This is a genomic window from Amycolatopsis sp. NPDC051371, assembly GCF_040682155.1.
Taxonomy (GTDB): Bacteria; Actinomycetota; Actinomycetes; order Mycobacteriales; family Pseudonocardiaceae; genus Amycolatopsis.
The window spans coordinates 54848-111613 of sequence record NZ_JBFBAG010000006.1; the positions used below are offsets into that span (position 1 = coordinate 54848).

The following is a 56766-nucleotide window of genomic DNA, read 5'->3' on the forward strand; positions in this document are numbered from 1 at the left end:
AACCGGGACCTTCGCCCGCATGCTCCCGCTGATGGCCTTCGGCCCGCGCTACTGGGAACAGGCCACCGCCGAGAGCAACGAACAGCTGGTCAAGACCCTCGAAACGATGATCGAGCCCGGAACGGACCGGCAGATCGAGGTCGACCGCGCCGTCGACCTGAGGGACGTGCTCGGGCAGATCACCGCGCCGGTGCTGGTGCTCGGCAGCGCGCACGACCGGCTGATCACGGCGGACCAGCAGCGGGAGCTGGTCGCCGCGATCCCGGACGCGCGCGCCGCCGCGATCGACGCGGGGCACGGGGCCCCGGCCGAACTGCCGGACGAGTTCGCCCGGATCGTGCTGGAGTTCGTCAGCGCAGGGACTTGAGCACGACCGCGGCGATGCCCGCCATCCCGGTCTTCAGCGGGTGGTAGGCCGCGGCCACGAAGACGTTCTGGTCCTTGCCGTTGATCCACGCCGAACCGCCGCGCGCGCAGGCGTCGTGGCCGCGGGACGGGCCGAAGGTGTCGACGAACTCCGCCTTCCCGTCCCCGTCCACGGCGTCGGCCAGCGTCCGGTTCAGCGCCTCCTCGACGCTGTTCAGCCACGCGTAGTCGCCGTCGGCGAACGGCAGCACGTCCGGGCAGTAGCCCTTCTCCGGCGCGATCCGCGGGTAGCCGACCACCAGCACCCGCGCCCGCGGCGCCCGCTCGTGGATCGCGGCGAGCACCGCCTCCACCCGCGGACCGATGTTGTCGATCGCCGACGTGACGGAGCCGCCGAAGTGCTCCTCGCAGGGGTTGCCCGTCGGGTCGCTCGCCCGCAGGCCCGGGCACGTCGAGATCAGGCTGCCGAACACGTCGTAGTCGTTGCCGCCGATACCGAGCGTGACCAGGTCCGTGTCGATCCGCAGCGCGCCCAGCTGCGGCGGGTTGGTGCCGTTGAACGGCACGCCTTGGGGCCGCGTCATGTTCGTGGTGTCCGCGCCGGCGCAGCTGACGTCGGTGAACCGCCCGGCGTGCAGCGCCGCGGCCAGCACCGACGGGTAGTTCGCGGTGGACCGCCCGCAGCCCAGCGGGTCGACCCGCTGGACCGGGATGAACGGCCCGGAGGTGTAGGAGTCGCCGAGGGCGACGTAGCTGCCGATGGTCGCCGCGGAGGCGGCGGTGGCCGGCGCCGGCAACAGGATGGCTGCCGAGACGACGGCGATGAGCAGCCGGGTGATGCGCATGAAGACCTCGTTCTCGCTGGCGGAAACGCTGCCTCCACTTCTAGCGAGCACCGGACGGCCGGGGGACGGACTTCACCCGCCAGTCGGGTCACCGTCGCCGTGCTCACGGTAAGTGATCAGCGTGCGCCAGAACAGCAACGGCCGGACGGTGCTCCCGGGCAGCAGCCGGGCCGACTCGCGGCGTAGCTCGGCCAGCGTCGGGTAGTCGTCGACGATCGGGGCCTGCGGGCCGTCCTCCCCGCCGCCGTTCAGCCGTTCGCCGGCGTAGACGACCAGCCGCGCGAGCGCGTTGACCGGGACCGCCGCGATCGCCCGCGCCCAGTCCGCGGGCGTGCTCGGTTTCGCCAGGCCGAGCACCACGAGCACGCCGCCCGGCACCAGGGCGCGGCGCAGCTTGGCGACCGTTTCGAACGGCATGTGGTGCAGGGAGGCGAGGCACGAGATGAAGTCGTAGTGCGCCTCGGGCAGGGCGTCGGTGGTGACGTCGGCCTGCCGGTAGACGATCTTGCCCGGCCCCGGCGAACCGAGGCCCGCCGCCGCTTCGACCATCGCGGCCGAGACGTCGACCGCCTCCACCGCCATGCCGGTCGCGGCCAGCCGCCGCGCGAACCGGCCGGTGCCGCAGCCGACGTCCAGCGCGATCCCCGGCCCGGGCGGCAGCAGGTCCAGCAGCAGCGGGTGGTAGTGGTCGTTGTGGTTGAACGGCATGCGTCGAGAGTGCCACCAGTCACGCACGTAGACTCGGAAGGCAAGCCGAAAACCCCAGGCCGGAGGAGATTCAGTGCCGCAGGATGAGACAGGTCGCAGGCCGGACCTGTCGGATCTGGACAGTTTCGCGGGTGTCGACGAGCTGGGTGCCGAAGGGTACGAAGACTCGGACGACCACGACCCGGAGCTGGACGCGCGCGACACCGCGTTCGAGGCGGGCGGGGGCAGCCGCGGTGGCATCGGCGGCGTCGGCCAGCTGGGCGACAACCTCGCCACCGGCCCGGTGCCCGACCTGAGCGTGCCCGAGGACACCGAGCTGCACGAGCTCGACGACCAGGGCGAACCCGAGGTCTACGGCAGCCCGGACGGGCCCGAGGCGCGGCGCGAGCTGATGGCCGTCGAGGCCGAGCTGAACCAGCGCTGGCCGGAGACGAAGATCCAGCCGTCGCTGACCCGCATCTCCGCGCTGACGCAGCTGCTGGGCGAGCCGAACCACGGCTACCCGGTGCTGCACGTCGCCGGCACGAACGGCAAGGGCTCCACCGCCCGGATGATCGACGCGCTGCTGACCCGGATGGGCCTGCGCGTCGGCCGCTACACCAGCCCGCACCTGCAGCTGGTCACCGAGCGCATCGCGCTCGACGGCCGGCCGATCTCCGCCGCCCGCTACGCCGAGCTGTGGAACGACATCGCGCCGTACGTGTCCATGGTGGACGGTGCCGCCGCGGACGGCGTCGCGATGAGCAAGTTCGAGATCCTCACCGGGATGGCGTTCGCCGCGTTCGCCGACGCGCCGGTCGAGGCCGCGGTGATCGAGGCCGGGCTGGGCGGCGCCTGGGACGCCACGAACGTCGCGGACGCCGACGTCGCGGTCATCACGCCGATCGGCATCGACCACGTCGAGTACCTCGGCCCGGACATCCTCGGCGCGGCGCGCGAAAAGGCGGGCATCATCAAGCCCGGCTCGGTCGCGGTCATCGCCGAGCAGGACCCCGAGGTGCAGAAGGTGCTGCTGGAACGCGCCGTCGAGGTCGACGCGGCGGTGGCCCGCGCGGGCAGCGAGTTCGGCGTGCTGGAGCGCGAGATCGCCGTCGGCGGGCAGCTGCTCAAGCTGCAGGGGCTCGGCGGGGTCTACGACGACATCTTCCTGCCGCTGCACGGCGCCCACCAGGCCGCGAACGCCGCGCTCGCGCTGGCCGCGGTCGAGGCGTTCTTCGGCGCCGGCAAGGACAAGCAGCTGGTCATCGAGGCCGTGCGCGAGGCGTTCGCCGAGGTCGAGACGCCGGGCCGGCTCGAGCGGGTCCGCGCGGCCCCCGCGGTGATGATCGACGCGGCCCACAACCCGCACGGCGCCCGCGCGCTCGCGGCGACCGTGGCCGAGGAGTTCGCCTTCCGCCGCCTGGTCGCGGTGGTCGGCGTGATGGCCGAGAAGGACGCCCACGGCATCCTCGACGCGCTGGAGCCGGTGGTGTCCGACATCGTCGTGACGCGCAACTCCTCGCCCCGCTCGATGCCGCTGGAGGAGCTCAACCAGCTGGCCATCTCGGTGTTCGGCGAGGACCGGGTGGTCGCCGAGACCGACCTGGAGACGGCGATCGAGACGGCGATCGCGCTGGTGGAGACCAGCGACGACCCCGAAGAGCCCCTCGCGGGCGGCGGCGTGCTCGTCACCGGCTCGGTGGTCACCGTGGGCGAGACGCGCACGCTGTTCGGGAAGGAGCCGGCGTGACCGAGCCGACGGAAAAGCCGAAGCCCAAGGACCCCATGAAGGGCTTCCGCGGCGTGATGTCGGGAACGCTGATCATGGAGGCGATCACGGTCGCCCTGGCCCTGCCGGTGGTGAACAAGCTCGGCGGCGGGATCAGCACCGGCACCGGCTGGACGGTGCTGGCGGTCGCGCTGGTGCTGGTCGTGCTGTGCGGGTTCGTCAAGAAGCCGTGGGCGGTGCCGGTCATCCTCGGCCTGCAGGTGGTGCTGATCGCGCTGGTGGTCTGGCTGCCCGCGATCGCGGTGCTGGGCGTGGTGTTCCTGGCGATCTGGCTGTGGCTGCTGTGGCTGCGCAAGGACGTCGCCCGCCGCATGGCGGCCGGCACCCTCGCGAGCCAGCAGCAGCCCCAGCCCTGACCTACCGCAGCACGACGACCCGCAGCGCGGGGGAGCGCAGGATGTCGGCTTCGCAGAAGCGTTCCTTCACCCATTCACCCCGGCTGTAGAGCTTCGTCTGGTCGCTGAAGTACGGCGACTTCGAGTTCGCCGACTGCGAGTACGTCAGCAACGTCGAGGAGTCCGGGCACGCGCGCCCGCGGAACCCGACCACCTGGATGTAGCTGGACCCGTGCACGATCTCGGTGTTCCCGCGCGCCGGATCCCACCGCGGTGTCATGACGTTGAGCACGCCCAGGAAGCCCTGGCTGCCGTGGATCGGGATCCGCTCGCCGTTGCGCGTGACCGCCTGGCCGTCGCGCAGCTTCGCGTCCGGGGCCAGCCCGGCCGTGCGCAGGTCCACCAGCGCGTCCCCGAACGCCTTCTGCACGTCCGGGTTCCCGACGTTGAGCGTGTTCGGCGTGGTCAGCGGCGCCTTCGGGTCGAAGGGCACCGAGAAGCGGTCCACCGCGCCGAGCCGGCCCGCGAACCGCTCGAACAGCAGCGAGCCGCGGGTGTCGAGCGTGTACGTGTGGTCCCACTTCGCCAGCGCGGTGCACGCGTTCCCGACCGGCACCGGGCCTGACGACGACGGCGCCCGGCCGCCCGGGAACGACGCGCACAGCTTCGCCAGGTCCGCCGCCGTCAGGTCGGCGAACAGGCTGTGGTCGGCGAAGAGCATCTTCTTCATCGAGTCCGTCGTGAACCCGCCCTTTTCGGCGGTGAGCAGCGCTTCCCTCGTGCGCGGCGAGCGTTCGGTGCCGATGTCGCCGACGATGTGCGGGTACCCGGTGATCGGCGCTTTCGCGTTGGCCAGCCAGGCGCTGTCGTTGGTGTTCAGTTCGTAGTCACGGCGTTGCTGCTGCGGCAGCCGCGACGGCGCGAAGATGCCCGGTTCGAGCGCGCCGGGGTCGGAACCCCATCGGCAGGCCGATTTCGAACCGTCCAAAATGGCCAGTCCGACCTGCTCGAACGTCCGCTGTCCCAAGGGAGTGCTGCACGTCTTCGCCAGCTCGTCGGTGACGTTCGGGACGACCTGGATGTCGGCGTAGAGCGCGTTGCCCGCCCGGTCGGTGGCGATCGTGTTGACCCACGGGACGCCCTGGGTTCGGCTCAGCGCGCGGACGACGTCGGCCGTGCTGCGGGCCTGGTCGAGCTCGAACCACGTGTTCAGGCCGCGCATGTTCGTCGCGTTGGCGTCACGCACCGCGTACGCCGACTTCGTCGTCCACGGCAGCGGGACGCCCTGGAAGTCGCCCATGACCGGGCCGTACCGCGTCGACCAGAACGTCTGGCGCGCCGGCTTCAGCGAACCGTCGGCCTGGCGGACCTGGACCGTGACGTCGCGGGAGGTCATCTTCTCCGGCTGGCCGTCGACGAGGTAGGTCGTCGGGTCGCCCGCCTTCAGGGGCACCTCGAAGAGGCCGAACGTGACGGGCGTGGACACCGTGTGCGTCCAGGCCGCGTCGGCGGTGTGCCCGATCTGGACGAACGGCATCCCGAGCAGGCTCGCGCCGGCGACGTCGACCTTGCCGGGGATGGTCAGCTGGCTCTGCCAGAACCGGCGCCCGGCCTGCCACGGGTAGTGCGGGTTGCCGAGCAGGACGCTGCCCTGGCCCGCCGCGGTCGAGTCCGCGCCGATCGCGATGCCGTTGCTGCCCAGCCCGCTCCCGCCGAGCGCCGCCCGGACCTGGTCGGAGAGCTGCCCGGCCGTGCCCGGCGCCGGTGTCGCGCCGGTCGGCGGGGCGGTGAACAGGCTTTCGGTCACGACGCCCTGGCCGCCGGTGATCGCGATGGCGTAGAAGTGCCGGTAGAAGTCCTGCTCGGTGATCGGCCGCACCCAGCCGGCGCCGCGGCAGGCCGGGTCGGAGATGCCGGCGCGGCCGGTGCGGGCGAGGTAGGCGTTGAAGCCCTTGACGTAACCCGAAACAGTCTCGCGGACTTCGCGGCGCGGCCCCAGCGGCGCGGGTTGCGCGACGAGCCGGTCGACGATCCCGGAGTCGTTGATCTGCTGGAAGAACAGGTCGCTGTGCAGGTTGTTCTTCGCCTCCGACAGCGACGGGTAGCCGTCGCCGTCCGGGCCGAGGTACTTCGACCGCTGCGCGCTCACCGTGAGGTAGATGTTCGCGAGCTCGCAGACGTTGTCGGTCGCCGCCGCGAAGCCGTACCCGTAGCCGAGCCCGGCGAAGTCCTTCGCGACGATGTGCGGGATGCCGTGCTCGGTGTAGCGGAGAACGGCCTTTCCGCCGTCTTCGCCGGCTGAAGCCACGGCGGTGCCGAGCGTGGTGAAGGTGAGTGCCGCTGTCAGAACCGCCAGGCTTTTCCTGAATGGTCTCATCTGACCCCCTTGTCGTGATCGCCACGCTACCGACGGAGACGACGTCCGGACATGGGGGAAAACCCGGGGATGTCGTTCACCCGCGCGCAATCCGGCGTTGGCCGCGGCGGGATAGAAACCGCGCATGACCGAACCGACCCACCACTCCCGCCGCACCCTGCTCAAGGCCGGCCTCACCGGCGCCGCCGCCACTCTCGTGCTGCCTTCGACGGCTTTCGCCGCGACCCCGCTGCTACGCGGCGACCGGCCCGTGCTCACCCACGGCGTCCAGTCCGGCGACGTCACGCCCGGCTCGGCGATCGTCTGGTCGCGCGCGGACCGGCCGTCGCGGCTGGTCGTCGAGATCGCCCGCGACCCCTCGTTCCGGCACACCCGCCGGGTGCCCGGCCCGCTCGCCGGCCCGTCCACCGGCGGGACCGGGCAGGTCCGCGTCGCGGGTCTCGCGCCCGGCACCGAGTACCACTACCGCGTGACGGCGGAGTCCCTCGACGGGCGCACGAAGAGCGAGCCGCTGACCGGCCGGTTCGCCACCGCGCCGGTGGGCCGCCGCGACACCCGGATCCTGTGGTCGGGCGACGTCGTCGGCCAGAACTGGGGGATCAACCCGGACCTGGGCGGCATGACGATCTTCTCGGCGATGGCCGCGCGGCGACCCGACCTCTTCCTGCACAGCGGCGACACGGTGTACGCCGACGGCCCGCTGACGGAGACGGTGGCCCTGCCCGGCGGCCGGACGTGGCGCAACGTCGTCACGGCGGAGAAGTCCAAGGTCGCCGAGACCCTCGACGAATACCGCGGCCAGCACGCGTACAACCGCCTCGACGCGAACTTCAAGCGCTTCGCCGCGCAGGTACCGGTCTACGCCCAGTGGGACGACCACGAGGTCTTGAACAACTGGTACCCGGGCGAGATCCTCGACCTCCCGGCCTACACCGAAAAGCGCGTCGACGTCCTCGCGCCGCGGGCGTACCAGGCGTTCCACGAGTGGCACCCGATCGACGCGCGCCAGGCCGTCGACGGCCGCGTGTACCGCAGTTTCGAGTACGGGTCGCGCGCTGAGATCTTCGTGCTGGACATGCGGACCTACCGCAACGCGAACACCGCGGACCAGACCAAGCCGGGGTACATCCTCGGCGACCGGCAGGCGCGCTGGCTGGCCGACGCGCTCGGCCGCAGCACGGCGACGTGGAAGATCGTCCAAGCGGACATGCCGCTGGGCCTGGTCGTCCCGGACGGCGCGGACATCGAAGCCGTGGCGAACAACCTGCCGGGCGCGCCGGGCGGGCGCGAGACGGAGCTGGCGTGGGTGCTGCGGGAGATCCAGCGCCGCCGCGTCCGCAACGTGGTCTGGCTGACGGCGGACGTCCACTACACGGCGGCGCACCACTATTCGCCGGACCGCGCGGCGTTCCAGGACTTCGACCCGTTCTGGGAGTTCGTGTCCGGGCCGCTGAACGCGGGCGCGTTCGGGCCCAACGCGCTAGACCCGACGTTCGGCCCGGAAGCGGTGTTCGTGCACGCCCCGCCGGTCGCGAACACGGCCCCGGCCGACGGCTTCCAGCACTTCGGGGAGCTGAACATCGACGGCGTGAGCGGTGACCTGACGGTGGATCTCCGGGATGCCACGGGAGCGTCGCTGTGGTCGAAGAAGCTGCACCCGCAGGGCCGCTGAGGAGGTCGGCTACGCTCACGCGCACCGACACGCACCGATGACATCCGGGGCTTCGCCCGAGCCGGGGGCTCCGCCACCCGGACCCCCTGAAACTGTAGCAAGGAGAAACACCGTCGTGACTGAACGCACGCTGGTCCTCGTCAAGCCCGATGGCGTCGCGCGCGGCCTCGTCGGCGAGGTCATTTCGCGGATCGAGCGCAAGGGCCTGAAGCTCGCCGCCGTCGAACTGCGCACCGTGCCGCAGGCGCTGGCCGAGGAGCACTACGCCGAACACAAGGAGCGTGCGTTCTTCGGCGACCTGCTGGAGTTCATCACGTCGGGCCCGCTGGTCGCGCTCGCGGTCGAAGGCCCGCGCGCCATCGCCGCGTTCCGCCAGCTGGCCGGCGGCACCGACCCGGTCGAGAAGGCCACCCCGGGCACCATCCGCGGCGACTTCGCGCTGGAGACCCAGTACAACCTGGTCCACGGTTCGGACTCGCCGGAGTCGGCCGGGCGCGAGCTGAAGCTCTGGTTCCCCGACCTGTGATCGGCACTGGGGCCGCGCACCTCGCGCGGCCCCGGCATCCCGGGGAGAACCCATGACGACGATGCCGTTCCCCGCCCGTGACTACCTCCCCGTCCTGCGGGAGCTGACCGGCGGGTTCACCGAGGTCCTGCGCACCACCGACCCGGCCGCGCCGGTGCCGGACTGCGCCGGCTGGACCGTCGGCGACCTCACCACGCACCTCGGGAACGTCCACCGCTGGGCCGCCGCCGTCGTCACGACCGGCGAGGTGCAGCCGCAGGCCTTCGAAACCGGCGCGGGCGCCGACCTGGCGTCCTGGTACGCCGAAAGCGCCGAACTGCTGCTCGACGCGCTCGAAGCTGCCACCCCCGAAGACCGGTGCTGGCACTTCGGCGGCACCGAGAAGACCAAGGCGTTCTGGTTCCGCCGCCAGGTGCACGAGACCGCCGTCCACCTCGCCGACGCGCACAGCGCCGCCGGCACCGGCTTCACGCTCGACCCGGCGGTCGCCGCGGACGGCGTCGACGAGGTCCTCGTCGCCTGGCTGCCACGCGTCACGCGCTGGCACGCCGCGCCGTCCCTGGCCGCGCCACTCGCGCTGCGCGCCACCGACACCGGCGACGCCTGGACGTTGCACCCGGGGCAACCGCCCGCGCTCGGCCCGGCCGCCGAACCCGCCGCGACCGCCGAGGCGACGGCGCAGGAACTGCTGCTGCACCTGTGGAAGCGGTCGGCCACCCCGCCGCGTCTCAGCGGTGAGACGGCGATCGCCGAACAGTTCCTCCAGGCTCCTTTCACGGCCTGACCCGTCAGCTGTTCTAGACCATTCAGGCGGCGTTCACCGGGAAGCCTTCCCCCGGCCGTGCCACTGCGCTGTGCTGGTCCGGCTCACTCTCACTCGATACTGGGGTACCTGGTGAAGAAGTCACGCATAGCGCTGCCGTTCGTCGCCCTGTTCGCGACGGTGTTCGTCGTCCCCGCCCATGCCGACCCGCTTCGGGCACCACTGGGCACGCCGCCGGTCGAGGCCGCGCCCGCCGCATCCTCGGACCACCAAGGCCCGGCCGCCTTCGCCGCCGCGGACCCCGACGACGGGCTCGTCACCGGCAGCGCGACCACCGAGGTCGCGCCCGGCCTGAACCTCACCCAGTTCGACCGGTTCGACCCGGCGGGCTGGATCCGCGGCGACACCCTCGCCGTCGACCTGGGCAGCAAGGTCGTGAAGCCCACGTACCTGAGCCCCGGCACGGTGTCCGCGCGCACACCGCTTTCGCAGCAGATCGCGCGCACCGGCGCGGTCGCCGGCGTCAACGGCGACTTCTTCGACATCAACGCCACCGGCGCGCCGATCGGCGTCGGCATCGACCACGGGCAGCTGCAGACCGCGCCCGCGGCCGGCCACAACTACACCGCCTCGATCACCGACGAAGGCAAGGCGCGGCTGGCTTCGGTCTTCCTCGAAGCGGCCGTGACGCTGCCCGGCGGAACCATGAAGGCGACGAACTTCAACAGCCCGGTCCTCGGCACGGACGCGATCGGCATCTACACGCCGTTGTGGGGCGCTTCCGGACGCGCGACTTCGGTGGCCGGGGCGTCCCGGGTGCGCGAGGTCGAGCTGCGCGACGGTCTGGTCACCGCCGTGCGCGAGCAGCCCGCGGACGGCCCGATCGCGGCCGGAACCACGCTCCTCTTGGCCCGTGAAGCCGGAGCGGACGCCCTCGCGGCGCTCAAGCCGGGCGACCCGGTCGACGTCACTTACGCGCCGCGCTCGGACGCCGGGAAGATCGCGGTCGCCGTGGGCGGCAACGAAGTCCTGCTCCGCGACGGCGTCGTGCAGCCGGTCGACGACGTCGCCATGCACCCGCGGACGGCGGTCGGCTTCTCCGCCGACGGCAAGCGGCTGTGGCTGGCCACTGTGGACGGACGGCAGGCCGACAGCCGCGGGATGACCGAGCTGGAGCTGGCGCGGCACATGAAGAGCCTCGGCGCCGACGACGCGATCAACCTCGACGGCGGCGGCTCGTCGACGCTCCTGGCGCGCAACGAGGGCGAAGCCACGCCGAGCGTCCGCAACGCGCCGTCCGACGGCGGGGAACGCCTGGTGCCCAACGGGATCGGTTTCGCGACCGTGCCGGGCAGCGGCAAGCTCACGGCGTTCTCTCCGGCGCCGGCCGTGGCGACCGGCGACGCGAACCGCGTGCTGACCGGCCTGACCCGGCACCTGGTCGCCGACGGCCACGACGAAACCGGCGCCGCGGTGGCCGCCGACCCGCGCTGGACGACGTCCGATCCCCGGCGGGCCACCGTGACCCGCGGGGTCGTCAGCGGCCACGGCGCGGGCGGCGTCGACGTCGTCGCGAAGTCCGGCCGCGCGTCGGGGAAGACCGCGCTTTCGGTGCTGGGCGAGCCGGTCCGGCTCGGCACGAGCACCGAGCAGGTCGCGCTGTCGGGTGCGGGCGCCAAGAGCACGTTCGAGGTCTACGGCTACGACGCCGACGGCTACGGCACCTGGCTGGAGCCCGACGACGTCAAGCTCGACTACGACCACTCCGTCGTGCGGATCCAGCCGTCCGGGGACGGGTACGAGGTGACGTCGCTGACCGCGTCCGGCGCTTCGACGATCACCGCGACGGCGGCGGGCCTCACCACGCACCTGGCCGCCTCGGTGGGAACCGTGCCGCAGGTCGCGGCTCCGCTGGACGGCCCGGCGGGCTGGACGGCGACGGTGTTCCCGGCGGTCGTCGGCGCCGCGCTGTCCGCGGCGCCCGGACGCGACGGCGGCGCGGGTCTCGCGCTGGACTACCGGCTCACGGGCACGACCGCTACGCGCGCCGCGTACGTGACGCCGTCTTCCCCGCTCGCGGTTCCTTCGGGCACGCAGAAGATCGGACTGTGGGTCAACGGCGACGGCAAGGGCGCCTGGCTGCGGGCGGAGCTGCGGGACGCGGCCAACGTCGCGTCCATTGTGGACTTGTCGCTGAGCGTCGACTGGACGGGCTGGCGGTACGTCACGGCCGCGGTCCCGGCCGGGCTGCCCGACGGGCAGCGGCTGGCGCGCTTCTACGCCGTCGAGAACGTGCCGGACCAGCAGTACGAAGGCCACCTGGTGTTCGACGACCTGACCTTCGAGGTGGCGCCGACGAGCGCCGTCCCGGCCGACCCGGCCCCGCACGACCCGGCGCTGGTCACCGACGGCACGCTCACCGGCGGCCTGCGCGTCGCCGTCGTCAGCGACGCGCAGTTCACCGCGGACGACCCGGCCGGCCCGCTGGTCGCCCAGGCCCGCCGCGCCCTGCGCGAAGCCGTCGCGGCGAAACCGGACCTGGTGCTGATCAACGGCGACTTCGTCGACCGCGGCACGGCGCCCGACTTCGTCCTGGCCCGTCAGGTGATCACCGAGGAGCTCGACGGCAAGGTGCCCTGGTACTACGTGCCGGGCAACCACGAAGCCGAAGGCGGCAACGGCCTCGCCAACTTCCAGGCCGCGTTCGGCGTGACGCACCGGGTCGTCGACGTGCACGGCATCCGGCTGGTGCTGATGGACTCCTCGCGCGGTTCCCTGCGGGCGGGCGGCTTCGACCAGGTCCGGATGCTGCGGGACGCCCTCGACACGGCCGCGAAGGACCGGTCCGTCCGCGGGGTCGTCGTCGCGATGCACCACCCGGTGAAGGACCCGAGCCCGACCGGGAACTCCCAGCTCGGCGACCGGAAGGAAGCCACGCTGCTGACCCAGTGGCTCACCGGGTTCGAGCAGGCGTCCGGCAAACCGGCCGCTTCGGTGGCGTCGCACGCCGGCGTGTTCTCCCTGTCCCGGGTGGACGGCGTGCCGTACCTGGTCAACGGCAACTCGGGCAAGGCGCCCGCGGCCGCGCCCGGCGACGGCGGGTTCGTCGGCTGGACGCTGCTGCGCGTCGACCCGGCGGACCGCGGCCAGCCGGTGCGCTTCGAGACGCGGCCGAACGTGGACTCGCTGACGCTGTCGGGCCCGTCGGAACTGACCCCCGGTGCCCGTGCCGACGTCCGCGCGACACTGCGGCAGGGCACCCGGGACGTGCCGGTGTCGTACCCGGTGAGCGCGGACTGGACGGTCGGCTGGGGTGTCGTCGCGTTCGACCCGGCTTCCGGTGTGCTGACGGCGGTGCGGCCCGGCGTCGCGCGGCTGTCGGTGACGGTCAACGGGGTGACGCGGACGCTGGTCGTGACCGTCCGGGGCTAAACCGTTCGGTTTTTGTCGGTGCCCGCTCGTATGGTCGGGGTGTGGACGAATCGGAGGACCGGGAACCGGCACTGGTGCAGGCAAAAGCACTGGTGAAGCGCTTCGGCGAGTTCGAGGCCGTGCGCGGGATCGACGTCGAGGTGCGGCGCGGGGAGGCGTTCGGCTTCCTGGGCCCGAACGGCGCCGGCAAGTCGTCGACGATGCGGATGATCGCGTGCGTGTCGCCGCGCACCGACGGCGACCTCCGCGTGCTGGGGTTGGATCCGGACGTGGCCGGCCCGCGGATCCGCGCGCGCCTCGGCGTGGTGCCGCAGCAGGACAACCTGGACGTCGAGCTGACGGTCCGGGAGAACCTGCTGATCTACGGCCGCTACTTCGGGCTGTCGCGGGCGGCGGCCCGGCGCAAGGCGGACGAGCTGCTGGAGTTCGCGCAGCTGGGCGACCGGGCCGCCGACAAGGTCGACCCGCTGTCGGGCGGCATGAAACGCCGGCTGACGATCGCCCGCTCGCTGGTCAACGACCCGGAGCTGCTGCTGCTCGACGAGCCGACGACCGGGCTCGACCCGCAGGCCCGCCACCTGCTGTGGGACCGCCTGTTCCGGCTCAAGGAGCAGGGCACGACGCTGATCGTCACGACCCACTACATGGACGAGGCGGAGCAGCTGTGCGACCGGCTGGTCGTGATGGACCACGGCCGGATCGCGGCGGAGGGTTCGCCGTCGGAGCTGATCAGCCGGTATTCGACGCGGGAGGTCGTGGAACTGCGGTTCGCGTCGGGGCAGCAGGTGGCCGCGGCGCAGCAGGTCGAGGGGCTCGCCGAGCGGGTGGAGGTGCTGCCGGACCGGGTCCTGCTCTACAGCGACAACGGCGAGGACACCCTGGAGCACGCCCACGCGCGCGGGGTGAGGCCGCTGTCGAGCCTGGTGCGCCGGAGTTCCCTGGAGGACGTGTTCTTGCGCTTGACCGGCCGGACGCTGGTGGACTGATGACCACCCCACGTCTCGCTCCGATCGGTGGCGCCCCGCCACGCGTGCCCGCGCCCGGCGTCTCGGCGTGCGGCCGGGCTGCGAGTGGGCCTTTCCAGCGCCCGGCACGGGTTTCCGGTACCGCTCCACGCGTGCCCGCGATCGGCCGCCGCCCGTTCTCCGCTCGCGCGGCCGTCACCACCGTCGCGCGCCCCGCCGGCGGGAGGCGGCCATGACCACCGTCGAGTCCACCGGCCGCGTCGTCGGCAAGTGGCACGGCGCCTGGCTGCGCGTCGAGGGGTACTGGACCTGGTACCGCCGCCACTGGGTGTCCACTTTGTACTCCACCGGTCTCCAGCCGGTCCTCTTCCTCGCCGCCATGGGCCTCGGCTTCGGGTCGCAGGTGCGGCCCGGCGCGGTCACCGGCGGCCTGTCCTACCTCCAGTACATCGCCCCGGCCCTGCTCGCCGCCGGTGCCGCGCAGCAGGCGGTCGGCGACTCGAGCTACCCCGTGCTGTCCGGGTTCAAGTGGCAGAAGGACTACCTGGCGGTCACGGCCACGCCGGTGTCGCCGGGCCAGGTGCTCGGCGGCCACCTGATCTGGACGACCCTGCGGCTGACCCTCGCCGGCGCGATCTACGCCTTCGTCGCCCTCTTCTTCGGCGCCTGGACCGGGCCCGGCGTGCTGCTCGTGATCGTCGCCGGCACCGTCACCGGGCTCGCCTGCAGCACACCGATGGCCGCGATGGCGGCGCGGACGTTCGACGAGGGCCAGCGGTTCGGCCTGGTCTTCCGCTTCATCCTGATGCCGATGACCTTGTTCTCCGGCACGTTCTTCCCGATCTCGCAGCTGCCGGGCGCGATCCGCTGGCTGGCCTGGCTCTCCCCGCTGTGGCACGGCACGCAGCTGGCCCGCGGCGTGAGCGTCGGGGGAGTCGGCGGCTGGGCGATGCTCGGCCACTTCGCGGTGCTCGCGGCGTTGTTCGCGGCCGGGTGGGCGTTCGCGCACCGGGCCTTCTACCGGAGGCTGGTGGTCTGATGGTGAGCGTCCAAGCCCCACCGGCGCGAGCCGGGCTGCTGCTGCGGATCCTGCCGCCCGGGCTGTACGCGGGCCGCGCGCGCATGCTCGTCGAGCGGTCGGTGCGCGTGTACCGCAACAGCTGGCTGATCTTCCTCTCCGGCGCGGCCGAGCCGTTCCTGTACCTGCTGGCCTTCCAGCTGGGGTTCGGCAAGCTGGTCACCGAGGTGGCCGGCCCGGACGGCCGCCCGATGGACTACGTCGCGTTCGTGGCGCCGGCGCTGCTGGCGACGTCGGCGATGAACGGCGCGGTGTTCGAGTCGACGTACAACCTGTTCTTCAAGCTGCGCTACGCGAAGCTGTACGACGCGATGCTGGCGACGCCGATCGGCCCCCTGGACGTGGCGCTCGGCGAGATCGGCTGGGCGATGACCCGCGGCGGCATCTATGCGGTGACGTTCCTCGCGATCGCGGCGGCGATGGGGCTGCTGGCGTCGTGGTGGGCGCTGCTGATGGTCCCGGCGGCGCTGCTGGTGGGGCTGGCCTTCTCGGCGATCGGCATGGCGCTGGTGACGTTCCTGAAGTCGACGGCCCAGTTCGACTACATCGCCCTGGGGCTGATGCCGATGTTCCTGTTCGCGACGACGTTCTTCCCGCTGTCGGTGTACCCGGAGCCGCTGCAGTGGGTGGTCCGCTGCCTCCCGCTGTACCACGCGATCGAGCTGATGCGCGGCCTCGCGACGGGCCTGCTGTCCGGCAGCATGCTGGTCAACCTGGCCTACCTGCTGGTCCTGGGCGCGGTAGGCCTCTGGGCCTCGACCCGCCGCATCGCGAAACTCCTCCTCACCTGACGCCCGACCCCCAAGCACGCGTGATGCCCCTCCAATCACGCGAGATGCCCGCCCAATCACGCGAGATGCCCGCCCAATCACACGAGTGACGCGCCCAATCACGCGAGTTCCGCCCTCAATCACGCGAGTTCCGGCACTGATCACGCGAGTTCCGCCCTCAATCACGGGCCGGGGAGGCTCAGCGGGCCGGATCAGGCCGTCCCCGCGGCGCGACGGCGGCCAGCGCGTCCACCATCCCGTGCCCGTAGAAGCCGTTGAACCCCTCGTACCCCGCGCAGTAGGCGTCCTGGGTCCCGTCCCCGGTGAGGTCGTAGTCGGCCGGACACGGCATCGGCATCGCCTGGGCGTCGAGCGTCCGCCGCAGCTGCCGCGGCCCGGCGTCCCGGTGCGCGGACGCCAGCAGCGCCAGCACCCCGGTGACGTGCGGCGCGGCCATCGACGTCCCGCACAGCGGCGCGTACCCGCCGGGCACCGTCGAAAGCACGCACTCGCCCGTCTCGCCGCCGGGCGCGGTGACATCGATCACGCCCAGCCCGTACGAGCTGTAGCCCGCCTTCACCCGGTCCGAGCCGACGGCCGACACGGCGACGACGTCCCGCAGCGCGGCCGGCAGCGCTTCACACCCCGAGCCCGCCCCGGGCGAGCCGGACCGCGCCGAAGGCGTCAGGTCGACGGCCTCGTTGGTGGCCGCGGCGACGTTCAGCGTGCCCTCCGACGTGCTGTATTCGACCGCGCGCGCCAGCGCCTCGTGCACCACTCCGCGGTCGTCGCCGCGGATGCACGACAGCGTCCACGGGTTCACGAAGAAACTGCTGTTCGTCAGCCGCATGTGCCGTGACGCCGCCCACATCAGCCCGCACACCGCGGCCTCCGGGTCGGCGTAGCCGCGGTCGTCGATCACCTTCACCGACGCCACTCGCACCCCGGGCGCCACACCCGTCACGCCGTGCCCGTCGTCGGCCGCCGCGATGATCCCCGCCACGTGCGTGCCGTGCACCGACGTCGTCGGCGCCCAGGCCGACGGCGACCGGTCGGGGGCGCCGGTCAGGCAGCCGGCGGAGTCGTCGCGGTCGAGGGCGTCGCTCAGGTCGGGGTGATCGGGGTCGATCCCGGAGTCGAGGACGCCGACGACGACGTCGCGGCTGCCATGGGGACCGTCCGACCGCCCCGCGTTGATCATCCGCATGTCCCACTGCCGGTCGCTCAGGTCCGCGGTGGGAACGCGAGCCGGGTCGGTGGCGGGCAGCGTCGCCCGCGCCGGCTGCGGCTTGGCCTCGGTGACGCGCTGCGCGGCCAGCCGCCCGGCCTGGGCGCTGAACGCCCGGTCGAGCCCGACCCGAGCGCCGAACGACGGGTCGCCCGAGGTGGCGACGGCGACGGCGATCTGCGGGTAGTAGACGGTGGTGGCCCCGCACGCCCCGGTGATCTGCGCGCGAGCAGAAGTCTCGGACGTGCCGCGGTCGAAGGTGACGACGTAGCGCAGGTTCCGGCCGTGGCCGCAGGCGGGCTCGTCGGCCGCCGCCGGACCGGCGGTGACGCATCCCGAAAGCACCAGGACGGTGCACACGGCCGCCCGCAGGGGCCGCGCCAGCAGGGACACCGGACCTCCCACCGGATGCAGGAACCGCGGGTGCCGGCGCGCGAGATCCCGGTCACCCCGAGCCGCACGGTAGCCACCCCGTGCCCGGTGGACAAGCGCTACGGCCAAGTTCCCCCCGGCCGGTGACGCCCGGCGGGCGGTACGGCGCGCCCGGCGGCGTGGGCGGAGGTACCGAGTACACCGGAGCAGTCACCGGGTGTGGGATACTCGGGGAGGCCGCTGGGCCGCGGGGCGCACGTGAGAGGTGCTGCCTGCGGCGTTGTGGCCCGGTGATGTGCGCGAACAGCATGACGCGCGTCTCCGCCCGCGAGCCGGGCGGCTGGACGACGTGGCGGGCGGCCCGGGGGCCGCGAGTGCCGACGTGCAACGCCGAGCAGACCTTTGACCGGGTTGCGCGCCGCCGGATGCGGTGGTGCGGCGCCCGGTCGTCGGGCAAGGATTCCCGTCGCTGGTGACCACCACGGCGGAACGAACAGAAAGGGGCCCCTGCGCGGCCGCGTCCCTGCCGGTGAGAACCGGCAGACGCGCCCGGGGGCGGAGGAGACACATGTCGAACGCGGAAACACCCGCCGAGCAGACCGGCGGGAATCCCGCCACACCCACGAGCGGCCCGCTGGCCGACCTGCCCGCCCGGATCCGGGTGCACGCGCTGGCCAAGCTGCTCGAGAAGAACAGCCGGGACATCCTCGCCAAGCTCACCGAGCTGGGCGAAAGCGTGCGCAGCGCGCAGTCGAGCGTGACCAGGGACGTGGCGCACAAGGTTGCCGAAGCCTTCTCGGGCGGCGACGTCGAGGTGGCGCCGGTCGCCGAGGCCGCGCCGAAGCAGCAGGAAGCCGCTCCGGCACCCGAGCGGCCCGTCGCGCCGCCGGTGTCCGAAGAGCCGGCCGCCGAGGCCGAGAAGCCGCGCCCGCGGCAGAAGACCCGCGCGCACCTGCCGGTGTTCGCCGCGCCGTCGCCGATCTTCCTGCCGCCGGAGCCCGCGGCCACCAAGCCGGCCCGCAAGCCGGCCGACCCGTTCGCGGAGCCTCCCGCCCCGGTGAAGGCGAAGCAGCCCGAGCCGGAGATCGCCGACGAGGAAGAGGCCGAGGACACCACGCCGGCCACCGACTCCGGTGACGACGACGGTGACGACGCCAACAGCCGTCGTCGCCGCCGCCGTGGCCGCCGCGGCCGTGGCCGGGGCAAGGGCGCCGACGGCAGTGACGAGAACGACAACGACGGCGACGACGGCCAGGTCGAGGAGCAGCCGCCGCCGCGCCGCCGCTCCCGCAACGGCGACGAGAAGCCCGCCAAGGACGAATCCGAGGCCGCCGAGGAGCCCGAAGGCGCCGACGAGGCCGACTCCGACAGTGACGACGGTGAGGGCGGCAGCAAGCGCCGTCGCCGCCGCCGTCGCCGCAAGGGCTCGGACGGCGAAGACGCCGAGACCGTCGACGACCCGCCCAACACCGTCACGCACGTCCGCCAGGCCAAGGCCGAGCAGGCCGAGCGCGAGCGCCCGGCGCGCGACGAGGTGCGCAGCGTCCGCGGCTCGACCCGCCTGGAGGCCAAGCGCCAGCGCCGCCGTGACGGCCGCGAGGCCGGCCGCCGCCGCGCCCCGATCCTGTCCGAGGCCGAGTTCCTCGCCCGCCGCGAGTCGGTCGAGCGCGCGATGGTCGTCCTCGAGAAGGGCGACTCCACGCAGATCGCCGTGCTCGAGGACGGCGTGCTGGTCGAGCACTTCGTGACGCAGTCGGGCTCCGGCTCGATCGTCGGCAACGTCTACCTCGGCCGCGTCCAGAACGTGCTGCCGAGCATGGAAGCCGCGTTCATCGACATCGGCCGTGGCCGCAACGCCGTGCTCTACGCCGGCGAGGTCGACTGGGACGCCGCCGGCCTCGAGGGCAAGGCCCGCAAGATCGAGCAGGCGCTGTCCACCGGCGACTCCGTGCTGGTCCAGGTGACCAAGGACCCGGTCGGGCACAAGGGCGCCCGGCTGACCACGCAGATCTCGCTGCCCGGCCGCTTCCTGGTGTACGTCCCCGCGGGCGGCGCCACCGGCATCTCCCGCAAGCTGCCGGAGAACGAGCGCCGCCGGCTCAAGGACATCCTCAAGCGGATCGTCCCGGAGGACGCGGGCGTCATCATCCGCACCGCCTCCGAGGGCATCGGCGAGGAGGAGCTGGGCCGCGACGTCGACCGCCTGAAGGCCCAGTGGGACGTCATCAAGGAGAAGGCCGCCGCCGGTTCCGGCAAGAAGGGCGGCGCGCCGACGATGCTCTACGAAGAGCCCGACCTGCTGGTCAAGGTCGTGCGTGACCTCTTCACCGAGGACTTCACCAAGCTGGAGATCCAGGGCAACCGCTCCTGGGAGACCATCAACGACTACGTCCGGCACGTCGCGCCGGAGCTGGGCGAGCGCCTCAAGCGCTACACCGGCACCGGCGACGCGTTCGCCGACCACCGGATCGACGAGCAGATCACCAAGGCGCTCGACCGCAAGGTCTGGCTGCCGTCGGGCGGTTACCTGGTCATCGACCGCACCGAGGCGATGACGGTCATCGACGTCAACACCGGCAAGTTCACCGGTTCGGGTGGCAACCTCGAGGAGACGGTGACCCGCAACAACCTGGAGTCGGCGGAGGAGATCGTCCGCCAGCTCCGGCTGCGGGACATCGGCGGCATCATCGTGATCGACTTCATCGACATGGTGCTCGAGTCCAACCGCGAGCTGGTGCTGCGCCGCCTGACCGAGTGCCTCGGCCGCGACCGCACGCGCCACCAGGTCGCCGAGGTCACCTCGCTCGGCCTGGTGCAGATGACCCGCAAGAAGATCGGCACGGGCCTGCTGGAGGCGTTCTCGACGCCGTGCGAGCACTGCAAGGGCCGGGGCGTCCTCGTCTCGACCGAGGTGCAGCGCACCGCCAGCGGCTCGCAGTCCCACGGCGGGAACGGCAACAACGGCGGCAACGGCGGCGGCACCAGCGGCGGCGGGGAGAAGAGCTCCCGCCGGTCGCGGGGCCGCGGCAAGGGCGAAGAGGCCGCCAAGGAGCAGGCCGAGGCCGCCAAGGCCGAGGTCCACGCGGTCCCGCCGCCCGAGCAGCGCGCATCGGTCGCGTCGGCGGTGGCGGCGATGGCGAACGCCTCGAAGGCGGCCAAGGACCACGACCACGGCGCGCTGAACGGCAACGGGCACGCCCCGGAGGTGACCGACACGGCCGAGGCCGCAGAGGCCGCCGAAGAGACGCGCCAGGAAGCCGTCACCGAGCCGGCCACCGAGGTCGCGGACGTCCCGGTGACCACCGAGGCGGACGAGACCCCGGTGCCGCAGGAGGAGCCGGCGGTCGAGCGGACCTCGGCGCCGGAGCCGGCGGAGGAGCCGGTGACGGAGGCTGCGGGTTCTTCGGAAGCGGATGTCAGCGTGCCCGAGCCGGCCACGCGCCCCACCCGGCGCCGGTCGCGCCGGGCCGCGTCGCGCCCGGCGGGTCCGCCGGTGCACGCGTCCGACCAGAGCCAGTGAACGACTAGGGGACCCCGGTGGTAACGCACCGGGGCACCCCACGTAACCTGTAGTACGGCCTGCCACCAGAGTAGGTCGCTGCGCGAGTGCAGGACCACCTTTCGAGGTGGGCCGATCGTGCAGACCCCCACCCATTGTCGAGTAATGCAGGAGACTTCCGTGTCGGCGTACGCGATCGTCAAGACCGGCGGCAAGCAGTACAAGGTGGCCGTCGGCGACGTCGTCGAGGTCGAGAAGCTCGAGGGCGAGCCGGGCACCGAGCACATCCTCCCCGCCGTTTTGTACGTCGACGGTGGCGATGTCACCACGGACGCCGACGCGCTGGCGAAGGTCTCGGTCACCGGCAAGGTCGTCGAGCAGACCAAGGGTCCGAAGATCCGGATCCACAAGTTCAAGAACAAGACGGGCTACCACAAGCGTCAGGGTCACCGGCAGAAGCTGACCCGCGTCGAGGTCACCGCCATCTCCCTGTAAGAACTTTCCGGATCTTAGTAAGACTGAAAGAGGGCTGAGCCATGGCTCACAAGAAGGGTGCGTCCAGCTCCCGCAACGGTCGCGATTCGAACGCACAGCGCCTCGGCGTCAAGCGCTTCGGCGGCCAGGAAGTCAACGCCGGCGAGATCCTGATCCGCCAGCGTGGCACCAAGTTCCACCCCGGCGTGAACGTCGGCCGCGGCGGCGACGACACGCTGTTCGCGCTGGCCGCCGGTGCGGTCCAGTTCGGCCAGAAGCGTGGTCGCAAGACGATCAACATCGTCGTGCCAGTCGAAGCGTAACGGGCGATCTTCGGGGCGACGTGTGTCCGCGGAATACGCGGACCACGTCGCCCGTTCCATGTGTTGACCCGGGGGCCGGAGCCCCCGGACCCCCACGGTGCGGCCGCTGGCAGACCCAGCGTGGCCCGCACCGTTTTTGCGTGAAAGAGGCTTGTTATGGCGTCCCGGTTCGTGGACCGTGCGGTCATCCACCTGACCGCCGGTGACGGGGGCAACGGCTGCGCCTCGGTGCACCGCGAGAAGTTCAAGCCGCTCGGCGGCCCGGACGGCGGCAACGGCGGCAACGGCGGCGACGTCCTGCTGGTCGTCGACCCGAACGTGCACACCCTGCTCGACTTCCACTTCCGCCCGCACGCCAAGGCGGGCAGCGGCAAGATGGGCCAGGGCGGCAACCGCGCGGGCGCGGCGGGGGAGACCCTGGTGATGAAGGTGCCGTCCGGCACCGTCGTGTTCACCGAAGACGGCGAGATGGTCGCCGACCTCATCGGCCCGGGCACCACGTTCGTCGCGGCACAGGGCGGCCGTGGTGGCCTCGGCAACCACGCGCTGTCGTCGAAGGCCCGCAAGGCGCCCGGGTTCGCGCTGCTGGGCGAGCCGGGGGAAGCCCGCAACCTCGTCCTCGAGCTGCGCTCGGTCGCCGACGTCGGCCTGCTCGGCTTCCCGTCCGCCGGCAAGTCGTCGCTGATCTCGGTGCTGTCCGCGGCCAAGCCGAAGATCGCCGACTACCCGTTCACCACACTGGTGCCGAACCTCGGTGTCATCACCGGCGGCGACACGGTGTTCACGATGGCCGACGTGCCCGGCCTGATCCCCGGCGCGTCCGAGGGCAAGGGCCTGGGGCTCGACTTCCTCCGCCACATCGAGCGCTGCGCGGTGCTGGTGCACGTCGTCGACTGCGCCACGCTGGAGCCGGACCGCGACCCGGTGTCCGATGTGGACGCTCTCGAGGCCGAGCTCGCCAAGTACACCCCGAGCCTAGGCGGGAAGCTCGAGGAGCGCCCGCGCGTGGTCGTGCTCAACAAGATCGACGTCCCGGAGGCCGCCGAGCTCGCCGAGTTCGTCCGGCCTGAGCTGGAAGCCCGTGGCCTGCAGGTGTTCGAGGTCTCCACGGCGTCGCGCAAGGGCCTGCGTGAGCTGACGTTCGCGCTCGCCAAGGTGGTCGACCAGTACCGCGAGGCGCAGCCCGTGCTGGAGCCGGAGAAGATCGTCCTGCGGCCGCTCGCCGTCGACGACACCGGGTTCACCGTCGAGTTCGACCCCGAGGAGGAGGGCGCGTTCATCGTGCGCGGCGCCCGCCCGGAGCGGTGGATCCGCCAGACCGACTTCGGCAACGACGAGGCCGTCGGCTACCTGGCCGACCGGCTCAACCGCCTCGGCGTCGAGGACAAGCTGGCGAAGCTCGGCGCGCGGCCGGGCAGCCCGGTCACGGTCGGCGACGTCCAGTTCGAGTGGGAGCCGTCGACGCCGAGCGTCGCGATGCACCTGTCCGGGCGCGGCACGGACGTCCGCCTCGAGAACCACGACCGGGTCGGCGCGGCCGAGCGCAAGGAAGCCCGCCGGATCCGGCGCGACGGCTCGGACGAGCCGGAAGGCGACGATCAGGGCCTCGACGCGTGAGCGGCACGCGCGAAGCCATCGCGGCCGCTCGGCGTCTGGTGGTCAAGGTCGGTTCGTCGGCCCTGACGACGGCGGGCAGCGGGCTCGACGTGGCCCGGCTGGACGCGCTGGTCGACGCGATCGCGGACCGCGTCGCCCGGGACACCCAGATCGTGCTCGTGTCTTCGGGGGCGATCGGCGCCGGGCTGGCCCCGCTGTCGCTGGGCAAGCGCCCGAAAGACCTCGCGACCCAGCAGGCGGCGGCCAGCGTCGGCCAGCTGACGCTGGCGCACGCGTACGCGGAGTCGTTCGGGCGGTTTTCGCTGACGGTCGGCCAGGTGCTGCTGACGTCCGACGACGTCGTCCGCCGGTCGCACTACCGCAACGCGCAGCGGACGTTCTCGCGGCTGCTGGCGCTCGGCGCGGTCCCGGTGGTCAACGAGAACGACACGGTGGCCACGGAGGAAATCCGCTTCGGCGACAACGACCGCCTGGCGGCCCTGGTGGCCCACCTGATCGGCGCGGACGCACTGATCCTGCTGTCCGATGTGGACGGTCTCTACGACGGTGACCCCCGCGACGGCGCCACCCGCAAGCTCACCGAGGTCCTCTCGGAGTCCGATGTGGACGGAATCTCGGTCGGCATGTCCAGCTCCGGCCTCGGCACGGGCGGCATGGTGTCGAAACTGGCGGCGGCCCGCACCGCGGCGGGCGCGGGCATCCCGGTCCTGCTGGCAGCGGCGTCGGAAGCTTCCGCGGCGCTGACGACGGCGTCCCCGGGAACGGCGTTCGCCCCGGCGGACACCCGCCTGTCGGCCCGCCGCTTCTGGCTCGGCTACGCGGCGGACACGACGGGCAAGCTCCGCCTGGACGACGGCGCGGTGACGGCGGTGGTCCGCCGCCGCCGGTCGTTGCTGGCCGCGGGGATCACGGGCGTGGAGGGCGACTTCCAGGCCGGCGACGTGGTCGACCTGGTGGACGCGAAGGACCGCGCGGTGGCCCGTGGGGTGGTGGCGTTCGACGCGACGGAGCTGCCCGACCTGGTCGGCCGGTCGACGCACGAGCTCCCGGCGGAGCAACGCCGCGAGGTCGTCCACGCCGACGACCTGGTCCCCCTCCGCCGCTGACGCTTCGCGTGATCCAGCAGGCATCTCGTGTGATTGAGCGGGCATCACGTGTGATTGAGCGGGCATCACGTGTGATTGGCCGGGCATCACTGCGTCGTCCCTCCAATCACGTGTGATGCCATTCCAATCACGCGAGATGCCCCTCCAGTCACGCGAGATTCCCCTGCGATCACACGTGATGCCCCTCTGATCACGCCGCGTCCGGCTCGGGCGTGCCTTCGAACGGCACTTTCACGTGAAAGCGCCGGTCTCGCTCAGCCGACCGAGACCAGCCGGGCACCGCCGTCGGCTTCGAGGACCGTGCCGCTCAGGTTGCGGTTCGTCGCCGCCAGCGCCACCACCTCGGCCACGTCGTCCGCCGTCGCCACGCGGCGGGACGGGATCGTCGCCGCCGTCTGCGCGAAGAAGCCCTCCCGCACCTCCGCAGGGAACCCGCTCCACCAAGCTGTGTCGACGACCCCCGGCGAGACGGCGTTCACCCGCCGCGGCGCCAGTTCCACCGCCAGCGGTTTGACCAACGCCTCCACTGCCGCGTTCAGCGCGGCGATCCCCGCCGTGCCCGCCATCGCGGCCCGCGCGGTGATCGCGCTGAGCAGCGTGATCGACCCGTCCTCGGCCAGGTGCGGCAGCACCGCCTGGATTGTCGTCAGGTGCGCCCAAAACTTCGCGTCGAAAGCCCGGCGCAGCATCGCCAGGTCCAGCGAAGCGATCGGCCCCATCCCTTCGGCGCCGGACAGGCTCACCACCAGCACGTCGACCGTGCCGAGCGACTCCGTCAGCGCGGCCATCGCCGTGGCATCGCCGCCGTCGGCTTGATGTCCCGTCAGGTGAGGGTCGCTCGCCGCGACGTCGTCGAGGCGTTCCTTGCCGCGTCCGGTCACGTGGACGTCGTAGCCCTGTTCGTGCAGCCGCCGCGCGGTCGCCAGGCCGATGCCCGACGTGCCGCCGGCGACGAGAGCGATGCTCATGCTTGTTCCCCATTTCGAACCGGTACGTCTCGTTTCGAAATCGACGCTACCATCGGATCCCATGACCGACCAGCCCCGTCCCGGCCGCAAGCGCAGCGAGCAGAGCCGATTGGCGATCCTCGCCGCCACGCTCGACCTGGTCGCGGAGGCGGGCTACGGCGCGCTGACCGTCGAGGGCATCGCCGCGCGCTCCGGCGTCGGCAAGCAGACGATCTACCGCTGGTGGCCGTCGAAGGCCGACGTCCTGCTCGACGCGCTCGCGACGAAAGCGGACCTCTACGTGCCGATCCCCGACGAGGGGACGTTCCGCGCCGATCTCGCCGGCTTCCTGGGCAGCACATTCGAACTGGGTGGGAAAGCGCAGGTCGCGGACACGCTGCGCGCGCTGATGGCGCAGGCGCAGATCGACCCGGAGTTCGGCAAACGGTTCCGCGAAGACTTCCTCAACCGCCGTCGCGAGGCACTCGGCACCATCGTCGACCGCGCCCGCGAGCGCGGCGAACTGCCCGCGGAAGTCAGCTCCCGCACGGTGATCGACGTCGTGTTCGGGACGCTCTGGTACCGGCTCCTCGCGACGCGAGAGCCGATCGGCCGCGACCTGGCCGGTGAACTGGTGGTGCTACTGGCCGATCACGGCGCTTCGACCGCCGAAATCCGGTAGCGCGCCACCGAGGCGTCGAGGATCTGCGCCGCCTGCTCGTCCGACGGCCCGGACCCGCGGAACCGCTCCAGGTCCTCGTCGGACTCCCAGCGCTCGTACACGGTCACCCGGCCGGGGTCGAGCAGGTCGGCACCCAGCGCGTACTCGAGGCAGCCGGGTGCCTCTCGCGCGAGACGGACGGCTTCGGCGCACCCCTCGAGGTAGGCATCGCGCTCTTCGGGAGCGACCTGCAACCGGCCGGCGATGATGATCATGTCGGGTTGATCCGATCCGGCTTGATCGTGAGCAGCAGCCGCGTCTGGTCGCGCCCGCCCCACCACGGGTACGGGCCACCGAGGTAGCGCTGCGCCAGCTTCTCGATGTGCTCGACGGCGCCGTCCTCGGTGATCTCCTGCACTCGCCCGCGGATCGCGTAGTAGCGCGACGGCCGTTCGCGGTCGGCGACGTTGAGCGCCACCCGCGGGTCGCGCTCGATGTTGCGCTGCTTCTGGTGGCCCCGCACGGTGTTGACGAGGATGTGCGTGCCGTCGGTGTCCACCCAGGTCTGGGTGAGCTGCGGCGAGCCGTCCGGCATCAGGGTGGACAGGAAGCAGAGGCTCGGCTCGCGCAGCAGCGCAAGCAGGTCGCCGGGCAGTTCCAAGGTGATCTCCGCTAAAGCTGGTCGGGCGCTTCGATGCCGAGCAGCGAGAGCCCGAGCGCGAGCGTTTGCGACGTCAGCGTAGTCAACCTCAGCCGGGACGCGCGCAGTGACGGCGAAGGCGCTTTCAGGACCGGACATTCTTCGAAGAACCGGGAAAACGCGACCGCGGTCTCGTACAGGTACGTGCAGAGTTTGTGCGGCGCGTAGCCGTCTGTCGCGGCCTTCAGTGCTTCGCCGAACCTGAGCAGCTTTAACGCCAAGGCCCGTTCCGCCGGCGCTTCCAAGATGATTTCCGCACCGCCGGGCACTCCGCCCGCCTTCCGGAGGATCGACCGCGTCCGCGCGTGCGCGTACTGGAGGTACACCGAGGTGTTGCCCTCCTTGGCGAGCATCCGATCCCAGGCGAAGACGTAGTCGCGTTCGCGGTCGCCGGACAGGTCGGCGTACTTGACCGCGCCGATGCCGACCGCCCGGGCGACGGCGGCCTGCCCCGCCGCGTCGAGTTCACTGCGTTCGGCGACGACCGCGGCGGCCTGCGTCACGGCTTCGGTGAGCAGGTCGGCCAGCTTGACGGTGTCGCCGGAGCGGGTCCGCATGGTCTTGCCGTCCGCGCCCAGCACCGTGCCGAAGCCGATGTGCTCGGCGTGCCCGGTCAGCCAGCCCGCGGCGCGGCAGACGGCGAACAGCATCGCGAAGTGCTGTGCCTGCGGCGTTCCGACGACGTAGAGGAGGTCGGTCGCGCCGCGCTCGGCCGTCCAGTACCGGAGGGTGGCCAGATCGGTCGCGGCGTACCCGTAACCGCCGTCGCGCTTGCGGACGATCAGCGGCAGTCGATCGCCCTCGCGGTTGCGAAACCCGTCGGGGAACACGCAGATCGCGCCGTCGCTGACCTCGGTCAGCCCGGCCTTCTCGAGATCGTCGACCACCGCGGCGAGGTACGGGTTGTAGAAGCTCTCGCCGTAGATGTCCTGGTCCGTCAAGGTGATGCCGAGCAGCGCGTAGACCTCGTCGAAGTGTCGTGTCGACTCGGCGACGAGCTCCCGCCAGACGGTCAGGGTTTCTTCGTCGCCGCTCTGCAGCAGCACGACGCGCTTGCGTGACCGCGTCGCGAACGCTTCGTCGCTGTCGAACTTGTGCCGCGCTTCGCGGTAGAACGCGTCCAGATCGGCGATGGCGCGGTGCCCGGCCGGCACGTCGAGGAGATGCTCGATGAGCATGCCGAACGGCGTGCCCCAGTCGCCGAGGTGGTTGTGCGGCAGCACTTCGTGCCCGGCGAACCGCAACAGGCGCGCCAGCGCGTCCCCGATCACGGTCGTGCGCAGGTGCCCGACGTGCATCTCCTTCGCGACGTTCGGGCTGCTGTAGTCCAGCGCGATCCGCCGCGGTGACACGATTTCCGGCACACCGAGACGCGGATCGCCGAGCAGCGCGGCCGTGCGGTCCTCGAGCCATTGCTTGCGCAGCACGAAATTGAGGAACCCGGGCCCGGCGACCTCGGGTGGGTCGGCGATGCCGCCGAGTTTCAGCGCCCCGGCAAGGGATTCCGCGATTTCGCGCGGCGGCCGGCCGAGCCGCTTGCCCAGGCTCATCGCGAGGTTGGCCTGGTAGTCGACGCCTTCGCGCGGCGATGCCTGGACCAGCGCCTGCTCCGGCGTCAGCTCGATGTCCAGTGCCGTGCCGGCGGCGGCCACCACGCGGCGCGCCAGCTCCTCGGTAACGTCGGCGGTCTGCACGGTGTCCCTCCTTCGGCTCGGTCTCGGAGCACGCAGCGTAGCGAGCGTGACCGGCCGGTGACGAAGGGTTTACCGCAGCTCGCTGTCCTTGGTTTCGGGCAGCGTGAGGATGACGGCGAACGCGATCGCCGCGCCGGCCGCGACGTACCAGAAGTAGAGCGTCTGCGAGACAGCGCCGAAGACGGTGATGAGCAGCGGCGCGGTGCCGCCGAAGATCGCGACGGTCAGGTTGTACCAGGCGCCGATCCCCAGCCCGCGCAGTTCCGTCGGGAACAGCTCGCTCATGATGGCCGGTGCGATCGACGTCATCGCCGTGTACAGCCCGAGCCCGACGCAGAACACGACGAGCAGGCCGCCGATGCCGGGGCCGATCAAGGTCGACAGCGGCACGACGACGACCGCGGTCGCCCCCGACCAGACGAGCAGCTGCGGCTTCCGTCCGACCCGGTCCGCGAGCGCACCCATCGGGTACTGCAGGGCGATGAACAGCGCCGTGCCGACGGACAACGCGAGGAACACGGCGTCCGCGTCGGCGTGCCGGTTCTTCACCGCGAACGACGTGAGCGCGCTGAAGAACGTGTAGTAGCAAAGGGTCGAGAGCATCGTGAAGCCGACGAGCCTGACGACGGCCTTCGGGTGGTGGGTCAGCGTCGTCAGCAGCGGACGCTCGAGTTTCCGCGCCTTGGCCTTCGTCTGCTCGAACAGCTCGGTCTCGGCGAGGCTGCGGCGCAGCCACAGCCCGACCAGGCCGAAGACGCCGCCCAGCAGGAACGGCACCCGCCAGCCCCAGGACGCGAGCTGCGCCTTGTCCAGCGCCCGGGCCAGGACGAACCCGAGGACGGTCGCGATCAGCACGGCCGTCCCGGTCGAGATGTAGAAGAACGCCGAGTACCGGCCGCGACGCTCCGGCGGCGCGATCTCGCCCAGGTACGCCGACGCGTTCGACACCTCACCGCCGAGCGACAGTCCCTGCGCGATGCGCGCGAGCAGCAGCAGGATCGGCGCCAGCCAGCCGACCTGCGAGAACGTCGGCAGCAGCCCGATCGCGACCGAGCCGCCGGCCATCAGCAGGATGGTGAGGATCATGGCGGGCTTGCGGCCGCGGGTGTCCGCGAAGCGTCCGAGCAGGATTCCGCCGAGCGGGCGGAAGAAGAACGCGAGCGCGTAGGTGGCGAACGTGTTGATCAGCGCGAGCGTGTCGTTCCCGGCCGGGAAGAACGCGCTGGCGAAGTAGATGCTGAACGTCGCGTAGATCGTCCAGTCGAACCACTCCAGCGCATTGCCCGCGCTCGCCGCGAACAGCTTGCGCACCGGCAGCCGGTGCGGCTGGGATACCTGCACGGTGGACTCGGTCATGGCGGCCTCCACATCACCCGAAGGTGCAACGGGACTTTGCCACAATCGTTCGCAGTCCGAAAGATCCTGACTGCCCGGGTTCTCCGTCCTCCCCTCCCTCAGGCCGTGCTGGCCAGCGCGAACGGCAGCACCGCGGGCGCCCCGGCCCGCCGCAGCAGCCGCGAGGCCAGCGTCATCGTCCAGCCCGTGTCGATGACGTCGTCGACCAGCAGGATCGGTCCGCCAGGCAACGTGGCCGCGAGGTCGGCCGGCATGCTCAGCCGCTTCCACAGGTCGGCCAGCCGCTGCGCGCTGTTCGCCTGACGCGGCGGCGGGCCGTCCGCGTCGAGCGCGCCCAGGAAGTCCAGCTTGCCGACGTCGGCCAGCCGCGTCGCCAGGCTGTAGACGAGCCTCGGCCGCGTCGACGACGGCACCGCCACCACCGCGACCGGACGTTCCGCCCACTGCCAGCCGGCGAGCACCTGGATGCAGGCCTTGAACACCGAGTCGGGCACGTCGGTGTCCTGGGCGCCTGGGCCGACGAGCTCCCGCAGCCGGTTGCCCCACCCGACGTCGGTGAGCCGCCCGAGCACCTGGCCCGGCTCGGCCTGGTCGTCGGCCGAGATCCGGCCGGAGACGGGAACGTCCAAAGAGGACATTCCGGTGGGCCACTGCTTACGGGGCGCGACCTCGACGCCGGGACGCTGCAGCCGTTCCCGGGTCGCCTCGGCGACGTCGTCGGCCACCGCGGTGTCCCAGTACTGGCCCGTGCAGTTGTCGCACCGCCCGCACGGCGCCGCCTCCGGGTCGTCGAGCTGGCGGCGCAGGTACTCCATCCGGCAGCCGTCGGTCGCCAGGTAGCCGAGCATCGCGTCCTGCTCGCGCTGGCGGGCCTCCGCGACGCGCTTGTAGCGCCCGCGGTCGTACTGCCAGTCCTCGCCCGTGCTCGTCCAGCCGCCCTTGACGCGCCGCACCGCGCCGTCGACGTCCAGGACCTTGAGCACCATCTCCAGCCGCGACCGGGAAAGCTCGACCGACGGCTCGAGCGCGGCCGTCGAAAGTGGACGGTCGGCGTAGGAGAGCGTGTTCAGCACCTGGGTCACCCGCAGCTCGTCGGGGAAGGCGAGTGACCCGAAGTACGCCCAGATCGCCTTGTCCTCCTCGCCGGGCAGCAGCACCACCTCGGCGCGTTCCACGCCACGCCCGGCGCGGCCGACCTGCTGGTAGTACGCGATCGGCGACGACGGCGCCCCGAGGTGCACGACGAAGCCGAGGTCCGGCTTGTCGAACCCCATGCCCAGCGCGGACGTCGCGACCAGCGCCTTGACCCGGTTGCCGAGCAGGTCGTCCTCGGCGGCCTGCCGGTCGGCCGGGTCGGTCTTGCCGGTGTAGGCCGCCACCGGGTAACCGCGGTCCTTGAGCAGCGACGCGACGTCGTGCGCCGCCGCCACGGTCAGCGTGTAGATGATCCCCGACCCGGGCAGCTCGGCCAGGTGCTCGGCGAGCCAGGCCAGCCGCGCCTGGGACGTCGGCAGCCGGCACACCGACAACCGCAGGCTCTCCCGGTCGAGGGTGCCGCGCAGCACGAGCGTGTCGGTGCCCGTGCCGAGACCCAGCTGTTCGGCGACGTCGGTGACGACGCGGTCGTTCGCCGTCGCCGTGGTCGCCAGGACCGGCACGCCGTCGGGCAGGTCGCCCAGCAGCGTGCGCAGGCGGCGGTAGTCCGGCCGGAAGTCGTGCCCCCAGTCGGAGATGCAGTGCGCCTCGTCGACCACCAGCAGTCCGGTGCTCGCGGTCAGCTTCGGCAGCACGTTGTCGCGGAAGTCGGGGTTGTTCAGCCGTTCGGGGCTGACCAGGAGGACGTCCACCTCGCCGGCCGCCACCGCCGCCTGGACCTGGTCCCACTCCTGGGCGTTGGCGGAGTTCATCGTCGCCGCGTGGATCCCGGCCCGGGCCGCCGCCGAGATCTGGTTGCGCATCAGGGCGAGCAGGGGCGAGACGATGACCGTCGGCCCGCTGCCCTGTTCCCGCAGCAGCGCCGTGGCCAGGAAGTACACCGCCGACTTGCCCCAGCCGGTGCGCTGCACGACCAGCGCGCGACGCCGCTGCGCGACCAGGGCCTCGATGGCCGTCCACTGGTCTTCGCGCAGCTTCGCCGAGTCGCCGGCCAGGGCCCGGAGGAGGGTCTCGGCGCGGTCGCGGAGTGCTGAGGTGGTGCTGGTCGTGTCCACGTCCCCACGTCTACCCCATGGCACCGACGATCCGGGAATCGGCGGCGGCGCGAACGGACCGTTCGTGTCGAATACGGGTGGTTATGTGACCTGAATCACATCTACTGCCCGGTCGGGGGAGGTGGTGAACAGCACCCGACGTCTCGCGCGCGCGATGTATAGGCTCCCGAGTCATGTCACCACGGCGGATCGGGGTCATGGGCGGCACGTTCGACCCCGTGCACCACGGCCACCTCGTCGCGGCCAGCGAGGTCCAGTCCCGGTTCGGGCTCGACGAAGTGATCTTCGTCCCCACCGGCCAGCCGTGGCAGAAGACCAGCCGCCAGGTGACCAAGGCCGAAGACCGCTACCTGATGACGGTCATCGCGACCGCGTCCAACCCGGTCTTCTCGGTCAGCCGCGTCGACATCGATCGCGCCGGCCAGACCTACACCGTCGACACCCTGCGCGACCTCCACGCCGAGTACCCCGAGGACCAGCTCTACTTCATCACCGGCGCCGACGCTCTCGAACAGATCCTGACCTGGCACAAGGCCGACGAGCTGTTCGACTTCGCGCACTTCATCGGCGTCACGCGGCCCGGCTACCGGCTCAATTCGCACCACCTGCCCAGCGGCAAGGTGAGCCTCGTCGAGGTCACCGCGATGGCGATCTCGTCGACCGGCTGCCGCGACCGCGTCGAACGGGGGGAGCCGGTCTGGTACCTCGTTCCCGACGGCGTCGTCCGCTACATCGCGAAGAAGGATCTCTACCGGAAGAGCGACTGAAGCGCCGCTGGTCGCGGCGGGTACTCTTCTCGGGCGAACCCGATCTGTGAAGGAGCACCGTGGCAGCCACGTCCGAGGCACGAGAGCTGGCCGTAGCGGCCGCACACGCGGCGGCGGACAAGAAGGCCAGCGACGTAGTCGTGCTGGACGTGTCCGAGCAGCTCGTCATCACCGACGCCTTCGTCATCGCCTCCGCGTCCAACGAGCGCCTGGTCGGCGCGATCGTCGACAACGTCGAAGAAAAGCTGCGGGAGAGCGGGCACAAGCCGGTCCGCCGTGAAGGCGCCCGCGAGGGCCGCTGGGTCCTGCTGGACTACGTCGACGTCGTCGTGCACGTCCAGCACGTCGAAGAGCGCACGTTCTACGGCCTCGAAAGGCTGTGGAAGGACTGCCCGCGCATCGAGGTGGCCGGTCTCGAAGAGCCGCCCGCCGACGAGGATCCGGACGTCCCGTGAGCCCCCGGCGGCTCGTGCTCTGGCGCCACGGCGAGACGGACTACAACGCCGCCGGGCGGATGCAGGGGCACCTCGACTCGGCGCTGACGCCGGTCGGCTGGAACCAGGCCCGGTTCGCGGTCCCCGCGCTGGCCCGGTTCTCCCCGGACCTCGTCATCGCGTCCGACCTGCGCCGCGCCACCGACACGGCCACCGTGCTCACCGACGCGATCGGCGTCCCGCTGCGGATCGACAAGCGGCTGCGCGAGACGCACCTCGGCGAATGGCAGGGGCTCACCGGCGCGGAGGTCGACGAGGCCTACCCCGGTGAACGCGACCGCTGGCGCAAGGACGCGACCTGGGCGCCGCCGGGCGGGGAGAACCGACTCGACGTCGCCGACCGCGCGAGCGAAGTGGTCACCGATCTGCAGCAGGCCAACTCCTCGGTGGGCGACACCGTGCTGCTGGCCGCGCACGGCGGGCTGATCACCGCGCTCACCGCACGGCTGCTGAACCTGCCGGTGGAGACCTGGCCGTCGCTGGGCGGGATCTCGAACTGCCACTGGGTCGAGCTGGGCGCGCGCGACGGGAAGTGGCGGCTGCAGGCCTACAACGCGGGGATGCACGGCTAGCCGATGGGGCCGCGCCTGCTCGTGTTCGGCGATTCGCTGAGCTTTCACGGTCCCGAAGGACCCTGCGCCGCGGACGAACCGCGGCTGTGGCCCAACATCGCCGCGGCCGCCCTCGGCGGCACCGCAGACTTGGTCGCCGGGATCGGCTGGACCGCGCGCGATGCCTGGTGGTCGCTGACCGGCGACCCGCGCGTCTGGGCCGATCTGCACCACGTCGACGCGGTCGTGCTGGCGGTCGGCAGCATGGACACGCTGCCGTCGCCGTTGCCGACCTACCTGCGCACGGGGCTGAAGTACCTGCGGCCCGACCCCGTTCGGCGGGTGGTGCGCAAGGCTTATCTGGCCGCGCAGCCCCAGCTGTCGATCGCGTTCCGCGGTCGTCCCGTGGTGCTGCCGGCCAAGCTCACCGTGCAGTACCTCGACACGGCGGTGGGCGCGTTGCGCGTCTTGCGCCCCGAACTGCCGATCTTCAGCATGTTGCCCTCGGTGCACCGGGCGGCGGCCTACGGTGGCGTGCACACCGCGCGGCCGGCCGCGGCGGCCGCGATGGCGGCCTGGGGCGCGCGAGCGGGAGTTCCGTTGCTGGACCTCGAAGCTGTTGTCGGAGAGCACGTCCTGAGCGGCGAAGGCAACCCGGACGGCATGCACTGGGGCTGGAAGGGGCACGCGTCGGTGGGCGACGCGATGTCCGTGTTGATGGCGCCGGTGCTGGCCCCCGGCCACGTAGGCTGACGGCGTGTCGGTCGCCGTAGTCACGGATTCCACCGCCCACCTGCCGGAGGGCTTCGCCGAACGGCACGCGGTCCGGGTGGTGCCGCTGCACGTCCTGGTCGACGGCGTGGTTTCCCTTGACGGCGTCGAGACCGGTCCGGCGGCGGTCGCCGAAGCGATGAGCCAGCGAAAGATCGTCACGACGTCCCGGCCGACGCCCACGGAGTTCGTCGCGGAATACCGCGCTGCTTTCGCCGACGGCGCGGACTCGATCGTTTCGGTGCACCTCTCGCGAGAGTTGTCGGGCACTTGGGAAGCGGCGGTGCTGGCGGCTCAGGAAGTCGGGCCGGACCGGGTCCGCGTGGTCGACTCGCGCACCACCGCGATGGGGCTCGGGTTCGCCGCGCTGCACGCCGCTTCGGCTGCCTCCGCCGGGTCCGGCGCGGCCGAAGTCGAAGCCGCCGCGGTGACCGCGGCCGGCTGCTCGTCGACGTTGTTCGTCGTGGAGACGCTCGACCACCTGCGCCGCGGCGGCCGGATCGGCCCGGCGGCGGCGCTGCTCGGCACGGCGCTCGCAGTGAAGCCGGTGCTGCACATGTCCGAAGGCCGGATCCTGCCGCTGGAGAAGGTCCGCACGATGAACCGGGCGCTCGCGCGGCTGGTCGAGCTCGCCGCCCAAGCCGCGCGGGACGACGACGTCGAGCTGGCCGTCCACCACCTCGCGTCGCCGGAGCGGGCGGTCGAGCTGGCGAACCGGCTCGAAGAGGCCGTGCCGCGGTCGGCGGGCTGTGTGGTTTCCGAGCTGGGGGCGGTGATCGGAGCCCACACCGGGCCCGGGGTGCTCGGGGTGGTCGTCCAGCGGACGGTTCCCTCCCGCCGCTAGCGTCGCGCGTGGCAAGTCGTTCGACGTCCGGGCCGCTTGAGCCGGGGCCCCGGCCCGGCCAGGCGCGTAGCCGGACCAAAGGTCTTGAATGAGTCATTCAAGACCTCCGAAGACCTGAATGAGTCATTCAAGACGTTCGCACTCGCCGCCGCGCTGTCGACGAGACTCGGACGCACAACAGCCGGCACGCCGGCACGCCGGCACGCCGAACCCTCCAGCATGCCACCCGGGTACGACGGAAACGGCCGTTCCCGGCCCGGGTGGGGTGGATCCGTCCACATCACCCCGGTTGTCCACAGGACGCGGCGGCACCCCTGTCGGACGCCACCCCGCGAGCCCTAACGTCGATCGTGTGTTCGAGCAGCCCGCCCGGGATCCGGGCCCTCCCGTCAACGACCGGCTCGCCTGGCTGGCCGACCAGCTCTCGCCCGACGCGAGCACGGTCGGGCCCGGCGGCCGGCTGGTCCGGCGCTGGCTGCCGGGCGGACCGGCCGGTGCCGGCCGCCGCCGGTGGGCGTTCGCCGGTGTCCTCGTGTCGGTCGTGGTGATCGTCCTCGGCTCGGTCGCGCTCTTCGGCGGCCCGCCGGCGCCCGAGCCACCGCCCGCCCTGCCCAGCGCGAAACCGGCGAGCGAGGCGTCGGCCCGGGCCGCACCCCAGGCCGGTCTCGTCGTCAGCGTGATCGGCCGCGTCCGGTCGCCCGGCCTGGTCACCGTGGTCCAGGGCGCCCGCGTCGCGGACGTGCTGCGGGCCGCGGGCGGCGCCGAGCCCGGCGCGGACCTGAGCGCGCTCAACCTCGCCCGCCGGGTGACCGACGGGGAGCAGCTCGCGGTCGGCATCCCGGCGCCCGCCACCGCGCCGGCCGGTGCGCCGGCGGGCGCGAAGGTCGACCTCAACGCGGCGAGTACGGACCAGCTGGACACGCTGCCCGGCGTCGGCGAGGTGACGGCCCAGCGGATCGTCCAGTGGCGCACCGAGCACGGCGGCTTCACGAAGGTCGAGCAACTGCGCGACGTCGGCGGCATCGGGGAAAGCAAGTTCGAAAAGCTGCGCGAGCAGGTGACGGTCGGATGAGCACCCTTCCCACGACCGACACCCGGCAGGACATGCGGCTCGTCCCGGCGGCGCTGGCGTGCTGGCTCGCCGCACTCGGCGGCCTGTTGCTGGGCTGGTGGACGGCGATCGCCGTCGGCCTCGCTTCGGCGGTGCTCGCCGGGCTGGTGCTCTGGCGGGCGCGAGGGCGTCCCCGGGCGCTCGGCGCGGCAGCGGCCCTGCTGGTGCTGGGACTCGTCGCCGCGGGACCGGTGGCCTGGCGGATCCGGGACGCGCAGCGTGACGACCTCCGCGCGGTTTCGGCCGACGGGCTGCCCGCGTCGTTGCGGGTCGTCGTCGCCGAGCGCCCGAAGCCCGTGCGCAGTGCCGGTTATGCCGATCAGCAGGCCGGTGCCCGGTCGGTGGTGCTGACGGCCGACGTCCGCACGGCGTCGGTCGACGGCCGGCCGGTCACGTCGTCCGGACGCGTCCTGCTGCTGGCGCCGGTCGCTCAGTGGGCTTCGCTGCTGCCGGGCCAGGACGTGACGGCGACCGGGCTCCTGATGCCGCCGCGCGGCTCGGACCTGACCGTCGCGGTGCTGTCCGTGCGCGGCCCGCCGGGCGACCTCGGGCCGGCCCCGTGGTGGCAGCGGACCGCGGCCGGGCTGCGCGCCGGACTCCACGACCTGTGCCAGGTCCTGCCGGACGAACCGGCCGGTCTGCTGCCGGGGCTCGTCCTGGGCGACACGAGTGGGTTGTCGCCGCGGGTCGAGCAGGAGTTCGTCACCGCCGGGCTCGCCCACCTGACCGCTGTCAGCGGGGGAAACCTCGCCGTGGCGTGCGGCGCGGTGCTGCTGTTGCTGCGCTTGCTGCGGCTCGGGCCGCGGCTGTCGGCGGTGGCGGCCGGCGCGTGCCTGGCCGGCTTCCTCGTCCTGGTCGGGCCGGAGCCGAGCGTGCTGCGGGCAGGGGTGATGGCGGCGGTCGCGTTGCTGGCCCTTGCGCTGGGCAAGCGAGGCTCGGCGTTGCCGGCGCTGGCGTTCGCGGTGTGCGTGCTGGTGGTGACGGATCCGGCGATGGCGACGGACTTCGGGTTCGCGCTGTCGGTGTTCGCCACGGCCGGGCTGGTCCTCATCGCGCCCCGCTGGGCCACCGCGCTGGCTCGTCGCGGCGTCCCGCCGGGGTTCGCCGAAGGACTGGCGATCCCGTTGGCCGCCTTCCTGGTGACGGCGCCGGTCATCGCGGGCATGGCGGGCTCGGTGAGCCTGGTTTCGGTGCTGACCAACGTCCTCGCCGCTCCTGTGGTGGCCCCGGCGACGGTGCTCGGCGTGCTGGCGACGGTGCTCGGCCCGTGGTGGCCGGACGCCGGGAAGGTGCTGGTGCACCTGGCCGATCCGGAGGCCCGGTGGCTGATCACCGTGGCGCGCCATGGCGCGCGGGCTCCCGGCGCGGTCGTCGCCTGGCCCGGCGGCTGGTCGGGCGGCCTGCTCGCCGCCGCCGTGCTGGTGGTGCTGGTGCTGGCCGCCCGTCACCGGCGCGTGCGGCTGGCGATGGCGGTGCTGGTCGTCGGCGCGCTCCTGGTGTTCGTGCCGGTCCGGGTGCTCGCGCCGGCGTGGCCACCGCGGAACTGGGCGATGGTCGAGTGCGACGTCGGGCAGGGCGACGCGGTCGTGCTGGCGACCACCGAGCCGGGACGTGCGGTCGTCGTGGACACCGGACCCGAGCCGGGCCCGGTGGACGAGTGCCTGCACCGGCTGGCGGTCGACCGGATCCCGCTGCTGGTGCTGAGCCACCTGCACGCCGACCACATCGGCGGGCTGGCGTCGGTCTTCGACGGCCGGGCGGTCGGCGGGATCGCCGTCGGCCCGGGGCGGGCGCCGGAGTGGGCGTGGCGGCAGGTCGCCGCGGAGGCGAAGCGGCAGAACGTGCCGCTGGTGGAGCTGAACGCGGGGGAGCGGCTGGCGTGGCCCGGGCTGTCACTCGACGTGCTCGGCCCGCGTTACGTGCCGGAGCGCTCGGCCGGGCAGCAGGACGGCACGACGATCAACAACAGCTCGGTGGTCCTGCGAGCGCGGACCCCGGCCGGCCGGGTGCTCCTGACCGGCGACGTCGAGCTGGCGGCCCAGGCCGACCTGCTGGCCGACGGCGACGACCTGAAGGCGGAGGTGTTGAAAGTCCCGCACCACGGCTCGCGCTATTCGCTGCCGCCGTTCCTCGCGGCCGTGGCGCCGCGGGTGGCGTTGGTCAGCGTGGGCGCGGGCAACACCTACGGGCACCCGAACAAGTCCACAATGGACACCTTGACGGCACTGGGTGCATTGGTGACGCGGACCGACGTGGACGGCGACACCGCGGTGGTCGGTGACCCGGCCGGCCCGGCGGTAGCGCGCCGGGGCGAGCCGCGTGGTCCGCCCCGCCGCTGAACGGAAACCGCCTGCCTTACAACGAGAAAGGAGGCACTCGCCGAGGCGGGCCGAGGAGGCCCGCCCCGGCGGTGGACGTCAGTAACCGAGCGCTTCGTTCACGGCCTTGGCGGACGCGGCCACCGTCGCCTTCGGGCCGATGTGGTTCTCGACGGCGTCGAGGGTCTTGAGGCCGTCGCCGGTGATCAGGAGCACCGTCTCGACGTCCGGGTCCAGCTTGCCCGTCTCGACCAGCTTCTTCGCCGTCGCGACGGTGACCCCGCCCGCGGTCTCGGTGAAGATGCCTTCGGTGCGGGCCAGCAGCCGGATGCCTTCGACGACCTCTTCGTCGGTGACGTCCTCGATCGCGCCGCCGGTGCGGTTGACGATGTCGAGCACGTACGGGCCGTCGGCCGGGTTGCCGATTGCCAGCGACTTGGCGATCGTGTCCGGCTTCACCGGCTGGACGACGTCCTGGCCGGCGCGGAACGCGGCCGACACCGGCGAGCAGCCGGTCGCCTGGGCGCCGAACACCTTGTACGGGCTGGCGTCCACGAGACCGAGCTGGCCCAGCTCGCGGAAACCCTTGTCCACCTTGGTCAGCTGCGAACCGGAGGCGATCGGCACGACGATCTGCGGCGGGATGCGCCACCCGAGCTGCTCGGCGACCTCGAAGGCCAGCGTCTTCGAGCCTTCCGAGTAGTACGGCCGGACGTTCACGTTCACGAACGCCCACTTCGGGTGCTCACCGGCGAGCTCGGTGGCGAGGCGGTTGACGTCGTCGTAGTTGCCGTCGACGGCGATCAGGTCGCCGTCGTAGACCGCGGTGGTGAGGATCTTGGCGCGCTCGAGGGTCTTCGGGATCAGCACGACCGACCGCCAGCCCGCGCGGGCCGCCGCGGCGGCCGTCGCGTTGGCCAGGTTGCCGGTCGACGGACAGGCGAGCACCTCGAACCCGAACTCGCGGGCCGCGGCCAGCGCGACGGCGACGACGCGGTCCTTGAAGGAGTGCGTCGGGTTGCCGGTGTCGTCCTTGACCCACACGCGCTTGAGGCCGAGCTCCTTGGCCAGGCGGTCGGCGCGGATGAGCCGGGTCGCGCCGGGCTCGGTGTTCGGGATCTCTTCGACGTTGGACGGGACCGGGAGGAGCTTCTTGTAGCGCCAGATGTTCTTGGGGCCGGCCTCGATGTCTTCGCGGCGGACGCGGCCGAAGTCGTAGGCGACCTCGAGCGGCGAGAAGTCCTCGGCGGAGACGAACTCGGGGGCGAGCGGCTGCCGGTGGCCCTCTTCCTTCGACACCAGTTCGACAGCGGGACCGAGATCCGGGGTCTTGGTGGTGGAGGACGTTCCGAGGGTGGCGGTCATCGCGAGGTTCCTTTCCTCATCTGCCCCGCCGAAGCGGGCCGGAATTGGCACCGTGGTCGTCAGCTACCCCGCGATCGCGGGATGACGGGCTGTACGCCGGTTGCCGGGGCTTCGTCGGGCCGTTCCCTCTGCCCCTCTGGATGAGCGGTATTCGGTTGTCGGCGCGCGCCAACCGGCGCGCTGCCTCCAGGACACCGTACGACATGGCGCTCACGCCGTGCCATGGTGGCCGCTCGACATCACCGGAGCGGGCGCACGACACCGCAAGTGAGAGGATCCTTCCGTGACCGCGCAAGCCACCGCCCCGGCCCCGCTGATCCTGGTCTTGGGCGAGGAAGAACTGCTGATCGAGCGCGCCGTCCGCGAGACGCTCGCGGCGGCCCGCGCGATCGACGCCACGGCCGAGCTGACCAGGGTCCGGGTGTCGGATCTCACAGCCCCCGAGCTGGCCGAACTCGTCAGCCCGTCGCTGTTCAGCGAAGGCCGCGTGATCGTCCTGGAGTCGGCGCAGGACATCTCGCAGGAGCTGTCCGACGCGGTGGCGTCCTACCTGAAGGACCCGGCGGACGGCGTCGTCCTGGTCGTCGTGCACACCGGCGGCGGCCGCAGCAAGGCGGGCAAGACGCTTCCGGCGGCGCTGAAGAAGGCCGGCGCCGAGGTCACGGAGTGCCCGAAGATGACCAAGCCGGCCGAGCGCGAGCAGTTCGTGCGGCACGAGGTGCGCCGCGCGGGCGGCAAGATCGACCCGGCGGGGGTCGCCGCGCTGATCGATGCCGTGGGTTCTGACCTGCGGGAACTCTCCTCGGCGGCGACGCAGCTGGTGGCGGACGCCGGCGGGTCCGTCGACGCCGAAGCGGTCCGCCGCTACCACCGCGGCCGCGCGGACGTGACCGGGTTCGCGGTCGCGGAGAAGGCCGTGAGCGGCGATCGCTCGGCGGCGCTGGAGTCGCTGCGCTGGGCGATGCAGCTGGGCGTCCCGCACGTCCTGGTCGCGGACGCACTGGCCGACGCGGTCCGCACGATCGCCCGGGTCTCGGGCGCGGGCCGGGGCAACCCGAATCAGCTGGCCGGCGAGCTGGGCATGCCGCCGTGGAAGATCCGCAAGGCCCAGGGCCAGTCCCGCGGCTGGAACCAGGACGGCCTGGCGACGGCGATGCGCGTGGTGGCGAGGCTGAACGCCGAGGTCAAGGGTGTCGCAGCCGACCCGGGTTACGCACTGGAGCGCGCGGTCCTCCAGGTGGCGGCCGCCAAGGGCGACCGCTGAGCGCGCCTGCCCCGGACATGAAGAAGGCCCCGGCCGAAGCCGGGGCCTTCTTGGAGATCAAACAGCCAGAAATCGACCGGCTCAGAGCGCGTTGACGCGCTTCGCCAGCGCCGACTTCTTGTTGGCGGCCTGGTTGGCGTGCAGGACGCCCTTCGAGACGGCCTTGTCCAGCTTCTGGGCGGCGTCGCGCTGCAGCTCGACGGCCTTGGCCTTGTCGCCGGCCTCGGCGGCTTCGCGGACCTTGCGGATCGCGGTCTTCACCGAGGACCGGATCGCCTGGTTGCGCAGACGCGCCTTCTCGTTCGTCGTGATGCGCTTGATCTGCGACTTGATGTTGGCCATAGGGCAACTCCTGTTTCACTCGGTGAGATTCGCCGCCGCGCTGAATTGGCCCCGCTCGAAAGAGCAGGCTTCCTCCATGACGGAATGCCGCACGGGCAGCGAGCGACAACTTTAACAGCCCAGCTCGCGACCCCCGCCGCCGGGACCTGCGCCGGGCCGATCACCAGGAGTACGGTGGGCCGCGGTAGTGCCTAGGGTTCCGTCGCCGGTCCGCGCGCTCCGCACCACACAACCAGGACCGGTGGGCCTGGTCCGAGCGGCACCATCGGCGGGCCCGGACGGCCGGTCGTTCATCTGACGGGGCAAAAGCCTGGAGGACCCGGTTTTCGCGCGCGCGAAAACCCGTAAGGGGTCCCGTGAACACCACTGCTCTGTCCTTCGTCCTCATCGCGGCCGTCGTGCACGCCGCGTGGAACCTGGCCGCCAAGCGGATCTCCTCCGGCGGCACCCAGTTCGTCTGGCTCTACTACACCGCTTCCGCGGTCGTCCTCCTGCCGGTGACGGTCGTGCTGCTGGTCGTCGAGCCGCAACGTCCACAGTGGAGCTGGCTGGTGGCCGCGGTGGTCACGTCGGTGCTGCACATCGCCTACGGCATCGTGCTGCAGCGCGGGTACCGCGTGGGCGACCTCTCCGTCGTCTACCCGGTCGCGCGGGGCACCGGGCCGCTGCTGTCGGTGCTCGCCGCCGTCCTGGTGCTCGGCGAACGCCCTGGCCCGCTCGGCCTGCTCGGCGCGTTCCTGGTCGTCGCCGGCGTGCTGGTGATCAGCACCGGCCGCCAGGGAGGCGACCCGCGGGCGGTCAAGGCGGGGATCTTCTACGGCCTCCTGACCGGCGCCGTCATCGCCGGCTACACCCTCTGGGACGCGCACTCGGTGACCGCCCTCGGCGTGCCTCCGGTCGTCTACTTCGGGCTCGGCTCGGTCCTGCAGAGCGTGCTGCTGCTGCCCGGCGCACTGGCCGGCCGCGCCGAGGTGACGCGGATCTGGCGCGAGCAACGCCGTGAGGTGCTGGTCGTCGCGGTGCTTTCGCCGATCGCGTACATCCTCGTGCTGTTCGCCCTCACGATGGCGCCGGTCAGCCTGGTCGCGCCCGCCCGGGAGCTGAGCATCGTGCTCGGCGGCCTCGCCGCCTGGCTGGTGCTGGGCGAAAGCAACGCCGTCCGGCGGCTCGCCGGCTCGGTGATCGTGCTGTCCGGCATCGCCGCGATTGCGGCCGCCTGAGCGCGTCCGGTAGGGATGGTCGGATGGAAGTCCTGAAGAGCAGGCTGCTGATCCGCCCGCGCGACGCCGACGCGTCCCTGGCGTTCTACCGCGACACCCTCGGCCTGGCCGTGGAGCGTGAGTTCCCCGGCGGCACGGTGTTCTTCCTCGGCCACGGCTCCCTGGAGGTCTCCGGCCGGGGCGAGACGGGCTCGTCACCCGATCTGGTGCTCTGGCTGCAGGTCCGGGACCTGGCCGGCACCATGGCCGACCTGAAGGCGAAGGGCCTCGAGCCGGTGCGGGACGCCCAGCGCGAGCCCTGGGGCCTCGACGAGGCCTGGATCGCCGATCCGGACGGCACGCGGATCGTGCTGGTCGAGGTGCCCGAGGGCCACCCGATCCGCACGGACACCCGCTAGGCGGGCTTGACGGCGCGCAGCTGCGCGGCCAGCGCGGCGAAGCCGGGCGGGTCCCAGGTCCACGTCTGCAGGTCGGCGAAGCCCGCTTCGGCGGCTTCGTCGGCCAAGACGTGCCTGCTCACGGGCAGCCACTTCTCGTGCGCGGACAGCAGCAGCCGCCCGCCGGGGCGCAGCACCCGGGCCAGCTCGGCGAACCCGGCCGCGCGGTCGTCCCAGAGCATGACGTTGTTGACGGTCAGCACGACGTCGACGGACCCGTCGGGCTCGCCGGTGCGCGCCGCCGACCCCTCGCGCAGCTCGGCGCGGTCGCCGCAGCGCTCGTGGCAGAGCCCGAGCATGTCGGGGGAGGGGTCGACGCCGATGGCGCGCCCGGCCAGCCGCGCGGCGGCGTCCAGGCCGACGCCGGGGCCGGGACCGACGACCAGGACGGTCTCGTCCGGTTCGATCCGGGCCAGGTCGACGATGCGTTGCTCGGTGGCGGCGTTGCCCCGCGCCATCACCCAGCCGCCGAGGCGGCCGAGCGCTCCCGAAGGGTGACCGAAGGCACGGTCGAGGACGCGGCCGAGGCCGCCTGGATCCGGCTGGGGAGGGGGTGCCGGCTGGTGCGATGTGCTCATACTTCGAGGGCACCACGGATCACGGGAGGCCGCATCGGGGATGACCCCCACTGGCACCCGGAGGGACATGGGAGCATAGAGGTGGCCATCCCCGACTTTCCGAGGACTCATTCGAGTGACAGCGCTCAACAAGTTCGCCGACACCACCTTCACGCCTCCGGAGCTCATCCGGAACTTCTGCATCATCGCCCACATCGACCACGGCAAGTCCACCCTGGCCGATCGCATGCTGCAGCTCACCGGCGTCGTGGAAGAGCGGGCCATGCGCGCGCAGTACCTCGACCGGATGGACATCGAGCGCGAGCGCGGGATCACGATCAAGGCCCAGAACGTCCGCCTGCCCTGGCAGGTCGACGGCCAGGACCACGTCCTGCACATGATCGACACCCCCGGCCACGTCGACTTCACCTACGAGGTCTCCCGGGCCCTCGAGGCGTGTGAGGGCGCCGTCCTGCTGGTCGACGCCGCGCAGGGGATCGAGGCGCAGACGCTGGCCAACCTCTACCTCGCGCTGGAGAACAACCTCCAGATCATCCCGGTGCTCAACAAGATCGACCTGCCCTCGGCCGACCCCGACAAGTACGCGGGTGAGCTGGCCCACATCATCGGCTGCGAGCCCGACGACGTCCTGCGGGTCTCGGCCAAGACCGGGATGGGCGTCGGCGCGCTGCTCGACGAGGTCGTGAAGTCGGTCCCGGCGCCGCAGGGTGACGCCGACGCGCCGGCCCGCGCGATGATCTTCGACTCGGTGTACGACACCTACCGCGGCGTGGTCACCTACATCCGGGTGGTCGACGGCAAGATCACCCCGCGCGAGCGCATCAAGATGATGTCCACCGGCGCCACCCACGAGCTCCTGGAAGTCGGCATCATCTCGCCGGAACCCAAGGCCAGCAAGGGACTCGGCGTCGGCGAGGTCGGCTACCTGATCACCGGCGTGAAGGACGTCCGGCAGTCCAAGGTCGGCGACACCGTGACGTCCGAGCGCCACGGCGCCAAGGAGGCGCTGGCGGGCTACCGCGAGCCGAAGCCGATGGTCTACTCCGGACTGTATCCGGTGGACGGCTCCGACTACCCCGAGCTGCGCGAGGCGCTGGACAAGCTCCAGCTCAACGACGCCGCGCTCGACTACGAGCCGGAGACGTCGGTGGCGCTGGGCTTCGGCTTCCGCTGCGGCTTCCTCGGCCTGCTGCACCTGGAGATCACGCGCGACCGGCTCGAGCGCGAGTTCGGCCTCGACCTGATCTCGACGGCGCCCAACGTGGTGTACGACGTCGTGCTGGACGACGGCAAGGAAATCCACGTCACCAACCCCTCGGACTGGCCGACCGGCAGCAAGATCGACAAGGTCCTGGAGCCGGTCAGCAAGGTCAGCATCCTGGCGCCGTCGGAGTTCATCGGCACGATCATGGAGCTGTGCCAGAACAAGCGCGGTCAGCTGCTCGGCATGGACTACCTGTCCGAGGACCGGGTCGAGCTGCGGTACAACATGCCGCTGGGCGAGATCATCTTCGACTTCTTCGACACGCTGAAGTCGCGTACGCGCGGCTACGCGTCGCTGGACTACGAAGAGGCCGGCACGCAGTCGGCGGATCTGGTCAAGGTGGACATCCTGCTGCAGGGCGAGGGCGTGGACGCGTTCTCCGCGATCGTGCACAAGGACGACGCCTACACCTACGGCAACCGCATGGTGAACCGGCTTCGCGAGCTGATCCCGCGGCAGAACTTCGAGGTGCCCATCCAGGCGGCCATCGGCGCCCGGATCATCGCCCGCGAAACGATCCGCGCGATCCGCAAGGACGTTCTGGCCAAGTGTTACGGCGGTGACATTTCGCGGAAGCGCAAGCTGCTCGAGAAGCAGAAGGAAGGCAAGAAGCGGATGAAGACCGTGGGCCGGGTCGAGGTCCCGCAGGAGGCCTTCGTCGCCGCACTGTCCACTGAGGACTCGGGCAAGAACAAGAAGTAACGCTTTCGAGTGAACGGCGGTCGCGGGCTCCCCGCGGCCCCTTCCCCGTGCGGATCGTGCCGCGGGAGTTGCCGGGCTGATCGCGGTCAGCGGATGCGGGGTGTCCCGCGCAGCTGGGCGTGCAGCTGCCGGTTTCGCAGCTCCTTCCGCAACCGGTCGACCACCGCGTCGAACAGGGCCGGGTCGAGGATCGCCGTCTGGTCGAACTGCCGTCGCTGCGGGGGCGCGGGCGCGAGCCGGCCGCGGGGTGCGTACCGCTGCACCGAGCTCTCGACGCCTTCGCCGGTGACCAGGTCGACCCAGAGGGCGTCGCGCAGGAAGCCGTCGCCGAAGCGGGCCGAACGGCGGGTCGACACGTCGGCGATCTGCGACCACGGGACCAGCCGCGTGCTGAGGGTGCCCGCGGGGATGCGGAGGCCGTCGTCGCCGACGGTGAGGTCGCGGAGGCCCTCGAAGCCGCGCTTGAGCATGCGGGCGCGCGAGAGGCGGAAGGCCACGATGGCGAGGAGCACGGTCGCCGCGTAGGCGCCGCCGATCAGCCACGGCGAGAGGTCGCGGACCACGCCGGCGAGGAGCGCCGCGCCGAAGCCGACGTCGGCGACCAGCAGCACGCCGATCAGCACCTTGACCGGCGTGGTGACGCGGGGTGGGGACTCGGACAACGGGTCGACTCCTGGGGCCGGGCGGGTCAGGGGTTGCCGATGATCCGGTCGGCTGTCACGAACACCGCGACCCGCCGCTCCTCGGCCATCACGCGGTCGTACTCGTCCCAGTCGTCGTGGGTGCCGGTGGCGGCGACGAAGACGTCGCGCAGGAGCTTCGGCAGGCCCGCGGGGTCGAAGGCGGGGTCGGGGTCGTCCGGCCCGACGAGATGGGTGCCGCCGGTGACGGAGACCCAGTTCCAGCCGCGCCGGAAGGTCACGGTGGCGTGCCCGGCCCGCCGCAGCAGCGCGAGCTTGTGCGCCCGCCCGACGGCGACGTACGCGACGCCGGGCGCGCCGGTCACCGGGTCGTCGAAGACGCCGGCGTTGACGACGGAGGAGTGAACGGTGCCGTCGCCGCGCGTCGTGGCGACGGTGGCCAGGCCGTTTTCCCGCAGCGACAGCGTGCGAACCTGCTCGAGATCAACGCTCATGCCCCCAAACCTAACCCGCCGGGCCGAGCGGGTGGTCCGGTTTCACCGGGTGCAGTGCGGTGCTGACCGTCCGCACAGCCCGCCGGCCGGGAAAATCGCTGTCCGGTCGCCGCAGCACGGTGATAGACAGCCCGAGTGCACAACACCCTGGACTTCGCCGACCTGCTGCGTCTGATCGACGAGCGCTCGGCCGCCTTCCGTGCCGCGGTCGCCGCCGCACCCGGCCTCGACGTGCGGGTGCCGACGTGTCCCGAGTGGACGCTGGCCGACCTGGTGCGGCATCTGGGCGAGGGGCGCCGCGCCTGGGCGGCCACCATCGCCGCCGGGCCGGACGCGACGGCCAAGGCCGCCCCGCAGGACGCCCCGGCCCCGCCCCAAGAGCGCGAAGCCTTGCTGGCCTGGTCGGCGGCGGCGACGCGGGAGCTGCTGGACGCGCTGCGGGAGGCCGGTCCCGATCGCGGGTGCTGGGCGTGGTGGGGCAAGTCGCAGACGCCGCTGACCTGCGGTGCCGTCGCCCGGCGTCAGCTCCACGAGATCGCCGTGCACACCTATGACGCCCAGGTCACCGCCAACGCGCCGCAGCCGGTACCGGACGAGGTGGCCCTCGACGGCGTCGAGGAGTTCCTGCTCACCTTCTGCACGACAACGGTCGCCTGGCCACACGAGCCCGCCGCCGCCGACTACCACGCCACCGAGGGCCGCTCTTGGCGCAACTGGCTGTCGGCCGACGGCGCCGGGGCCGCCCGCCTGACCGCGCCCGAAGAGGACGCGGCCACCGCCTCCGCCCGGGGCACGGCCGGCGAACTGCTCCTCGCTCTGTACGGCCGCATCCCGTTGGACTTCCTCGAACTCGACGGCGACCGGCGGCTCTTCGACCAGCTCGTGGACTGGGACCCTGAGCGGTAGGTCAGCAGGCGCCGTTGTCGGTCCACACTCCCCACTGGCCCGTCGTTCCCGGCTCCTCGCCCTGCGTCCACCAGCCCGCCTTCCACTTGTGGCCGTTGTGCGACACCACGTTCCCGCCCGTGTACACCTGCGAAGCGCTCCACGCCGGATCCGCGCAGGTACCCGGGTTCGTCGTCCCTCCCGTGTCCCAGGAAACCTGCGACGACCGGTAGAAGGTGATCCCCTGCGCCACCCAGCGCGGGGCTTGCGCACCCAGCCGGGTGCGGAACGCCGTCCAGTCGTGGGTCGACCAGGGGGACCAGCCCAGCTCGGCGTGCGCCGCCAGCCGCGGGAACGCCAAGTAGTCGATGTCCGAGGGGGTCACGACCGTTTCCGCCCACAGCGGCGACTCCACGCCGCGGACCGCGGACTCGCCCACCCCCGACAGGTACGCACCCGGGTTCCAGCCGTACGCGTCCTGGACCTCGATGTACCCCGCCCACGACAGGCCGATCGGGCTCGAGCTGTTGTACTTCATGTCCAGGTACGCCTTGTTCGCCGGCGACAGGATCACCTTGCTGCCGCGCGAAACCGCCGTCGACACGCCCGCGTCCGACGTGGACGTCCCCCAGAACTGCGGGGACGCCGAAGCGGGCAGGGATGCCTTCGCGATGTCGTGCCAGCCCACCACCGACTTGCCCGTCGCCGCCACCAGGGGGAGCACCTTGTTCACGAACGTCACGTAGTCCGCCGCCGACGTCGAAGAGGCTTCGTCGCCGCCGATGTGGATGTACTGGCCCGGCGTCAAAGCCGCCAGCTCACGCAGGACGTCCGCGATGAACGTGTACGTGATGTCCTTCGAGATGCACAGCGAGCTGTACCCGACCGCGGTGTCGGTGCGCAGTGCCGGCGCCACCCCGTTGCAGTTCAGCTCCGCGTACGACGCCAGCGCCGCGTTCACGTGCCCCGGCATGTCGATCTCCGGGATGACCGTGATGTGGCGTGAGGCCGCGTAGTTCACGATGTCCGTGTACTGCGCCTTCGTGTAGTAGCCGCCCGCGCCGCCGCCGACCTGCGTGCTGCCGCCGTACGTCGTCAGGCGGGGCCAGCTGTCGATCTGGATGCGCCAGCCCTGGTCGTCGGCCAGGTGCAGGTGGAGATTGTTGATCTTGTACTGGGCGAGCTCGTCGAGGTACCGCTTGACCGTCGACACCGGGTGGAAGTGCCGCGCGACGTCGAGCATCGCACCGCGGTAGCCGAAGCGCGGGTAGTCCACGACCGTCGCGCCCGGGACGCTCCACGGGCCGGCTTGGGCCGTCGGGCTTTCGACCCGGCCCGGCAGCATCTGCCGCAGCGTCTGGACACCGGCGAAGAGCCCGTCGGCCGTCTGGGCGCGCACGGTGACCGAGGACGCCGTCGACACGAGCTGGTAGCCCTGAGCGCCGACGGAAGCGGGCGCGCCGCTCAGCAGCAGCGCGATGCTGTCGGACGGCACGGACGCCGGGGCGTCGGACACCGGCAGCGCGAAGCCGGTCGACGGCCGCAGCACACCGGCCAGGTAGTCGCCGACCTGCTTGGCCGGCGCCGAGCCGGCTTCGGTGACGATCTTCGTGGTCGAGACCAGCGGGAAGGTGACGCCGGCCGCCGCGGTCACCGAAGCCGGCACGGGCACGATCGACTGCAGCGCCGGCGTGGCCGCCGAGGCCGGCGTCAGCTGGGCGGCGGTCGTACTGGCGCCGATCAGCGCCAGCACGGCGAGCGCGCGGCCGAGCCGCCGCGCGAAGGGAGTCTTCACCGGGTCCTCCTGGCGGGAAGGGCGCGACATCGCCGTCGCACCTGCCCGGATCGTCGCATTTCCCCGAGTCGTGGTCTAGACCAAGTCGGGTGGTTAAGCTCGCGTCGTGACGCGGGATTTTGCGCCGGGGTCGCCGTTCGCTCTGCTTTCGGGCGCCGAGACGGCCGCCTGGTATGCCTACATGAAGGTGCACCTCCGCCTCGAGTACGAGCTGAACCGGCAGCTGCGGGCGGACAGCGGGATCTCGCTCGCCGACTACCACGTGCTGGTCGCCCTGACGAGCGAGCCCGGCGGCCGGATGCGGGTCACCGATCTCGCGATCCGCATCGGCTGGGAGCGCAGCCGGCTTTCGCACCACCTGAAACGGATGCGCGCACGCGGGCTGGTGGAGACCGGTGCCAACCCCGAGGATCGCCGAGCCGTCGACGTGGCCTTGTCCGAGGCCGGCTGGGAGACACTGCGCCGAGCCGCTCCGGACCACGTCGAGTTCGTGCGCAAGGCTTTCCTGGACGCGCTCGAGCCCGGCGAGGTGGCGGGGCTGACGACCTCGCTCGAGCGGGTCTACGACGCGCTGGTCGAGCACGGCACCCTGCCCCGGCCGGTCGACCACCCGTGATCCCACTTACGTGATGTTTCACGTAATATGGCGGCCGGTCCGACGGGAGAAGAGGGGTGCGCGATGGCGACGGTGGCCGAGCTGATGGAGGCCAACCTGCTCCGGGTCTTCAACGAACGCGACGACGAACGGCGCCGGGCCGCGGTGGCCGCGACTTACGCCACCGACGTGACGTTCGCCGATCCCGAAGGCGTCGTGACCGGGCACGACGACCTGGACGCCAAGGCCAAGGGGCTGCTGGAACAGTCGCCGGGGTTCGTGTTCACCGCGGCCGGTCCGGTGCTGATCAACCACGACCTGGGCCACCTGGCCTGGGCTTTCGGCCCGGAGGGCGCACCGCCGGTTGCGCGGGGGATCGACGTCGCCCTCGTCGAGGACGGGCGCATCAAGAAGCTCTACACCATGCTGTTGCCGGACTGAGGCGATTACGCTCGGGAGCATGTTCGACGAGCTGACGTTCCCGGTCATCGCCGCCCCGATGGCGGGCGGCCCGACCACCCCCGAGCTGGTCGCCGCGGTCACCGAGGCGGGCGGGTTCGGCTTCCTCTCGGCCGGCATGCTCACGCCCGCTGCGCTCGCGGCGCAGATCGACCGCACGCGGGAGCTGACCGGCCGCGAGTTCGGCGTCAACCTCTTCGTCCCGCAGCCCGACACCGGCGCCGACGTCTCCGCGCACCGCGAGCGCCTGCAGGCCTTCGCGCGTGAGTACGACGTCGAACTCGGCGAGCCGAAGTGGGACGACGACGCGTACCCCGCGAAGCTGGACATCGTGCTCGATAAGCGGGTCCCGGTCGTGTCGTTCACCTTCGGGCCGCTCTCGCCGTCGGACGTCCTGCGCCTCAAGGAGGGCGGCAGCTCGGTCGTCGTCACCGTGACCACGCCCGAAGCCGCGCAGCGGGCCGCCGATCTCGGTGCCGACGCGCTCGTCCTGCAGGGCTTCGAAGCGGGCGGGCACCGGAGCCTGTTCACCGACGACGCGGGCCGGCCCGGCGGCGGCGCCGAATACGGCGTCCTCGCACTGCTGCGACTCGTCGCCGCCCGCGTCGACCTGCCGCTGATCGCCGCCGGGGGCCTGGTGCACGGCGCGGACGTCGCCGCCGTGCTCGCCGCGGGAGCCATCGCCGCCCAGCTGGGCACGGTCTTCCTGCGCGCCGACGAAGCCGGGACGTCCGAGGCCCACCGCAAGGCCCTGGCGCTGGCCGAGCGCGAGACGGCCTTCACGCGGGCCTTCAGCGGCCGTCCGGCGCGCGGGCTGGTCAACAAGTTCATGGACGCGCTGTCCGAGGGCGCGCCCGCGGCCTACCCGCAGCTGAACAGCCTCGCCGGGCCGGTGCGCAAGGCGGCGGCGAAGGCCGGCGACCCGGAAGCGATTTCGCTGTGGGCCGGCCAGACCTACCCGCTCGCCTACGACGCGTCGGCCGCCGTCATCCTCGAACGGCTTAAGGTCGAGGCGCGCGACGCCGCCGCCCGCCTCGACCGGATCCGCTAGTCCGTCTTCTGCACTTCACCGGGGGCGCGGTTCAGGAGCGAGTGCCGCCGGCTGTAGAGGAAGTAGATGACGAGGCCGATGACGAACCAGACGGCGAACCGCAGCCAGGTCGCCGGCTGCAGGAACGTGATCAGCCAGATCGAGAACACGACGCCGATCGCGGGCACCACCGGCATGCCCGGCGTCTTGAACGTCCGCGACAGCTCGGGCCGCTTGTAGCGCAGCACGATCACCGCGACGCAGACCACGACGAACGCGAGCAGGATGCCGATGTTCGTCAGCTCCGCGGCCTCGCCGATCGGCAGCAGCCCGGCGATGATCGCGGACGCGCCGCCGAGGATCCACGTCATCCGGCTCGGCACCTGGCGCTTCGCGTTCGTCTTGCCGAACCACGACGGGAGCAGGCCGTCGCGGCTCATCGAGTAGCCGATGCGGGTGGCGCCCATCAGGAACGTGAACAGCACGGTGAGGATGCCGACGATGGCGCCGATCGCGATCACCGTGGCCAGCCCGGAAAGGCCGACCGACTTGAACGCCGTCGAGAAGCCGCTCTTCGGGTCGATCTCGGTGTACTTCTGCATGCCGGTCAGCACCAGGCAGGCCAGCACGTACAGCACCATCGAAATGGCCAGCGAGTAGAGGATGGCCTTCGGCATGTGCCGCTGCGCGTCCTTGGACTCCTCCGCGGCGGTGCTCATGGCGTCATAACCGAAGACGGCGAAGAAGACTGTCGCCGCGCCGGTCACCGCGCCGCCGAAGCCGGCCGGGGCGAACGGCGTGTAGTTGCCGGTCTTGACGTAGAAGAAGCCGACCAGGATGACCACCAGCACGATCAGGACCTTGATCCCGACCATCGCCGTCTCGAACCGGGCGGCGGCGCGGATTCCTCGGTTGAGCAGGTACGCGATCAGCAGGCACAGCAACGCGGCGAACAGGTCGACCTTGTGGCCCGGGCCGGTGCCGGGCGCGCCGAGCATCCAGGCGGGCAGGTCGAGGCCGAGCTGGCCGAGCAGGAAGCTGAAGTAGCCGGAGATGCCGATCGCGACCACCGACACGATCGCGGTGTACTCCAGCAGCAGGTCCCAGCCGATGAACCAGCCGACGACCTCGCCGAGCACCGCGTACCCGTACGTGTAGGCCGAACCGGCCTTCGGGATCAGGCCGGCGAACTCGGCGTAGGAGAACGCGGCCGCGGCGCTCGCGACGCCGGCGATGAGGAACGAGATCAGCACGGCGGGGCCGACGCCGGGGATGCCCGCCGAGTCGTCGCCGTGCGCGACACTGCCGGCGAGGGCGAAGATCCCCGCGCCGATGATGCCGCCGATGCCGATGGCGGTCAGCTGCCACAGCCCCAGGGTGCGGTTGAGGCCGCCGCTTTCCGAAGTGTCCTGGATCTGGTCGATCGGCTTGCGCCGGAAGATGCCGGAGCTGGAACCCAAGCCTCCTGGAGCGGACATCATCGTCTCCCGAACGTCGCGGTGGAAGGCCCGGATCACGGACCCAACGCCGGAACTTACCGCCAACTCCGCGTGAAGACAGCGTGAGCCGCTCAGCCCGCCGCGGTGTCTTCGTCCACAGCTTCGACCGCGCGCTTGGCCTGAGTGGTCCGGACCGCGCTCGCCGCGAAGTAGGTGAGCAGTTCCGCGACTTCCACCGGGTCGTCCAGCTGCGGGCAGTGCCCCCAGTCTTCGCGGACCAGCAGGCGGCTGTGTGGCACCAGCGTGTGCAGCTGCCGCCCGGACGCGGCGGTGACGAGCTTGTCCTTGCCGCACGCGACGACCAGCAGCGGCACCTTCACCGACTCGAGCCGGTAGGCGTCGGCGAGCTCGGCCACGAGCTGCCGGGCCTGCTCCAGCCGGCTCTTGGTCGCGCGGTAGTCCGGGAAGAGCGCGGTGAAGCGCTGGACCTGCATCGCGTCGGCCGCGGTGGAGTTGGCGTAAAGCAGCCGCGGGACGAGCTGCTCGGCGACCTTGCGCACCAGGAAGCCCGGCACCGGGACCGGCAGCGCCGAGTAGAGCCGCAGCGGGAACGGATAGCGCGCGACGGTCCGGATCAGCCACGAGTCGACGAACCCGGGTGCGGCGATCGACACGACGCCGGAGATCGGCAGGCGGCTGTTCTGGGCCGCGCGCAGGCTCATGGTGCCGCCGAGGGAGTTGCCGGCCAGCACGACCGAGCCGAGCACGGCCTGCTCGCGGACGACGGCGGTGGTGAACGCGTCGAGCTGCGGAAGCATCGGGCCGGGGCGCAGCGGCTGCGCGTCGCCGAACCCGGGCAGATCGACCGCGACCGCCGGGATCCCGGCGGCCGCGAGCTGTTCCAAAGCGGGGCGCCACGTGTCGGCGCTGTCGCAGTAGCCGTGCAGCAGCACCAGCCGAGGTGCGCTCGGCCGGACGTGCGGCGTGGCCGCGCGGCGTCGCAGTGAGCGGCGGGGGAGCTCGGGGTCTCCGGCGAGGTCGCCGACCTCGAGGACACGGGTGCGGACACCGGCGTAGCGCCGGAAGGAGACCCGGATCGGGTCCGGGTCGCTGCTGGACCGGCCGCCCGGTCCAGCCGAGTCGGGCCGCTTCGTCGCGGTCATGACTACAGATTAGCTTGCGACCATTGGGTTTTGGTCGAATTCAGGTGCTAACGACCAGATCTCGAACTGAGTACGTTAGAGATTCACCTAGTGTCGAGCTGGGCGGAACGAAGGGATCCGCCCAGCTCAGCGCGGGTCTAGCGGGTGAAGACGATCTTGCCGGCGGTGTCGCCGTCGAGCATCGCCTGGAACCCCTTAGGGGCCTCGGTGAAGGGCAGTTCGGCGCCGATCTGCGGCCGCACCCCGGTCAGGTCGAGGTAGGCGAGCAGGTCCGAGAGCTCGTCGCGGGTGCCCATGGTCGATCCGGCGACGCGCAGCTGGAGGAAGAAGACGCGCTGCAGCTCCGCGCCCGCGTCCGGGCCGCTGGTCGAGCCGGAGACCACGATGATCCCGCCCGGCTTGAGCGATTTGACCGAGTGCGACCAGGTCGCCTTGCCGACGGTCTCGAAGACGGCGTCGACGCGCTCGGGCAGCCGTGCGCCCGACTCGAACGTCTGGTGCGCGCCGAGGCTCGAGGCCAGCGCGCGCTTCTCCTCGCTGCGGCCGGTCACCCAGACCCGGAACCCGGCCGCGCGGCCGAGCTGCACCAGCGCCGTCGAGACGCCGCCGGAGGCGCCCTGCACGAGCATCGTCTGGCCCGGCCGCAGCCCCGACTTCACGAAGAGCATCCGGTAGGCGGTCAGCCAGGCCGTGCCCATGACCGCGGCCTCGGCGAAGCTGAGCGCGGCGGGCTTCGGGACGACGTTGCGGGCCGGCACGACGACCTGGTCGGCGAAGGTGCCCTGGTGCTTCTCGGTGAGCAGCGTCCGCTTCGGGTCGAGGGTGTCGTCGCCCTGCCAGCCCGGTGCGTTGATCACCGAGTGGAGCACGACCTCGGAGCCGTCGTCGAGGGTTCCCGCGCCGTCGCAGCCGAGGATCATCGGGAACTGCTCGGGCTTGATGCCGACCCCGCGCAGCGTCCAGAGGTCGTGCATGTTGAGGCTGGCCGCCTTGACGTGCACGCGGACCCAGCCGTCCGGCACGTCGGGCTCGGGTCGCTCGCCCACGACGAGCGAGTCCAGGGGGCTGTCGGCGTTGGGTTCCTGCGCGTACACGGCGAACATGTCCTGCAACCTACCGCCCCTGACACGCGGTGGCAGCAGAGCGCGCGTAGGCTCACACCGTGTTCAACGGGCTTGCCGACTGGTGGGACGGGGTCGAGCTGTGGCTCGCCCAGGCCTGGTTCCCGGTCCAGTTCGTGCTGGTCATGGTGGTCGTCGTGCCGCTGTGCCTGGCCGCCGCGTGGGTGCTCGACAAGCTCGTCGGGCTCTTCGCCCACTGGCTCGCTCCGGGGCGTGACGACGACCGCACCGACACCCCGTCCTAGGCTGGCGCACCATGTTCAACCGAAGGCGGATCACCGCCGCGCTGATCGGTCTCCTCGTGCTGGTGCTGGGGGGCTGGCTGGTCAAGGACGCCGTCGGCGGCGACTCGCCCGCGTCCCCCGCCTCGAGCAGCTCGCCGAGCGCGCCCCCGAAGGGCTCCGCGGCGGTGCCGGGCACGGACTCCGGGCTGCCGCTCAAGGCCCTGTCGACGTTGCCGTCGCAGGCCGGCGACACGTGGAAGCTGATCGAAAAGGGCGGCCCGTACCCGTACCCGCGCAACGACGACGTCGTGTTCGAGAACCGCGAGAAACGGTTGCCCGGCAAGAAGTCCGGCTATTACCACGAGTACACCGTGAAGACGCCGGGCAGCGCCGATCGTGGCGCGCGGCGGCTGATCACGGGACAGGCGCACGAGCTGTACTACACCGGCGACCACTACGCGTCGTTCGTCGTCGTGGACCCGGCCCGATGAGCGCCTCGGAGCAGGCGAAGGCCGCCGCGGAAGAGGCCTTCGCGAGGGGCGCGTACCCGCACTTGGTGAATTCGCGGCCCACCGTGGACAAGGCCAGCACGCTGAGCGCGTTCGCCGCCGCACTGTCCTTTCCGGACTACTTCGGCCACAACCTCGACGCGCTGTACGACTGCCTGACCGACCTGTCCTGGCTGCCGCCGGGGGAGCACGTGCTGATCTGGCCGGGCTCGGACGCGCTGCGCAAGACCGAACCCAAGACGTACCTGGCGATCCGCAGCGTGCTCTCCGACGCGCAGCGCGCGCTCGGGCCGAGCGGGCGCAGCGCCGGTTCGTGGCGGCTCACGGTCGTGCTGCCGGACGCCTGAGCGGCGTCCCCGCGCGCTTGACCGTGCGGATCACCGGCGCGCTCTCGAGCGTCTGCACGCCGGGGATCCCGGCGACGCGGCCGGTGAGGTAGCGGTAGAAGTCGCGCCCGTCGCGGCAGTTCACCATCGCCGTGAGGTTCGTGGTGCCGGTCGTGGCGACGGCGAACGACGTCTCCGGGTGGCTCGCCAGCGCCTCGCCCGCCTCGGCCAGGTGCGCCGGCGACACCGTCAGCCACAGCCGCGT

At 71.8% G+C, this 56766-nt stretch carries 54 protein-coding genes and 1 riboswitch (2 of these 55 only partly in view); of the genes, 34 read left to right on the forward strand and 20 right to left on the reverse strand.

What is annotated here, in order from left to right; all coding sequences use genetic code 11:
* Window positions 1-367, forward strand: partial view of an alpha/beta hydrolase gene (locus AB0M59_RS09985; protein WP_364611634.1) — the 3' portion only. Its footprint begins 410 nt before the window's first position; 367 of the gene's 777 nt are visible here — the last part of the coding sequence; its start codon lies beyond the left edge, outside the window; its stop codon occupies window positions 365-367.
* Here the strand turns inward: AB0M59_RS09985 and AB0M59_RS09990 are convergent.
* A complete protein-coding gene (locus tag AB0M59_RS09990; protein WP_364611637.1) occupies window positions 351-1211 on the reverse strand; it encodes an SGNH/GDSL hydrolase family protein in 861 nt (286 codons plus the stop codon). The two genes, AB0M59_RS09985 and AB0M59_RS09990, sit on opposite strands and share 17 nt — an antisense overlap.
* A gap of 72 nt (window positions 1212-1283) precedes the next feature.
* Window positions 1284-1919 carry a class I SAM-dependent methyltransferase gene (locus AB0M59_RS09995; protein ID WP_364611640.1) on the reverse strand — a complete coding sequence of 212 codons (636 nt, stop codon included), beginning with the start codon at window positions 1917-1919 and terminating at the stop codon, window positions 1284-1286.
* A 73-nt stretch (window positions 1920-1992) separates the two neighbouring features.
* On the opposite strand from AB0M59_RS09995, the gene AB0M59_RS10000 reads away from it, so the two are divergent.
* Both AB0M59_RS10000 and AB0M59_RS10005 read left to right on the forward strand, forming a co-directional pair.
* Window positions 1993-3648 carry a folylpolyglutamate synthase/dihydrofolate synthase family protein gene (locus AB0M59_RS10000; protein ID WP_364611643.1) on the forward strand — a complete coding sequence of 552 codons (1656 nt, stop codon included), beginning with the start codon at window positions 1993-1995 and terminating at the stop codon, window positions 3646-3648.
* Window positions 3645-4043, forward strand: a complete 399-nt coding sequence (locus AB0M59_RS10005; RefSeq protein ID WP_364611646.1) for a DUF4233 domain-containing protein — start codon at window positions 3645-3647, stop codon at window positions 4041-4043. The genes AB0M59_RS10000 and AB0M59_RS10005 overlap by 4 nt, the downstream gene beginning before the upstream one ends.
* A 1-nt stretch (window position 4044) precedes the next feature.
* Here AB0M59_RS10005 and AB0M59_RS10010 read toward each other — a convergent pair whose 3' ends face one another.
* Window positions 4045-6399 carry a penicillin acylase family protein gene (locus AB0M59_RS10010; protein ID WP_364611649.1) on the reverse strand — a complete coding sequence of 785 codons (2355 nt, stop codon included), beginning with the start codon at window positions 6397-6399 and terminating at the stop codon, window positions 4045-4047.
* 124 nt (window positions 6400-6523) lie between these two features.
* Between AB0M59_RS10010 and AB0M59_RS10015 the strand changes: the two genes are divergently transcribed.
* From AB0M59_RS10015 to AB0M59_RS10045, 7 genes are all read left to right on the forward strand, one after another.
* The gene (locus AB0M59_RS10015; RefSeq protein ID WP_364611652.1) at window positions 6524-8071 is read left to right on the forward strand and encodes an alkaline phosphatase D family protein; all 1548 of its coding nucleotides are present in this window, start codon (window positions 6524-6526) and stop codon (window positions 8069-8071) included.
* A 115-nt stretch (window positions 8072-8186) separates the two neighbouring features.
* Complete coding sequence (gene ndk / locus AB0M59_RS10020; RefSeq protein ID WP_364611655.1) at window positions 8187-8597, forward strand: nucleoside-diphosphate kinase; 411 nt, start codon at window positions 8187-8189, stop codon at window positions 8595-8597.
* A gap of 52 nt (window positions 8598-8649) precedes the next feature.
* Window positions 8650-9381: a maleylpyruvate isomerase family mycothiol-dependent enzyme gene (locus AB0M59_RS10025; RefSeq protein WP_364611658.1), complete on the forward strand. Its 732-nt coding sequence runs from the start codon at window positions 8650-8652 to the stop codon at window positions 9379-9381.
* Window positions 9382-9492: 111 nt separating this feature from the next.
* Window positions 9493-12792 carry a phosphodiester glycosidase family protein gene (locus AB0M59_RS10030; protein WP_364611661.1) on the forward strand — a complete coding sequence of 1100 codons (3300 nt, stop codon included), beginning with the start codon at window positions 9493-9495 and terminating at the stop codon, window positions 12790-12792.
* Window positions 12793-12833: 41 nt separating this feature from the next.
* A complete protein-coding gene (locus AB0M59_RS10035) occupies window positions 12834-13778 on the forward strand; it encodes an ABC transporter ATP-binding protein (RefSeq protein ID WP_364611664.1) in 945 nt (314 codons plus the stop codon).
* A gap of 211 nt (window positions 13779-13989) precedes the next feature.
* A complete protein-coding gene (locus AB0M59_RS10040) occupies window positions 13990-14796 on the forward strand; it encodes an ABC transporter permease (protein WP_364611667.1) in 807 nt (268 codons plus the stop codon).
* Window positions 14796-15626 carry an ABC transporter permease gene (locus tag AB0M59_RS10045; RefSeq protein ID WP_364611670.1) on the forward strand — a complete coding sequence of 277 codons (831 nt, stop codon included), beginning with the start codon at window positions 14796-14798 and terminating at the stop codon, window positions 15624-15626. The genes AB0M59_RS10040 and AB0M59_RS10045 overlap by 1 nt, the downstream gene beginning before the upstream one ends.
* 178 nt (window positions 15627-15804) lie before the next feature.
* On the opposite strand, the gene AB0M59_RS10050 is transcribed toward AB0M59_RS10045, so the two are convergent.
* Window positions 15805-17226, reverse strand: coding sequence for a S8 family serine peptidase (locus tag AB0M59_RS10050; protein ID WP_364611672.1), 1422 nt, complete (start codon window positions 17224-17226; stop codon window positions 15805-15807).
* A 547-nt stretch (window positions 17227-17773) separates the two neighbouring features.
* Here AB0M59_RS10050 and AB0M59_RS10055 point away from each other — a divergent pair.
* The 5 genes from AB0M59_RS10055 (at window position 17774) to proB (ending at window position 24224) form a co-directional block, all read left to right on the forward strand.
* Complete coding sequence (locus AB0M59_RS10055) at window positions 17774-20725, forward strand: translation initiation factor IF-2 N-terminal domain-containing protein (RefSeq protein ID WP_364611675.1); 2952 nt, start codon at window positions 17774-17776, stop codon at window positions 20723-20725.
* Window positions 20726-20884: 159 nt separating this feature from the next.
* Window positions 20885-21199: a 50S ribosomal protein L21 gene (gene rplU, locus AB0M59_RS10060; RefSeq protein ID WP_003067132.1), complete on the forward strand. Its 315-nt coding sequence runs from the start codon at window positions 20885-20887 to the stop codon at window positions 21197-21199.
* Window positions 21200-21240: 41 nt separating this feature from the next.
* The gene (gene rpmA / locus AB0M59_RS10065) at window positions 21241-21501 is read left to right on the forward strand and encodes a 50S ribosomal protein L27 (RefSeq protein WP_364611678.1); all 261 of its coding nucleotides are present in this window, start codon (window positions 21241-21243) and stop codon (window positions 21499-21501) included.
* A 156-nt stretch (window positions 21502-21657) separates the two neighbouring features.
* Window positions 21658-23118 carry a GTPase ObgE gene (gene obgE / locus AB0M59_RS10070; RefSeq protein ID WP_364611681.1) on the forward strand — a complete coding sequence of 487 codons (1461 nt, stop codon included), beginning with the start codon at window positions 21658-21660 and terminating at the stop codon, window positions 23116-23118.
* Entirely contained in the window at window positions 23115-24224 is a 1110-nt protein-coding gene (proB, locus tag AB0M59_RS10075) for a glutamate 5-kinase (protein ID WP_364611684.1), read from the forward strand. The genes obgE and proB overlap by 4 nt, the downstream gene beginning before the upstream one ends.
* Before the next feature lie 254 nt (window positions 24225-24478).
* On the opposite strand, the gene AB0M59_RS10080 is transcribed toward proB, so the two are convergent.
* Window positions 24479-25192: an SDR family oxidoreductase gene (locus tag AB0M59_RS10080; protein ID WP_364611687.1), complete on the reverse strand. Its 714-nt coding sequence runs from the start codon at window positions 25190-25192 to the stop codon at window positions 24479-24481.
* 61 nt (window positions 25193-25253) lie between these two features.
* Here AB0M59_RS10080 and AB0M59_RS10085 point away from each other — a divergent pair, with 61 nt between their 5' ends.
* Window positions 25254-25853, forward strand: coding sequence for a TetR/AcrR family transcriptional regulator (locus tag AB0M59_RS10085; protein WP_364611690.1), 600 nt, complete (start codon window positions 25254-25256; stop codon window positions 25851-25853).
* On the opposite strand, the gene AB0M59_RS10090 is transcribed toward AB0M59_RS10085, so the two are convergent.
* The 5 genes from AB0M59_RS10090 to AB0M59_RS10110 form a co-directional block, all read right to left on the reverse strand.
* Entirely contained in the window at window positions 25823-26107 is a 285-nt protein-coding gene (locus tag AB0M59_RS10090) for an antibiotic biosynthesis monooxygenase family protein (RefSeq protein ID WP_364611693.1), read from the reverse strand. The two genes, AB0M59_RS10085 and AB0M59_RS10090, sit on opposite strands and share 31 nt — an antisense overlap.
* Window positions 26104-26493, reverse strand: coding sequence for a PPOX class F420-dependent oxidoreductase (locus tag AB0M59_RS10095; protein WP_364611696.1), 390 nt, complete (start codon window positions 26491-26493; stop codon window positions 26104-26106). Before AB0M59_RS10095 ends, AB0M59_RS10090 begins: the two co-directional genes overlap by 4 nt.
* Window positions 26494-26504: 11 nt before the next feature.
* Complete coding sequence (argS, locus tag AB0M59_RS10100) at window positions 26505-28226, reverse strand: arginine--tRNA ligase (RefSeq protein ID WP_364611699.1); 1722 nt, start codon at window positions 28224-28226, stop codon at window positions 26505-26507.
* Window positions 28227-28295: 69 nt separating this feature from the next.
* Window positions 28296-29582 carry an MFS transporter gene (locus tag AB0M59_RS10105; RefSeq protein ID WP_364611702.1) on the reverse strand — a complete coding sequence of 429 codons (1287 nt, stop codon included), beginning with the start codon at window positions 29580-29582 and terminating at the stop codon, window positions 28296-28298.
* Window positions 29583-29680: 98 nt separating this feature from the next.
* On the reverse strand, window positions 29681-31792 hold the full coding sequence (locus tag AB0M59_RS10110; RefSeq protein WP_364611705.1) for a RecQ family ATP-dependent DNA helicase: 2112 nt from the start codon (window positions 31790-31792) through the stop codon (window positions 29681-29683).
* A gap of 173 nt (window positions 31793-31965) precedes the next feature.
* On the opposite strand from AB0M59_RS10110, the gene nadD reads away from it, so the two are divergent.
* From nadD to AB0M59_RS10145, 7 genes are all read left to right on the forward strand, one after another.
* Entirely contained in the window at window positions 31966-32559 is a 594-nt protein-coding gene (gene nadD / locus AB0M59_RS10115; protein ID WP_364611708.1) for a nicotinate-nucleotide adenylyltransferase, read from the forward strand.
* Window positions 32560-32618: 59 nt separating this feature from the next.
* The gene (rsfS, locus tag AB0M59_RS10120; RefSeq protein WP_003067112.1) at window positions 32619-33014 is read left to right on the forward strand and encodes a ribosome silencing factor; all 396 of its coding nucleotides are present in this window, start codon (window positions 32619-32621) and stop codon (window positions 33012-33014) included.
* Window positions 33011-33625, forward strand: coding sequence for a histidine phosphatase family protein (locus tag AB0M59_RS10125; RefSeq protein WP_364366629.1), 615 nt, complete (start codon window positions 33011-33013; stop codon window positions 33623-33625). The genes rsfS and AB0M59_RS10125 overlap by 4 nt, the downstream gene beginning before the upstream one ends.
* 3 nt (window positions 33626-33628) lie before the next feature.
* A complete protein-coding gene (octT, locus tag AB0M59_RS10130; protein WP_364611711.1) occupies window positions 33629-34357 on the forward strand; it encodes a diglucosylglycerate octanoyltransferase in 729 nt (242 codons plus the stop codon).
* A gap of 4 nt (window positions 34358-34361) precedes the next feature.
* Window positions 34362-35219 carry a DegV family protein gene (locus AB0M59_RS10135; protein WP_364611714.1) on the forward strand — a complete coding sequence of 286 codons (858 nt, stop codon included), beginning with the start codon at window positions 34362-34364 and terminating at the stop codon, window positions 35217-35219.
* Window positions 35220-35571: 352 nt separating this feature from the next.
* Window positions 35572-36291, forward strand: coding sequence for a ComEA family DNA-binding protein (locus tag AB0M59_RS10140; RefSeq protein WP_364611717.1), 720 nt, complete (start codon window positions 35572-35574; stop codon window positions 36289-36291).
* Complete coding sequence (locus AB0M59_RS10145) at window positions 36288-38669, forward strand: ComEC/Rec2 family competence protein (RefSeq protein ID WP_364611720.1); 2382 nt, start codon at window positions 36288-36290, stop codon at window positions 38667-38669. Before AB0M59_RS10140 ends, AB0M59_RS10145 begins: the two co-directional genes overlap by 4 nt.
* Before the next feature lie 78 nt (window positions 38670-38747).
* Here the strand turns inward: AB0M59_RS10145 and thrC are convergent, their stop codons facing one another.
* Complete coding sequence (thrC, locus tag AB0M59_RS10150) at window positions 38748-40013, reverse strand: threonine synthase (RefSeq protein ID WP_364611723.1); 1266 nt, start codon at window positions 40011-40013, stop codon at window positions 38748-38750.
* A gap of 13 nt (window positions 40014-40026) precedes the next feature.
* Window positions 40027-40160: riboswitch (SAM riboswitch) on the reverse strand.
* 136 nt (window positions 40161-40296) lie between these two features.
* Here thrC and holA point away from each other — a divergent pair.
* Window positions 40297-41277, forward strand: coding sequence for a DNA polymerase III subunit delta (gene holA, locus AB0M59_RS10155; RefSeq protein ID WP_364611726.1), 981 nt, complete (start codon window positions 40297-40299; stop codon window positions 41275-41277).
* An 81-nt stretch (window positions 41278-41358) separates the two neighbouring features.
* On the opposite strand, the gene rpsT is transcribed toward holA, so the two are convergent.
* Entirely contained in the window at window positions 41359-41619 is a 261-nt protein-coding gene (gene rpsT, locus AB0M59_RS10160) for a 30S ribosomal protein S20 (protein WP_360672178.1), read from the reverse strand.
* Between the two features lie 356 nt (window positions 41620-41975).
* On the opposite strand from rpsT, the gene AB0M59_RS10165 reads away from it, so the two are divergent.
* Window positions 41976-42839, forward strand: coding sequence for a DMT family transporter (locus tag AB0M59_RS10165; protein WP_364611729.1), 864 nt, complete (start codon window positions 41976-41978; stop codon window positions 42837-42839).
* A gap of 23 nt (window positions 42840-42862) precedes the next feature.
* The gene (locus AB0M59_RS10170) at window positions 42863-43237 is read left to right on the forward strand and encodes a VOC family protein (RefSeq protein ID WP_364611732.1); all 375 of its coding nucleotides are present in this window, start codon (window positions 42863-42865) and stop codon (window positions 43235-43237) included.
* Here AB0M59_RS10170 and AB0M59_RS10175 read toward each other — a convergent pair.
* Entirely contained in the window at window positions 43234-43854 is a 621-nt protein-coding gene (locus AB0M59_RS10175; protein ID WP_364611735.1) for a class I SAM-dependent methyltransferase, read from the reverse strand. The genes AB0M59_RS10170 and AB0M59_RS10175 overlap by 4 nt on opposite strands.
* Before the next feature lie 115 nt (window positions 43855-43969).
* On the opposite strand from AB0M59_RS10175, the gene lepA reads away from it, so the two are divergent.
* A complete protein-coding gene (gene lepA, locus AB0M59_RS10180) occupies window positions 43970-45820 on the forward strand; it encodes a translation elongation factor 4 (protein WP_364611738.1) in 1851 nt (616 codons plus the stop codon).
* A gap of 86 nt (window positions 45821-45906) precedes the next feature.
* Here the strand turns inward: lepA and AB0M59_RS10185 are convergent, their stop codons facing one another.
* Together AB0M59_RS10185 and AB0M59_RS10190 are read right to left on the reverse strand one after the other, a co-directional pair.
* Window positions 45907-46482 carry a PH domain-containing protein gene (locus tag AB0M59_RS10185; RefSeq protein WP_364611741.1) on the reverse strand — a complete coding sequence of 192 codons (576 nt, stop codon included), beginning with the start codon at window positions 46480-46482 and terminating at the stop codon, window positions 45907-45909.
* A 26-nt stretch (window positions 46483-46508) separates the two neighbouring features.
* Window positions 46509-46955 (reverse strand): pyridoxamine 5'-phosphate oxidase family protein, encoded by a 447-nt coding sequence (locus AB0M59_RS10190; protein ID WP_364611744.1) that lies wholly within the window; start codon window positions 46953-46955, stop codon window positions 46509-46511.
* A gap of 135 nt (window positions 46956-47090) precedes the next feature.
* Between AB0M59_RS10190 and AB0M59_RS10195 the strand changes: the two genes are divergently transcribed.
* Complete coding sequence (locus tag AB0M59_RS10195) at window positions 47091-47861, forward strand: maleylpyruvate isomerase family mycothiol-dependent enzyme (RefSeq protein ID WP_364611747.1); 771 nt, start codon at window positions 47091-47093, stop codon at window positions 47859-47861.
* Window position 47862: 1 nt separating this feature from the next.
* On the opposite strand, the gene AB0M59_RS10200 is transcribed toward AB0M59_RS10195, so the two are convergent.
* Window positions 47863-49635: a family 20 glycosylhydrolase gene (locus AB0M59_RS10200; RefSeq protein ID WP_364611750.1), complete on the reverse strand. Its 1773-nt coding sequence runs from the start codon at window positions 49633-49635 to the stop codon at window positions 47863-47865.
* Window positions 49636-49741: 106 nt separating this feature from the next.
* On the opposite strand from AB0M59_RS10200, the gene AB0M59_RS10205 reads away from it, so the two are divergent.
* The 3 genes from AB0M59_RS10205 to AB0M59_RS10215 all read left to right on the forward strand — a co-directional run bounded on the left by AB0M59_RS10205 (window position 49742) and on the right by AB0M59_RS10215 (window position 51740).
* On the forward strand, window positions 49742-50251 hold the full coding sequence (locus tag AB0M59_RS10205) for a MarR family winged helix-turn-helix transcriptional regulator (RefSeq protein WP_364611753.1): 510 nt from the start codon (window positions 49742-49744) through the stop codon (window positions 50249-50251).
* Between the two features lie 63 nt (window positions 50252-50314).
* Window positions 50315-50671: a nuclear transport factor 2 family protein gene (locus AB0M59_RS10210; RefSeq protein WP_364611756.1), complete on the forward strand. Its 357-nt coding sequence runs from the start codon at window positions 50315-50317 to the stop codon at window positions 50669-50671.
* A gap of 19 nt (window positions 50672-50690) precedes the next feature.
* The gene (locus AB0M59_RS10215) at window positions 50691-51740 is read left to right on the forward strand and encodes a nitronate monooxygenase (protein WP_364611759.1); all 1050 of its coding nucleotides are present in this window, start codon (window positions 50691-50693) and stop codon (window positions 51738-51740) included.
* On the opposite strand, the gene AB0M59_RS10220 is transcribed toward AB0M59_RS10215, so the two are convergent.
* The 3 genes from AB0M59_RS10220 to AB0M59_RS10230 form a co-directional block, all read right to left on the reverse strand.
* Window positions 51737-53197 (reverse strand): amino acid permease, encoded by a 1461-nt coding sequence (locus AB0M59_RS10220; RefSeq protein ID WP_364611762.1) that lies wholly within the window; start codon window positions 53195-53197, stop codon window positions 51737-51739. The two genes, AB0M59_RS10215 and AB0M59_RS10220, sit on opposite strands and share 4 nt — an antisense overlap.
* 92 nt (window positions 53198-53289) lie before the next feature.
* A complete protein-coding gene (locus AB0M59_RS10225; RefSeq protein ID WP_364611765.1) occupies window positions 53290-54321 on the reverse strand; it encodes an alpha/beta hydrolase in 1032 nt (343 codons plus the stop codon).
* A 137-nt stretch (window positions 54322-54458) separates the two neighbouring features.
* On the reverse strand, window positions 54459-55424 hold the full coding sequence (locus tag AB0M59_RS10230) for a zinc-binding dehydrogenase (protein WP_364611768.1): 966 nt from the start codon (window positions 55422-55424) through the stop codon (window positions 54459-54461).
* Between the two features lie 59 nt (window positions 55425-55483).
* On the opposite strand from AB0M59_RS10230, the gene AB0M59_RS10235 reads away from it, so the two are divergent.
* From AB0M59_RS10235 to AB0M59_RS10245, 3 genes are read left to right on the forward strand one after another with little or no spacing between them, the layout of a single operon-like run.
* Window positions 55484-55687, forward strand: a complete 204-nt coding sequence (locus tag AB0M59_RS10235; protein WP_364611771.1) for a hypothetical protein — start codon at window positions 55484-55486, stop codon at window positions 55685-55687.
* Window positions 55688-55698: 11 nt separating this feature from the next.
* Window positions 55699-56157 carry a ribonuclease domain-containing protein gene (locus AB0M59_RS10240; protein ID WP_364611774.1) on the forward strand — a complete coding sequence of 153 codons (459 nt, stop codon included), beginning with the start codon at window positions 55699-55701 and terminating at the stop codon, window positions 56155-56157.
* Window positions 56154-56522 (forward strand): barstar family protein, encoded by a 369-nt coding sequence (locus AB0M59_RS10245; RefSeq protein ID WP_364611777.1) that lies wholly within the window; start codon window positions 56154-56156, stop codon window positions 56520-56522. Before AB0M59_RS10240 ends, AB0M59_RS10245 begins: the two co-directional genes overlap by 4 nt.
* Here AB0M59_RS10245 and AB0M59_RS10250 read toward each other — a convergent pair.
* On the reverse strand, window positions 56497-56766 hold the 3' portion of the coding sequence (locus AB0M59_RS10250) for an Lrp/AsnC family transcriptional regulator (protein WP_364611780.1). Its footprint extends 435 nt past the window's final position; 270 of the gene's 705 nt are visible here — the last part of the coding sequence; its start codon lies off the right edge, out of view; it ends in the stop codon at window positions 56497-56499. The genes AB0M59_RS10245 and AB0M59_RS10250 overlap by 26 nt on opposite strands.

Coding starts and splice junctions, on each gene's coding strand:
- AB0M59_RS09990 (WP_364611637.1), bottom strand. CDS start 1,211: ATGCGCATCACCCGGCTGCTCATCGCCGTCGTCTCGGCAGCCATCCTG.
- AB0M59_RS09995 (WP_364611640.1), bottom strand. CDS start 1,919: ATGCCGTTCAACCACAACGACCACTACCACCCGCTGCTGCTGGACCTG.
- AB0M59_RS10010 (WP_364611649.1), bottom strand. CDS start 6,399: ATGAGACCATTCAGGAAAAGCCTGGCGGTTCTGACAGCGGCACTCACC.
- AB0M59_RS10015 (WP_364611652.1), top strand. CDS start 6,524: ATGACCGAACCGACCCACCACTCCCGCCGCACCCTGCTCAAGGCCGGC.
- AB0M59_RS10025 (WP_364611658.1), top strand. CDS start 8,650: ATGACGACGATGCCGTTCCCCGCCCGTGACTACCTCCCCGTCCTGCGG.
- AB0M59_RS10040 (WP_364611667.1), top strand. CDS start 13,990: ATGACCACCGTCGAGTCCACCGGCCGCGTCGTCGGCAAGTGGCACGGC.
- AB0M59_RS10045 (WP_364611670.1), top strand. CDS start 14,796: ATGGTGAGCGTCCAAGCCCCACCGGCGCGAGCCGGGCTGCTGCTGCGG.
- AB0M59_RS10055 (WP_364611675.1), top strand. CDS start 17,774: ATGTCGAACGCGGAAACACCCGCCGAGCAGACCGGCGGGAATCCCGCC.
- rpmA (WP_364611678.1), top strand. CDS start 21,241: ATGGCTCACAAGAAGGGTGCGTCCAGCTCCCGCAACGGTCGCGATTCG.
- obgE (WP_364611681.1), top strand. CDS start 21,658: ATGGCGTCCCGGTTCGTGGACCGTGCGGTCATCCACCTGACCGCCGGT.
- AB0M59_RS10080 (WP_364611687.1), bottom strand. CDS start 25,192: ATGAGCATCGCTCTCGTCGCCGGCGGCACGTCGGGCATCGGCCTGGCG.
- AB0M59_RS10085 (WP_364611690.1), top strand. CDS start 25,254: ATGACCGACCAGCCCCGTCCCGGCCGCAAGCGCAGCGAGCAGAGCCGA.
- AB0M59_RS10090 (WP_364611693.1), bottom strand. CDS start 26,107: ATGATCATCATCGCCGGCCGGTTGCAGGTCGCTCCCGAAGAGCGCGAT.
- AB0M59_RS10105 (WP_364611702.1), bottom strand. CDS start 29,582: ATGACCGAGTCCACCGTGCAGGTATCCCAGCCGCACCGGCTGCCGGTG.
- nadD (WP_364611708.1), top strand. CDS start 31,966: ATGTCACCACGGCGGATCGGGGTCATGGGCGGCACGTTCGACCCCGTG.
- octT (WP_364611711.1), top strand. CDS start 33,629: ATGGGGCCGCGCCTGCTCGTGTTCGGCGATTCGCTGAGCTTTCACGGT.
- AB0M59_RS10145 (WP_364611720.1), top strand. CDS start 36,288: ATGAGCACCCTTCCCACGACCGACACCCGGCAGGACATGCGGCTCGTC.
- thrC (WP_364611723.1), bottom strand. CDS start 40,013: ATGACCGCCACCCTCGGAACGTCCTCCACCACCAAGACCCCGGATCTC.
- rpsT (WP_360672178.1), bottom strand. CDS start 41,619: ATGGCCAACATCAAGTCGCAGATCAAGCGCATCACGACGAACGAGAAG.
- AB0M59_RS10170 (WP_364611732.1), top strand. CDS start 42,863: ATGGAAGTCCTGAAGAGCAGGCTGCTGATCCGCCCGCGCGACGCCGAC.
- AB0M59_RS10175 (WP_364611735.1), bottom strand. CDS start 43,854: ATGAGCACATCGCACCAGCCGGCACCCCCTCCCCAGCCGGATCCAGGC.
- AB0M59_RS10190 (WP_364611744.1), bottom strand. CDS start 46,955: ATGAGCGTTGATCTCGAGCAGGTTCGCACGCTGTCGCTGCGGGAAAAC.
- AB0M59_RS10210 (WP_364611756.1), top strand. CDS start 50,315: ATGGCGACGGTGGCCGAGCTGATGGAGGCCAACCTGCTCCGGGTCTTC.
- AB0M59_RS10215 (WP_364611759.1), top strand. CDS start 50,691: ATGTTCGACGAGCTGACGTTCCCGGTCATCGCCGCCCCGATGGCGGGC.
- AB0M59_RS10220 (WP_364611762.1), bottom strand. CDS start 53,197: ATGTCCGCTCCAGGAGGCTTGGGTTCCAGCTCCGGCATCTTCCGGCGC.
- AB0M59_RS10225 (WP_364611765.1), bottom strand. CDS start 54,321: ATGACCGCGACGAAGCGGCCCGACTCGGCTGGACCGGGCGGCCGGTCC.
- AB0M59_RS10230 (WP_364611768.1), bottom strand. CDS start 55,424: ATGTTCGCCGTGTACGCGCAGGAACCCAACGCCGACAGCCCCCTGGAC.
- AB0M59_RS10240 (WP_364611774.1), top strand. CDS start 55,699: ATGTTCAACCGAAGGCGGATCACCGCCGCGCTGATCGGTCTCCTCGTG.
- AB0M59_RS10245 (WP_364611777.1), top strand. CDS start 56,154: ATGAGCGCCTCGGAGCAGGCGAAGGCCGCCGCGGAAGAGGCCTTCGCG.